The 56,359-nt window shown below is 71.4% G+C and carries 54 protein-coding genes and 2 pseudogenes (2 of these 56 only partly in view); 34 read left to right on the top strand and 22 right to left on the bottom strand.

All coding sequences use genetic code 11. The annotated features are described in order from the left end of the window. The 6 genes and pseudogenes from AB0K14_RS18045 to AB0K14_RS18020 form a co-directional block, all read left to right on the top strand. A protein-coding gene (locus tag AB0K14_RS18045) for a sulfurtransferase (RefSeq protein ID WP_360462050.1) crosses the window boundary here: on the top strand, nucleotides 1-471 show its 3' portion. 375 nt of this gene lie to the left of the window's left edge; the window shows 471 of its 846 coding nt (coding positions 376-846); the start codon falls outside the window, past its left edge; its stop codon occupies nucleotides 469-471. Nucleotides 472-473: 2 nt separating this feature from the next. Continuing rightward, nucleotides 474-776 (top strand): DUF1416 domain-containing protein, encoded by a 303-nt coding sequence (locus AB0K14_RS18040; protein WP_360462047.1) that lies wholly within the window; start codon nucleotides 474-476, stop codon nucleotides 774-776. 271 nt (nucleotides 777-1,047) lie between these two features. Continuing rightward, nucleotides 1,048-1,683 (top strand): FABP family protein, encoded by a 636-nt coding sequence (locus tag AB0K14_RS18035; RefSeq protein ID WP_360462044.1) that lies wholly within the window; start codon nucleotides 1,048-1,050, stop codon nucleotides 1,681-1,683. Between the two features lie 171 nt (nucleotides 1,684-1,854). Continuing rightward, nucleotides 1,855-2,460 (top strand): allophanate hydrolase subunit 1, encoded by a 606-nt coding sequence (locus AB0K14_RS18030; RefSeq protein WP_360462041.1) that lies wholly within the window; start codon nucleotides 1,855-1,857, stop codon nucleotides 2,458-2,460. An 86-nt stretch (nucleotides 2,461-2,546) separates the two neighbouring features. Further along, the gene (locus tag AB0K14_RS18025; protein WP_360462038.1) at nucleotides 2,547-3,389 is read left to right on the top strand and encodes a biotin-dependent carboxyltransferase family protein; all 843 of its coding nucleotides are present in this window, start codon (nucleotides 2,547-2,549) and stop codon (nucleotides 3,387-3,389) included. A 136-nt stretch (nucleotides 3,390-3,525) separates the two neighbouring features. Then, nucleotides 3,526-6,086, top strand: a pseudogene (locus AB0K14_RS18020) (glycosyl hydrolase family 18 protein). A gap of 141 nt (nucleotides 6,087-6,227) precedes the next feature. On the opposite strand, the gene AB0K14_RS18015 reads toward AB0K14_RS18020, so the two are convergent. Then, nucleotides 6,228-6,665: a hypothetical protein gene (locus AB0K14_RS18015; protein WP_360458488.1), complete on the bottom strand. Its 438-nt coding sequence runs from the start codon at nucleotides 6,663-6,665 to the stop codon at nucleotides 6,228-6,230. Between the two features lie 60 nt (nucleotides 6,666-6,725). Here AB0K14_RS18015 and AB0K14_RS18010 point away from each other — a divergent pair, with 60 nt between their 5' ends. Further along, entirely contained in the window at nucleotides 6,726-7,334 is a 609-nt protein-coding gene (locus tag AB0K14_RS18010) for a Maf family protein (RefSeq protein ID WP_360458485.1), read from the top strand. Between the two features lie 178 nt (nucleotides 7,335-7,512). Then, entirely contained in the window at nucleotides 7,513-8,841 is a 1,329-nt protein-coding gene (locus AB0K14_RS18005) for a dicarboxylate/amino acid:cation symporter (RefSeq protein ID WP_360458482.1), read from the top strand. A gap of 205 nt (nucleotides 8,842-9,046) precedes the next feature. On the opposite strand, the gene AB0K14_RS18000 is transcribed toward AB0K14_RS18005, so the two are convergent. Beyond that, entirely contained in the window at nucleotides 9,047-9,673 is a 627-nt protein-coding gene (locus AB0K14_RS18000) for a hypothetical protein (protein ID WP_360458479.1), read from the bottom strand. A 163-nt stretch (nucleotides 9,674-9,836) separates the two neighbouring features. Between AB0K14_RS18000 and AB0K14_RS17995 the strand changes: the two genes are divergently transcribed. The 9 genes from AB0K14_RS17995 to AB0K14_RS17955 all read left to right on the top strand — a co-directional run bounded on the left by AB0K14_RS17995 (nucleotide 9,837) and on the right by AB0K14_RS17955 (nucleotide 17,697). After that, nucleotides 9,837-11,609 (top strand): acetyl/propionyl/methylcrotonyl-CoA carboxylase subunit alpha, encoded by a 1,773-nt coding sequence (locus tag AB0K14_RS17995; protein ID WP_360458476.1) that lies wholly within the window; start codon nucleotides 9,837-9,839, stop codon nucleotides 11,607-11,609. A 9-nt stretch (nucleotides 11,610-11,618) separates the two neighbouring features. Continuing rightward, nucleotides 11,619-12,008: a DUF1707 domain-containing protein gene (locus tag AB0K14_RS17990; RefSeq protein WP_360458473.1), complete on the top strand. Its 390-nt coding sequence runs from the start codon at nucleotides 11,619-11,621 to the stop codon at nucleotides 12,006-12,008. Then, entirely contained in the window at nucleotides 12,005-12,877 is an 873-nt protein-coding gene (locus tag AB0K14_RS17985) for an HAD-IA family hydrolase (RefSeq protein ID WP_360458470.1), read from the top strand. The genes AB0K14_RS17990 and AB0K14_RS17985 overlap by 4 nt, the downstream gene beginning before the upstream one ends. A 64-nt stretch (nucleotides 12,878-12,941) precedes the next feature. Further along, a complete protein-coding gene (locus tag AB0K14_RS17980) occupies nucleotides 12,942-13,382 on the top strand; it encodes a GNAT family N-acetyltransferase (protein ID WP_360458468.1) in 441 nt (146 codons plus the stop codon). A gap of 6 nt (nucleotides 13,383-13,388) precedes the next feature. Further along, entirely contained in the window at nucleotides 13,389-13,976 is a 588-nt protein-coding gene (locus AB0K14_RS17975; protein WP_360458465.1) for a DUF3558 domain-containing protein, read from the top strand. A gap of 211 nt (nucleotides 13,977-14,187) precedes the next feature. Continuing rightward, nucleotides 14,188-14,472: a transcriptional regulator gene (locus tag AB0K14_RS17970; protein ID WP_360458462.1), complete on the top strand. Its 285-nt coding sequence runs from the start codon at nucleotides 14,188-14,190 to the stop codon at nucleotides 14,470-14,472. Between the two features lie 27 nt (nucleotides 14,473-14,499). Continuing rightward, complete coding sequence (locus AB0K14_RS17965; RefSeq protein ID WP_360458459.1) at nucleotides 14,500-15,855, top strand: PPE domain-containing protein; 1,356 nt, start codon at nucleotides 14,500-14,502, stop codon at nucleotides 15,853-15,855. Then, the gene (locus tag AB0K14_RS17960; protein ID WP_360458456.1) at nucleotides 15,855-16,649 is read left to right on the top strand and encodes an ESX secretion-associated protein EspG; all 795 of its coding nucleotides are present in this window, start codon (nucleotides 15,855-15,857) and stop codon (nucleotides 16,647-16,649) included. The genes AB0K14_RS17965 and AB0K14_RS17960 overlap by 1 nt, the downstream gene beginning before the upstream one ends. A 130-nt stretch (nucleotides 16,650-16,779) precedes the next feature. Then, on the top strand, nucleotides 16,780-17,697 hold the full coding sequence (locus AB0K14_RS17955; protein ID WP_360458453.1) for a DUF559 domain-containing protein: 918 nt from the start codon (nucleotides 16,780-16,782) through the stop codon (nucleotides 17,695-17,697). A 77-nt stretch (nucleotides 17,698-17,774) separates the two neighbouring features. On the opposite strand, the gene AB0K14_RS17950 is transcribed toward AB0K14_RS17955, so the two are convergent. After that, a complete protein-coding gene (locus AB0K14_RS17950; protein WP_360458450.1) occupies nucleotides 17,775-18,224 on the bottom strand; it encodes a gamma-glutamylcyclotransferase family protein in 450 nt (149 codons plus the stop codon). A 136-nt stretch (nucleotides 18,225-18,360) separates the two neighbouring features. On the opposite strand from AB0K14_RS17950, the gene AB0K14_RS17945 reads away from it, so the two are divergent. From AB0K14_RS17945 to AB0K14_RS17935, 3 genes are all read left to right on the top strand, one after another. Beyond that, nucleotides 18,361-19,764, top strand: coding sequence for an NAD(P)H-quinone dehydrogenase (locus AB0K14_RS17945; RefSeq protein ID WP_360458447.1), 1,404 nt, complete (start codon nucleotides 18,361-18,363; stop codon nucleotides 19,762-19,764). 89 nt (nucleotides 19,765-19,853) lie between these two features. Continuing rightward, nucleotides 19,854-20,492: a class F sortase gene (locus tag AB0K14_RS17940; protein ID WP_360458444.1), complete on the top strand. Its 639-nt coding sequence runs from the start codon at nucleotides 19,854-19,856 to the stop codon at nucleotides 20,490-20,492. Nucleotides 20,493-20,505: 13 nt separating this feature from the next. After that, complete coding sequence (locus AB0K14_RS17935; RefSeq protein WP_360458441.1) at nucleotides 20,506-21,207, top strand: hypothetical protein; 702 nt, start codon at nucleotides 20,506-20,508, stop codon at nucleotides 21,205-21,207. Between the two features lie 75 nt (nucleotides 21,208-21,282). On the opposite strand, the gene glpK is transcribed toward AB0K14_RS17935, so the two are convergent. After that, a complete protein-coding gene (gene glpK, locus AB0K14_RS17930) occupies nucleotides 21,283-22,803 on the bottom strand; it encodes a glycerol kinase GlpK (RefSeq protein ID WP_360458438.1) in 1,521 nt (506 codons plus the stop codon). Between the two features lie 14 nt (nucleotides 22,804-22,817). Then, entirely contained in the window at nucleotides 22,818-23,558 is a 741-nt protein-coding gene (locus AB0K14_RS17925) for an MIP/aquaporin family protein (RefSeq protein WP_360458435.1), read from the bottom strand. A gap of 188 nt (nucleotides 23,559-23,746) precedes the next feature. On the opposite strand from AB0K14_RS17925, the gene AB0K14_RS17920 reads away from it, so the two are divergent. After that, entirely contained in the window at nucleotides 23,747-25,468 is a 1,722-nt protein-coding gene (locus tag AB0K14_RS17920; protein WP_360458432.1) for a glycerol-3-phosphate dehydrogenase/oxidase, read from the top strand. Between the two features lie 63 nt (nucleotides 25,469-25,531). On the opposite strand, the gene AB0K14_RS17915 is transcribed toward AB0K14_RS17920, so the two are convergent. Then, the gene (locus tag AB0K14_RS17915; RefSeq protein WP_360458430.1) at nucleotides 25,532-26,407 is read right to left on the bottom strand and encodes a sigma-70 family RNA polymerase sigma factor; all 876 of its coding nucleotides are present in this window, start codon (nucleotides 26,405-26,407) and stop codon (nucleotides 25,532-25,534) included. 82 nt (nucleotides 26,408-26,489) lie between these two features. Here AB0K14_RS17915 and AB0K14_RS17910 point away from each other — a divergent pair, with 82 nt between their 5' ends. Then, nucleotides 26,490-26,939, top strand: coding sequence for a carboxymuconolactone decarboxylase family protein (locus AB0K14_RS17910; RefSeq protein WP_360458427.1), 450 nt, complete (start codon nucleotides 26,490-26,492; stop codon nucleotides 26,937-26,939). 150 nt (nucleotides 26,940-27,089) lie between these two features. Here AB0K14_RS17910 and AB0K14_RS17905 read toward each other — a convergent pair. The 7 genes and pseudogenes from AB0K14_RS17905 to AB0K14_RS17875 form a co-directional block, all read right to left on the bottom strand. Then, nucleotides 27,090-27,602, bottom strand: a pseudogene (locus tag AB0K14_RS17905) (5'-nucleotidase); the annotation flags it as partial. 224 nt (nucleotides 27,603-27,826) lie between these two features. Next, the gene (locus AB0K14_RS17900) at nucleotides 27,827-29,089 is read right to left on the bottom strand and encodes a M20 family metallopeptidase (protein ID WP_360458424.1); all 1,263 of its coding nucleotides are present in this window, start codon (nucleotides 29,087-29,089) and stop codon (nucleotides 27,827-27,829) included. Then, nucleotides 29,086-30,252, bottom strand: coding sequence for a M20 family metallopeptidase (locus AB0K14_RS17895; RefSeq protein ID WP_360458421.1), 1,167 nt, complete (start codon nucleotides 30,250-30,252; stop codon nucleotides 29,086-29,088). The genes AB0K14_RS17900 and AB0K14_RS17895 overlap by 4 nt, the downstream gene beginning before the upstream one ends. A gap of 177 nt (nucleotides 30,253-30,429) precedes the next feature. Next, nucleotides 30,430-30,753, bottom strand: coding sequence for a hypothetical protein (locus AB0K14_RS17890; protein ID WP_360458418.1), 324 nt, complete (start codon nucleotides 30,751-30,753; stop codon nucleotides 30,430-30,432). An 88-nt stretch (nucleotides 30,754-30,841) separates the two neighbouring features. Next, the gene (gene meaB, locus AB0K14_RS17885) at nucleotides 30,842-31,846 is read right to left on the bottom strand and encodes a methylmalonyl Co-A mutase-associated GTPase MeaB (RefSeq protein ID WP_360458415.1); all 1,005 of its coding nucleotides are present in this window, start codon (nucleotides 31,844-31,846) and stop codon (nucleotides 30,842-30,844) included. Next, nucleotides 31,839-34,049, bottom strand: coding sequence for a methylmalonyl-CoA mutase (gene scpA / locus AB0K14_RS17880; protein ID WP_360458412.1), 2,211 nt, complete (start codon nucleotides 34,047-34,049; stop codon nucleotides 31,839-31,841). The genes meaB and scpA overlap by 8 nt, the downstream gene beginning before the upstream one ends. Further along, nucleotides 34,046-36,019, bottom strand: a complete 1,974-nt coding sequence (locus tag AB0K14_RS17875; RefSeq protein WP_360458598.1) for a methylmalonyl-CoA mutase family protein — start codon at nucleotides 36,017-36,019, stop codon at nucleotides 34,046-34,048. Before AB0K14_RS17875 ends, scpA begins: the two co-directional genes overlap by 4 nt. A 113-nt stretch (nucleotides 36,020-36,132) precedes the next feature. Between AB0K14_RS17875 and AB0K14_RS17870 the strand changes: the two genes are divergently transcribed. From AB0K14_RS17870 to AB0K14_RS17860, 3 genes are all read left to right on the top strand, one after another. Continuing rightward, entirely contained in the window at nucleotides 36,133-37,803 is a 1,671-nt protein-coding gene (locus AB0K14_RS17870) for a protein kinase (RefSeq protein ID WP_360458409.1), read from the top strand. A gap of 75 nt (nucleotides 37,804-37,878) precedes the next feature. Beyond that, a complete protein-coding gene (locus AB0K14_RS17865; RefSeq protein ID WP_360458406.1) occupies nucleotides 37,879-38,691 on the top strand; it encodes a purine-nucleoside phosphorylase in 813 nt (270 codons plus the stop codon). Then, nucleotides 38,688-40,307 (top strand): phospho-sugar mutase, encoded by a 1,620-nt coding sequence (locus AB0K14_RS17860; protein ID WP_360458403.1) that lies wholly within the window; start codon nucleotides 38,688-38,690, stop codon nucleotides 40,305-40,307. Before AB0K14_RS17865 ends, AB0K14_RS17860 begins: the two co-directional genes overlap by 4 nt. Here AB0K14_RS17860 and AB0K14_RS17855 read toward each other — a convergent pair. Then, complete coding sequence (locus AB0K14_RS17855) at nucleotides 40,294-40,626, bottom strand: hypothetical protein (RefSeq protein WP_360458400.1); 333 nt, start codon at nucleotides 40,624-40,626, stop codon at nucleotides 40,294-40,296. The two genes, AB0K14_RS17860 and AB0K14_RS17855, sit on opposite strands and share 14 nt — an antisense overlap. A 134-nt stretch (nucleotides 40,627-40,760) precedes the next feature. On the opposite strand from AB0K14_RS17855, the gene AB0K14_RS17850 reads away from it, so the two are divergent. Further along, the gene (locus tag AB0K14_RS17850) at nucleotides 40,761-41,213 is read left to right on the top strand and encodes an NAD(P)H-dependent oxidoreductase (RefSeq protein ID WP_360458398.1); all 453 of its coding nucleotides are present in this window, start codon (nucleotides 40,761-40,763) and stop codon (nucleotides 41,211-41,213) included. Here the strand turns inward: AB0K14_RS17850 and AB0K14_RS17845 are convergent. The 5 genes from AB0K14_RS17845 to AB0K14_RS17825 all read right to left on the bottom strand — a co-directional run bounded on the left by AB0K14_RS17845 (nucleotide 41,210) and on the right by AB0K14_RS17825 (nucleotide 44,805). Further along, the gene (locus tag AB0K14_RS17845; RefSeq protein WP_360458595.1) at nucleotides 41,210-42,139 is read right to left on the bottom strand and encodes an aldo/keto reductase; all 930 of its coding nucleotides are present in this window, start codon (nucleotides 42,137-42,139) and stop codon (nucleotides 41,210-41,212) included. The genes AB0K14_RS17850 and AB0K14_RS17845 overlap by 4 nt on opposite strands. Before the next feature lie 121 nt (nucleotides 42,140-42,260). Beyond that, entirely contained in the window at nucleotides 42,261-43,205 is a 945-nt protein-coding gene (locus AB0K14_RS17840; RefSeq protein ID WP_360458592.1) for an aldo/keto reductase, read from the bottom strand. Nucleotides 43,206-43,249: 44 nt separating this feature from the next. Continuing rightward, nucleotides 43,250-43,633 carry a MerR family transcriptional regulator gene (locus tag AB0K14_RS17835; protein WP_360458395.1) on the bottom strand — a complete coding sequence of 128 codons (384 nt, stop codon included), beginning with the start codon at nucleotides 43,631-43,633 and terminating at the stop codon, nucleotides 43,250-43,252. A 96-nt stretch (nucleotides 43,634-43,729) separates the two neighbouring features. Continuing rightward, on the bottom strand, nucleotides 43,730-44,113 hold the full coding sequence (locus tag AB0K14_RS17830; RefSeq protein WP_360458392.1) for a Fic family protein: 384 nt from the start codon (nucleotides 44,111-44,113) through the stop codon (nucleotides 43,730-43,732). Nucleotides 44,114-44,604: 491 nt separating this feature from the next. Beyond that, a complete protein-coding gene (locus AB0K14_RS17825; RefSeq protein WP_360458389.1) occupies nucleotides 44,605-44,805 on the bottom strand; it encodes a CopG family transcriptional regulator in 201 nt (66 codons plus the stop codon). A gap of 81 nt (nucleotides 44,806-44,886) precedes the next feature. Between AB0K14_RS17825 and AB0K14_RS17820 the strand changes: the two genes are divergently transcribed. Then, nucleotides 44,887-45,537: a TetR-like C-terminal domain-containing protein gene (locus AB0K14_RS17820; protein WP_360458386.1), complete on the top strand. Its 651-nt coding sequence runs from the start codon at nucleotides 44,887-44,889 to the stop codon at nucleotides 45,535-45,537. 10 nt (nucleotides 45,538-45,547) lie between these two features. On the opposite strand, the gene AB0K14_RS17815 is transcribed toward AB0K14_RS17820, so the two are convergent. Next, the gene (locus AB0K14_RS17815; protein WP_360458383.1) at nucleotides 45,548-46,822 is read right to left on the bottom strand and encodes a glycoside hydrolase family 18 protein; all 1,275 of its coding nucleotides are present in this window, start codon (nucleotides 46,820-46,822) and stop codon (nucleotides 45,548-45,550) included. Between the two features lie 207 nt (nucleotides 46,823-47,029). Between AB0K14_RS17815 and AB0K14_RS17810 the strand changes: the two genes are divergently transcribed. Next, nucleotides 47,030-47,875 carry an NAD(P)H-binding protein gene (locus AB0K14_RS17810; protein ID WP_360458380.1) on the top strand — a complete coding sequence of 282 codons (846 nt, stop codon included), beginning with the start codon at nucleotides 47,030-47,032 and terminating at the stop codon, nucleotides 47,873-47,875. A gap of 192 nt (nucleotides 47,876-48,067) precedes the next feature. On the opposite strand, the gene upp is transcribed toward AB0K14_RS17810, so the two are convergent. Next, nucleotides 48,068-48,694, bottom strand: coding sequence for a uracil phosphoribosyltransferase (gene upp, locus AB0K14_RS17805; protein ID WP_360458377.1), 627 nt, complete (start codon nucleotides 48,692-48,694; stop codon nucleotides 48,068-48,070). A gap of 29 nt (nucleotides 48,695-48,723) precedes the next feature. On the opposite strand from upp, the gene AB0K14_RS17800 reads away from it, so the two are divergent. Further along, nucleotides 48,724-53,313: an NACHT domain-containing protein gene (locus AB0K14_RS17800; RefSeq protein WP_360458374.1), complete on the top strand. Its 4,590-nt coding sequence runs from the start codon at nucleotides 48,724-48,726 to the stop codon at nucleotides 53,311-53,313. A gap of 1 nt (nucleotide 53,314) precedes the next feature. Further along, nucleotides 53,315-54,295 (top strand): Gfo/Idh/MocA family oxidoreductase, encoded by a 981-nt coding sequence (locus AB0K14_RS17795; RefSeq protein ID WP_360458371.1) that lies wholly within the window; start codon nucleotides 53,315-53,317, stop codon nucleotides 54,293-54,295. On the opposite strand, the gene AB0K14_RS17790 is transcribed toward AB0K14_RS17795, so the two are convergent. After that, on the bottom strand, nucleotides 54,283-54,504 hold the full coding sequence (locus AB0K14_RS17790; RefSeq protein ID WP_360458368.1) for a hypothetical protein: 222 nt from the start codon (nucleotides 54,502-54,504) through the stop codon (nucleotides 54,283-54,285). The genes AB0K14_RS17795 and AB0K14_RS17790 overlap by 13 nt on opposite strands. Nucleotides 54,505-54,599: 95 nt before the next feature. Between AB0K14_RS17790 and AB0K14_RS17785 the strand changes: the two genes are divergently transcribed. The 4 genes in view from AB0K14_RS17785 to AB0K14_RS17770 are tightly spaced (at most 34 nt apart) and all read left to right on the top strand, a layout consistent with a single transcriptional unit that may run on beyond the window. Further along, nucleotides 54,600-55,436, top strand: a complete 837-nt coding sequence (locus AB0K14_RS17785) for a helix-turn-helix transcriptional regulator (RefSeq protein ID WP_360458365.1) — start codon at nucleotides 54,600-54,602, stop codon at nucleotides 55,434-55,436. A 17-nt stretch (nucleotides 55,437-55,453) separates the two neighbouring features. Beyond that, nucleotides 55,454-55,621: a DUF397 domain-containing protein gene (locus AB0K14_RS17780; protein ID WP_360458362.1), complete on the top strand. Its 168-nt coding sequence runs from the start codon at nucleotides 55,454-55,456 to the stop codon at nucleotides 55,619-55,621. Then, nucleotides 55,618-56,064 carry a hypothetical protein gene (locus AB0K14_RS17775; RefSeq protein WP_360458359.1) on the top strand — a complete coding sequence of 149 codons (447 nt, stop codon included), beginning with the start codon at nucleotides 55,618-55,620 and terminating at the stop codon, nucleotides 56,062-56,064. Before AB0K14_RS17780 ends, AB0K14_RS17775 begins: the two co-directional genes overlap by 4 nt. A gap of 34 nt (nucleotides 56,065-56,098) precedes the next feature. Then, nucleotides 56,099-56,359, top strand: partial view of a DUF1707 domain-containing protein gene (locus AB0K14_RS17770; RefSeq protein WP_360458356.1) — the beginning only. It continues 387 nt past the right edge of the window; only the first 261 of its 648 coding nucleotides appear in the window; its start codon is at nucleotides 56,099-56,101; its stop codon lies beyond the right edge, outside the window.

The raw sequence follows: 56,359 nt of genomic DNA, 5'->3' as shown, positions 1-56,359 counted from the left end.
GAGCAGGTCGAGCGCGCGGCGACGACCTACACCGCCCAGGAGCAGAACCTGGCGATCCGGGCGTTCCGCGACGAGGTCGTGGACGCGATCGGCAACAAGAACCTGGTCGACGTGCGCTCGCCCGACGAGTTCTCCGGCAAGCTGCTCGCGCCCGCCCACCTGCCGCAGGAGCAGGCGCAGCGCGGCGGCCACATCCCGAGCGCGATCAACGTGCCGTGGAGCAAGGCGGCCAACGAGGACGGCACGTTCAAGTCGGACGAGGAGCTGGCCGAGATCTACGGCGAGGCCGGGTTCGACGGCTCGCGCAAGACGATCGCCTACTGCCGCATCGGCGAGCGCTCGTCGCACACGTGGTTCGCGCTGCACGAGCTGCTCGGCCACGAGGACGTGAAGAACTACGACGGTTCCTGGACCGAGTACGGCTCGCTGGTCGGCGTGCCGGTCGAGCTCGGCAGCGGCAAGGAGGCCTGATCATGAGTCTGGACGGTTGCGGCGCGCCCGAGCAGGGCGTGGACATCCAGGTCGGCGCGAACGAGGTCGTGCTGACCGGCAAGGTCCGGTCCGAGGGCGCTCCGGTCGGCGGCGCGTTCGTGCGCCTGCTGGACGCCTCGGGCGAGTTCACCGCCGAGGTCGTGTCCTCGGCCGACGGCGACTTCCGGTTCTTCGCCGCGCCGGGCACGTGGACCATCCGCGCGCTGCACCGGTCGGGCAACGGGCAGGCGTCGGTCAACGCGGAGGGGCCGGGCGTCCACCCGGTCGAGGTCGCGGTGGCCTGACCCAGGCCCTGTGGACCAGGCCCCGGAAACACGAGGCCTGGAAACACGAGGCCCGGAACACGGGCCCGGAAACACGGGGAGTGCACGGGCCCGCCCCGGCGCTACCCCTCGCCGACCCCGGTGGCGTTCGCCACCGGGGTCGGCGACTTCCGGGGCCGGGTGCCTAAACTGGGTGGGTGGAACACTTCTTCACAGGACTCCTGGTCCTCGTGTCCCTGCTGGTCGTGTGGTTCGCCGGGTACGTGGTGTACCGCCTGTTCTCCGACCAGCGGTGAGCGACAACGGGCCCGTTCCGGGCAGTGGTGACGCGGCCGTGCAGGCCGCCGCTTCGCGCGCGTCGGTGACCGGCGCGCGCAACCTGCCGCAGTTCGACGACCTGCCGATCCCGGCGGACACGGCGAACCTGCGCTCCGGTCCCTCGCTGCACGACGCCTGCCTGGCGCTGCTGCCGCTGGTCGGCGTGTGGCGCGGCGAGGGCGAGGTCGTGTACCCGACGATCGACGGCCCGTTCCGCTACGGGCAGCAGATCACGTTCGCGCACGACGGCAGGCCGTTCCTGTACTACGAGGCCCGCGCGTGGCTGCTGGACGAGCACGGCGGCGTGATCCGCCAGGCGGCCAGGGAGACCGGCTTCTGGCGCCCGCAGCCGGACGACACGATCGAGGTGCTGATCGCGCACAACACCGGGATCTCGGAGTTGTACATCGGCAAGCCGCGCAACCAGACGTCGTGGGAGCTCGCCACCGACGCGGTGGTCCGCACGGCGACCGCCAAGGACGTCACCGGCGCGCAGCGGCTGTACGGCATCGTCAACAACGGCGACCTGGCGTACGTGGAGGAGCGGGCCATGGTCGGCCAACCCCTCCAGCCGCACACCTCGGCGCACCTCAAGCGCATCGTCGGGTAGCCACCCGCGAGGTCGCGTCGCTCGTTCGCGACTCATTTCGCGACGATCACGCTCTTCGATCGTCGCGAAATCAGGCGGGAACGAGCGACTTCCCGGTGACCGAGCCCGCCGTCTGCGGAGCAGCGGCAGTCGAACACAGTTTGTTCAACAATCCTCCCTTATCCTCGACCCATGCAGCTGCGGCGTTGCGGCACGGACGGGGTGCTCGTCGAGGTCGACTCACTCGGCGAGGTGGAGGCCGTGCGCGCCGCCGTCGCCGCGGCCGGCCTGCCCGACCTGGTCGAACTCGTCCCGGCCGCCCGCACGGTGCTGATCGTGACCAGGCCGGGCGGTGCGGCGGCCGCGCGCAAGCTCCTGACCACCGTCGACCTGGCGCACCGCCCGGGGGTCGTCGGCGACGAGGTCGTCATCGAAGTCCACTACGACGGCCCCGACCTGGACCTGGTCGCCGAGACCGCGGGCCTGACCACCGCCGAGGTGGTCGACCTGCACACCGGCGCCGACTACCGGGTCGCGTTCTGCGGTTTCGCCCCCGGCTTCGCCTACCTGACCGGCCTGCCCGAACCGCTGCGCCAACCCCGCCTCGACTCGCCCCGCACCAGCGTCCCGGCGGGCTCGGTGGGCGTCGCGGGCGAGTTCACCGCCGCCTACCCCCGCGCCACCCCCGGCGGCTGGCGGCTGATCGGCCGCACCGACGCGCCGCTGTTCGACCCGCGCCGCACCGCACCGGCCCTGCTCGCCCCCGGCGACCGCGTTCGCTTCGAGGCCGTCCGATGACCCCCCGCGAACGCGAGAGTCCTACGTCCAGAGCGCGGGAGTCCTACGTCCAGGACCCCCGGGTTCAACGCCCGCGCACCCTCACCGTGCTGCGCACCGGCCCGCAGACCCTGGTCCAGGACCTCGGCCGGCCGGGCAACGCGCACCTCGGCGTCCCGCCCTCCGGCGCCCTGGACGCCCCCTCGCTCACGCTGGCCAACCGCCTGGTCGGCAACCCCGAGCACGCCGCCGGCCTGGAAGTGCTCCTCGGCGGCCTGTCCCTGCGCGCCAACGCCTCCTGCACCGTCGCCGTCACCGGCCCGTCGACCCCGGCGCTGGTCAACGGCGTCCTGCGCGACTCGCCGCTGCACCTCGCCCCCGGCGACACGCTCACGCTCGGCGCACCGACCGGCGGCCTCCGGTCCTACCTCGCGGTGTCGGGCGGCATCACGGTCCCCACCGACCTCGGCAGCCGGTCCACCGACCTGCTCTCCGGCCTCGGCCCCGCCCCGCTGCGACCCGACGACGAGCTGCCCCTCGGCGACCCGACCGGCGTGCCGGTGGGCGTGGACGTGCTGGTCGGCGTCCGGGTGCCGGACGAGCTGGTCGTGCCCGTCCTGCTCGGTCCGCGCGACGACTGGTTCGACGACCCGGCGCGCCGGCTGCGGGACGGCCGCTGGACGGTGTCCGACCGGAGCAACCGCGTCGGCATCCGCCTGACCGGCACCGCGCTCGACCGGACCGCGTGCCGGGTCGGGCAGGAGTTGCCGAGCGAGGGCCTGGTCACCGGCTCGGTGCAGGTCCCGGCCGACGGGAAGCCCGTCGTGTTCCTCGCCGACCACCCGACGACCGGCGGTTACCCGGTGATCGGCGTGGTCGCCGCACGCGCCCTCCCGCTGCTCGGCCAGGCCCCGCCCGGCACGCGGCTGCGCTTCGACCCGCAGGGCTGAACGGACGCAATTGGTCTAGACCCATTGTCAACGACCGCCGCACGACCTACGTTCGGAGGAGTTCCGGGAAAGACCGGCACGACACCAGGCCGCCGTGGTTCTCGACTGTTCCCTGTCAATCGAGAGGCACACCCTGATGCGCCGACCAGCCATCGCGCTCGTGGCCTTCGCCCTGGCCACCGCAGCGCTGTCCGCACCGGCCGCCGCCGCCACCGGCCTGACCGCCACCTTCAGCAGAACGGGCACCGCGGCCAAGTTCGTGGTCGCGAACCCCACCACCGCCGCCGTCTCCGGCTGGTCGATCAAGTTCGACCTGCCCGCGGGCGTCACCGTCAGCGGCGCGCAGCACGCCACCACCACCCAGACCGGCACCCGGGTGACCCTGACGCCCGCGTTCTACATCGGCACCATCCAGGCGGGCCGCAACACCGACCCGTACAGCCCGACGTTCACCCTCAGCCAGGCCGTCGACCCGACCACCTGCACGGTCAACGGCGCGAACTGCGACGGCAGCGGCCCACCGCCACCACCTCCCGCGCCGACCACGGCCGACTTCAGCCTGACCGGCTCGACCGGCAGGTTCGTCGTCAACAACAACACCGACGCCGTGCTCGCCGACTGGTCGATCACCTTCACCCTGCCCGCCGGCGTCACGGCGAGCGGCGCGCAGCACGCCACGATCGGCCAGACCGGCAACACCGTCACGCTCAACCCGGTGCATACAACCGGAGCGTGGGCGCGCGGCGTTCCACGGAGCCGTACAGCCCGACGTTCACGCTGAGCTCCGCCGTCGAACCGGTCACCTGCCGGGTGAACAACGCCAACTGCGACGGCACACCGGACACGCCACCCACCCCGCCGGCCAACCTGCACTCACCGGTGAAGACCACCAGGACCGTCTCGCTGGCGTGGACCGCCTCCACCCCCGGCTCGCTGCCGATCGCCGGGTACGAGGTCTACCAGGGCACGGCCCTCGCCGCCGCGGTCACGTCGACCAGCGCCACCGTCACCGGCCTCACCCCGAACACCGCCTACAGCTTCACGGTGAAGGCCAAGGACACCAAGGGCACGTCGTCCACGGCGTCCAACGTGGTGCAGGCGACCACGAACAACCCGGCCGACGACACCCAGCCGCCGACCGCGCCGACGAGCCTGCGCAGCACCGCCAAGGACGCCGGCAGCGTCACGCTGAGCTGGAACGCGTCCACCGACAACCGCGGCGTGGCCAACTACGACGTCTACCAGGGCACCGCGGTGAAGGCCACCGTCACCGGCACGACCGCGAAGGTGGACGGCCTGTCGCCGTCGACCGCGTACACCTTCACCGTCCGCGCCCGCGACCTGTACGACAACGTGTCGACCGCGAGCGACGCGATCACCGTGTCCACTTCGGACATCGTGGGCGGGTACGCGCGGGTCGGCTACTTCGTGCAGTGGGGCATCTACGGTCGCCAGTACTTCGTGAAGAACCTGGACACCAGCGGCACGGCGGCCAGGCTGACGCACCTGAACTACGCGTTCGGCAACATCGACCCGGTCAACCTGACCTGCCTGCACGGCGTCACCAAGGGCACGTCGCCCGACCCCCAGGACCCGAACCAGGGCGACGGCGCGGGTGACGCGGAGGCCGACTACAGCAGGCCGTTCAGCGCGGCGCAGTCCGTCGACGGCGTCGGCGACACCGGTTGGGAGCCGTTGCGCGGCAACTACAACCAGCTGCGCAAGCTCAAGGCCAAGCACCCGCACCTGAAGGTCCTGATCTCGCTGGGCGGGTGGACCTACTCGAAGTACTTCTCCGACGTCGCGGCCACGGACGCGGCGCGCAAGAAGTTCGTCAGGTCCTGCCTGGACACCTACATCAAGGGCAACCTGCCGGTGTACAACGCGGCGGGCGGCCCCGGCACGGCGGCGGGCATCTTCGACGGCATCGACCTCGACTGGGAGTGGCCGGGCGCGGAGGGTCACGCGGGCAACCACATCGGGCCGGACGACAAGCAGAACAACACCCTGCTGATCGACGAGTTCCGCCGGCAGCTGGACGAGCTGGGCGGGCAGACCGGCAAGCGCTACGACCTGACCGCGTTCACCCCGGCCGACCCGGCGAAGATCGAGGCCGGGTGGGACCTGCCGCGGGTGGCGAAGTCCCTGGACATCTTCAACGTGCAGGGCTACGACTTCCACGGCGCGGGCAGCGACAACTCGTGGGAGCCCAACCGGACCGGCCACCAGGGCAACCTGTACGCCGACGTGGACGACCCGTACCCGTTCCACTTCAGCGTGGAGAACGCGGTGAACGCCTACACGTCGGTCGGCGTGCACCCGCGCAAGATCACCATCGGGTTGGCGTTCTACGGGCGCGGCTGGCAGGGCGTCCAGGCCGGCGCGAAGAACGGTGAGTGGCAGTCGGCGACGGGCGCCGCGCCGGGCCAGTTCGCCGAGGAGGCCGGCACGCGGGGGTACTCGAACCTGCTGGCGAGCGTGCCGGGCTGCGCGGTCCACCACGACGAGGCGGCGATCGCGACGTCCTGCTTCACCGGCAACGGCGGGCAGTGGTGGACGTTCGACGACGTGTGGGCGATCCAGAAGAAGACCGCGTGGCTCAAGCAGCGCGGCCTGCTCGGCGCGATGATCTGGGAGATGTCCGGCGACACCGCGTCGGGCACCCTGATCAACGCCGTGGACGCCGGCCTGAAGTAGCCCGCGAGGTCGCGTCGGTCGTTCGCGTCCTCATTCCCCGGCGATCACGCTCTTCGATCGTCGGGGAATCAGGGCGCGAACGACCGACTTCCAGGCGACCTCGCCCCGCGACGCCGGAGGCGGCGCAATCCAACACAGTTCTCAACACTCGACGCGCCTTGAGTTGACCTCGATGCCGTCGCCCAGCACGGTGACCTCGCGGCAGCGCGTGCCGTCCGGCGCCTGGACGCGCACGCGCATCCACATGTCGCCGACGCCGACCCGTGCGTCCAGCACCTCGACACCCTCGGCGGCCAGCGCCGACGGGACCGCGTCGAGCCGCCGCAGCGCCCGCGCGATCGACGTCACGCGGTCCATCACCCGGTGCTCGACGTCGTCGCTGTCGTTCGCGAACGGCCAGAACGGCACGCCGTAGCCGACCGGGTCCGTGGACACGACCCGAGCCGTCAGGACCAGGAGCAGGACGGCCGGCACCACCAGGAGCCACCGGTACCGTCCCCTTCCCCGGTCGATCCGGCGGACCACCAGAGCCAAGCGCTGCACCACTCCGAGGTTGCCGAACGCCGTCACAGCGCGCATCGGTAGTTCTACGCACCGCTCGTGCCACCGCGTTCCCGCCCTCGCCTTAGGCTGCACGCCGTGCGCTTCGTCCTCGCCTCCCAGTCCCCCGCCCGCCTGGCCGTGCTCCGCGCCGCCGGGGTCGAACCCGTGGTCCGCGTCTCCGGCGTCGACGAGGACGCGCTGGCCGCCTCCCTCGCCGACCCGACGCCGGAGGAGCTGGTCACCGCGCTGGCGACGGCGAAGGCCGAGGCCATCGCCCGCGACGAGGACGACGACGCCGTGGTCGTCGGGTGCGACTCGATGCTGCGCACCGCCGACGGCGAGGTGCACGGCAAGCCCGGCACGGTCGAGGTCGCGCGCGAGCGCTGGAAGAAGATGGCGGGCACCACCGGCACGCTGCTGACCGGGCACTCGGTGCTGCGGGTGCGCGACGGGCAGGTCGTGGCGCGCGCCGCCGGGCACGAGGCGACGCTGGTCCGGTTCGGCCGCCCGACCGACGACGAGCTGGAGGCGTACCTGGCCACGGGCGAGCCGCTGCACGTCGCGGGCGCGTTCACGCTCGACGGCCTGGGCGCCTGGTTCGTGGACGGCATCGACGGCGACCCGTCCAGCGTGATCGGCATCAGCCTGCCACTCACGCGCCGGCTGCTGCGTCAAGTCGACGTCGTGGTGTCCGACATCTGGTAGCCGTTGTCACATTTTCCCTGATCCGGGAAGCTCCCCGAAGCACTTTCGCGTTGGGGGAGCTGTGGGTGAACTGCTGACGCGCCGCCGTCACATCGACTTCGGGCGCAGGACGAACACGGGCTGTCGCGGCTGACGCCGCCCCCGTCGTCCACCCCTGCGCAGCCAACCCGGAGCAGTCGTGTCGTTCGTCCGCAGTTATACGAAGCCGAAGGTGTTCGGCATCACCGTCCTCGCCGCGCTCGTCCTGGGAGCCTTGGCGGGCTACGTCGCCAAGAGCACCGACCAGGCGTGGCTCACCACCACCCTCGGCCACATCGGTGACGCCTTCACCAGCCTCTTGCAGTTCACCGTCATCCCCCTGGTGTTCACCGCGATCGTCGTGGGCATCACCAGCCTGCGCCGCCTCGGCAACTCGCGCGCCGCGCGGCTGGGCGGCAAGACGCTGCTGTGGTTCGCCGCCACGTCGCTGATCGCCGTGCTCATCGGCCTCGCCATCGCGTTGGTGTTCAAGCCGGGCTCGGGCGTGCAGGTCGAGCCGTCGCAGGCGGCGGTGGAGAAGCTCGCCGCACGTGACCAGGGCTCTTGGAGCACGCTGCTGGAGACCCTGATCCCGTCCAACCTGTTCAGCGCGTTCACCGAGGGTGAAGTGCTCCAGGTCGTGTTCATCTCGGTGCTGGTCGGCTTCGCCGCGTACGCGCTCGGCGACAAGGCCGCGCCGTTCGTCACGCTGACCCGGTCGGTGTTCGACCTGATCCAGAAGGTCGTCGGCTGGATCGTGCTGCTCGCCCCGATCGGCGTGTTCGGGCTGATCGGCACCGCGTTCGCGACGTACGGCAACTCGTTCGTCCAGCCGCTGTTCTCGCTGATCGCGTCGGTGTACGGCGGGTCGCTGCTGGTGCTGTTCGTGGTGTACCCGCTGCTGCTGCGGTTCGTCGGCCGGGTGTCGCCGGTGACGTTCTTCGCCAAGGCGTGGACCGCGATCCAGTTCGCCTTCGTGTCCCGCTCGTCGGGCGCGACGCTGCCGCTGAGCAGGCAGACCGCGGCCAACCTCGGCGTCGACAACGACTACGCGTCGTTCGCCGTGCCGCTGGGGACGACCACGAAGATGGACGGTTGCGCCGCGGTGTACCCGGCCATCGCCACGGTGTTCATCGCGAACCTGTTCGGCGTGCAGCTGGGTGTGTGGCAGTACGTGGCGATCGTCGCCGTGGCCGTGTTCGGCGCGCTGGCCACCGCCGGGACCACCGGCTGGTTCACCATGCTGACGCTGACCCTGGGCGCGGTGAACATGCCGCCGGAGGTCATCGCCACCGGTGTCGCCGTGGTCTACGCGATCGACCCGATCCTGGACATGGTCCGCACGGCCACCAACGTGACCGGCCAGATCACCGTCCCGGTCCTGGTCGCCCGCTCCGAGGGCCTGCTGGACGACGAGGTGCTGAACGCCCCCAGCGACCCGCCGCTGCTCACCACCCCCCGCCCCACCCCCACCCCCGTCCCCGCCTGACCCTCTCCACCTGTTCGACCCTCCCCACCCGTTCCATCCTGTTCCGACCGCTCACCTCACCCGACCTGGACGTAGGACACGCGCGTTCCGGACGTAGGACACGCGCGCGAGTCCTACGTCCAGGTCGCGCGTGTCCTACGTCCGGAACAGCCGTGTCCTACGTCCAGGACCCCCGAGTTCAACGCTCAGAACGCGGAACGGCGGGTCACGGACCGCATCGGTGCAGGTCCGCCGGGTCCGGGGCGACGGTCGGCCAGCCGGGCAGGAACTCCGGCGCGCGCACCACCGGCGTGCAGCCCACCTCGCCACCCCCGTCGGCCAGCGAGAACACCTGCGCGAACCACCGCCCGCAGTCCGCCGGCCCCGGGCACCCCCGCTGCACGGCCACCACGTCCGCGACCGTGTCCTTGTTCACGTCGTGCAGCGCCAAGTACGCCCCGTCGGACACGTACGGCACCTGCGCCCGTGACCAGGCCCCCGACCTGCGCACCAGCACCTCGCCCCGCACCTCGCCGCCGACCTCGCCACGCACCAGGCACACCGCGACCTCGGCGTCCACGCACTGCAGCGAACCCGCGTCGATCCGGGCTCCCGAAGACGCGATGGTCAACTCGAAGATGTTCGGCCCGGACGCCTCGCTGATCCGGATCCGGCCCGCGCCCTCGCCGACCACCAATTCCACTGAATCGACACCGACCTCCTGCTTCACCACCGAACGGCACGCGGTCGTGCCGCACCGCAATTCGTCCTGAGGCGCCGCGGTGTCGGGGGCGGCCGCCGGTGCGGGGCGCAGTGACCAGGCGATTGCCAGGCCCGCGATGGTCGTGAGCACAGCAGCGCAAGCTGTCAGAAGCGCGGCGGTGGGCGGGCGTGTCACGATTCCCGATTGTTCCACCCAAGCGTGAGCTGTCTCTCGGTCACCGGGAACTGACGGGTCACTAAACTCCCGGACCATTGCCGCTCCAAGTCCCAGCGTTGCCAGGAGGTAGGACGTCGTGTCGCTGCGCAAGGTCCTCGTCGCCAACCGCGGTGAGATCGCCGTCCGGGTCATCCGTGCCTGTCGAGACGCCGGTCTGGCCAGCGTCGCCGTGTACGCCGACCCGGACCGGGACGCCCCGTTCGTCCGGTTGGCGGACGAGGCGTTCGCCCTGGGCGGCAGCACGCCCGGGGACAGCTACCTCTCCATCGACAAGCTCCTCGACGTGGCCAAGCGGGCGGGCGCCGACTCGGTGCACCCCGGCTACGGCTTCCTGTCCGAGAACGCGGACTTCGCGCAGGCGGTGATGGACGCGGGCCTGATCTGGATCGGGCCGACCCCGCAGGCCATCCGCGACCTGGGCGACAAGGTGACCGCGCGGCACATCGCGATGCGCGCGGGCGCGCCGCTGGTGCCCGGCACCAAGGACCCGGTCAACGGCCCGGAGGAGATCATCGCCTTCGCCCGGGAGCACGGCCTGCCGGTCGCGATCAAGGCGGCGTTCGGCGGTGGTGGCCGCGGTCTGAAGGTGGCGCGCACGCTGGAGGAGATCCCCGAGCTGTTCGACAGCGCGGTGCGCGAGGCCGTCACGGCGTTCGGCCGCGGCGAGTGCTTCGTGGAGCGGTACCTGGACAAGCCGCGGCACGTCGAGGCGCAGGTGCTGGCCGACCAGCACGGCAACGTCATCGTCGTCGGCACGCGCGACTGCTCGTTGCAGCGCCGCCACCAGAAGCTGGTCGAGGAGGCGCCCGCGCCGTTCCTGACCGACGAGCAGCGGGCCGAGATCCACCGGTCGGCGCGCGCCATCTGCAAGGAGGCCGGCTACCACGGCGCCGGCACGGTCGAGTACCTGGTCGCGGTGGACGGCACGATCTCGTTCCTGGAGGTCAACACCCGCCTGCAGGTGGAGCACCCGGTCAGCGAGGAGACCGCGGGCCTCGACCTAGTGCGCGAGCAGTTCCGGATCGCCGCCGGCGAGGAGCTGCGGTTCACCGAGGACCCGACCCCGCGCGGCCACTCGATCGAGTTCCGCATCAACGGCGAGGACGCGGGCCGCAACTTCCTGCCCGCCCCCGGCACGGTCACCACGTTCACCGCCCCGTTCGGCCCCGGTGTCCGGGTGGACGCGGGCGTGGAGAGCGGCACGGTCATCGGCGGCCAGTTCGACTCGCTGCTGGCCAAGCTGATCGTCACCGGCGAGGACCGCACCCAGGCCATGGAGCGGGCACGGCGCGCGCTGGACGAGATGGTGGTGGAGGGCATGGCGACCGTGCTGCCGTTCCACCGCGCGATCGTGCGCGACCCGGCGTTCGTGGGCTCCGAGGACGGCTTCACCGTGCACACGCGGTGGATCGAGACGGAGTTCGACAACACCATCGCACCGTTCACCGACGGCGCGGAGGCCGAGGAGGACGAGCCGCGGCAGACGCTGGTGGTCGAGGTCGGCGGACGGCGGCTGGAGGTCTCGCTGCCCGGTGAGCTCGCGCTGACCGGCGGTGGCGGTGGCGGCGCCAAGGCGGGGGTGAAGGCCAAGCCGCGCAAGCGCGGCGGCAGCAAGGGCGGTGCGGCGGCGTCGGGTGACGCGGTGGCCGCGCCCATGCAGGGCACGATCGTCAAGGTGGCCGTCGAGGACGGGCAGCCGGTCGAGGCGGGCGAGCTGATCGTCGTGCTGGAGGCCATGAAGATGGAGAACCCGGTCATCGCGCACAAGTCCGGCGTGGTCACCGGCCTGACCGCCGAGCAGGGCTCGACGGTCACCCAGGGCACGGTCATCTGCGAGATCAAGGAATAGGCTCACTGTGTGAGCGAGCGGGACATCCGGATCGGCGACGCGGAGCGCGAGCACGCGCTCGAACTGCTCGGCACGCACCTCAGTGAGGGGCGGTTGAGCGTGGACGAGTACGGCGAGCGCTCCGCCCGCGTCGCCACCGCGAAGACCCGCGGCGACCTGTACGGGCTGTTCGGCGACCTGCCCGCGCCGCGGCCGCGGTTCACGCAGGTCGACCCGTCCGCGCCGGTGGCGCAGGCGTCCGCCCGGCGCGGGCTCCCGGTCGACTTCCGGGTCAGCAGCGCGGCCGTCACGGCGGTCGCGCTGATCAGCGTGGTGCTGTTCTTCGTGGCGAAGACGCCGTTGGTGTTCCTGCTGATCCCCGCGGCGATGCTGCTGATCGGCCGGATGGGCAGGCGGTGAGCGCGCCGACGCTGCTGCTGCTCGACCTGGACGGCGTGCTGCGGCGGTTCCCACCGGACGAGCCGATCGAGGACCGGTACGGCCTGCCGCGCGGCACGTTGGCGCGGGTGTCGTTCCCGCTGTCCGGACCCGCGACCGCGGGCCGTGCCACCGATGAGGAGTGGCGCTCGGCGGTGCGGGAGCGGTTGGTCGCCGAAGGGCTGCCGGAGGGGCACGCGGCCGACGTGGTGGCGGCGTGGACCCGGGTCGGCGAGGTGATCCCCGAGGCGTTGGACCTGGTGCGGCGGGTGCGCAAGCGGTGCCGGGTGGCGTTGCTGTCCAACGCGACCGACCGGCTGCCGCGCGACCTGGCGGCGTTGGGGCTGGACCGCGAGGTGGACGCGGTCGTGTCGTCCGCCCGGATCGGGGTGGCCAAGCCGTCGCCCGAGGCGTTCCGGCGCGCGCTGCGCGTGCTCCAACACTCCCCTTCGGGGACGTTGTTCTGCGATGACAACGCGGAGAACGCGCAGGCGGCGCGGACGATCGGCATCGACGCCGTGCACACGCCGGACTTCGCCGCGCTGCACGGGGCGTTGTCGTCACGTGGCCTGCTGGACGACGGCGTCGGCACCGGTTCGTCCGGACCTTCGGGTTCGTTGTTGCTGGTCCTGCACGACCGCGACGACGCCGAGGAAGCCGCGCGGGAACTGGCGGCGGCCGGTTGGTCGCCGTGCGCGGTGCACAAGGACCTGCTCGCCGGCGAGGACGACGCCGAGGACGCCGACTGGGTGGTGGAGTTGACCACCGGTCCCGACGACCAGCCCGCGTCCGCCCACCGCGGGCTGCTCGAAGAGCTGGCCGGGCGCTACGACGGGTTCGTGACGGACTAGTCTCCCTGCCCACCGAGGTCGCCCAGGCGGCCCGCCCGTTCGAGCGGAACGAGGACCACCCGGCATGGAGGCCGTCGAGATCAACGCGGGTGAGCTCTACCTGCGCGCGCTCCGCGCCGACGACCGCATCGACGACCGGGTGGCGCTGGTGGCGGGCGGCCTGTTCCCCGACCTCGACGCGGCGGGCGCGCACATCGCCGAACGCGCGGACCGGTGGCACACCGAAGAGTCCTGCTCCTGGGCCGTGTGCGACCAGCTCACCGGCACGGCCGTCGGCGTGGTCGCCCTGACCCGCACCGGCGAACTCACCTGCTGGACCACGCCCGACCTGCGCGGCAAGGGCATCGCGACGCACGCGACCTCGGCCGTGCTGCGGTTCGGCTTCGGCTTCCTCGACCTCCCGCTCGTCACCGCAAGACCCCCGGACGGACCGGCGCGTCGCGTCGCCGAGAAGTGCGGCTTCACAGCCGAGGGTCCACTTGGCGTGTGGACCCGGCTACGGTAGGTGTCCATGAGGGGTGCTCGGGTGCTCACCGCCACGCTCTGCGCGTTGGCGCTGGCCTCCTGCACGCCCGTCCCGGAGAAGAAGGCCGACGGCCGGGTGGACGAACCGCTGCCCGCCACCACGACCACCGCGCCGTCGTTGCCGCCCCGGCCGCGGGAGATCCGGCTGGACGACGTCGACCCGTGCGCGGTCCTCTCACCCGAACAGCGCATCGCGCTGAGCCTGGACAACCCGCCGAGCGGTTATGTGGAAGCGGGCTTCGGCAACGCGAAGGCGTGCACCATGCGCAGCAACATCAGCGGGAACGTGGTCCGGCTGGCGCTCGTCACAGTGGAGGGCGTCGGCGTGTGGCTCAGCGAGAACGCACAGGTCGACGCCGAGCAGATCACGGTGGCCGGGTTCCCCGGCCTGACCGTGCGGACGCCGGGAATGGACAACGTGTGCAACGTCGAGGTGGACGTCGCGGAGGGGCAGTTCCTCGACGTGATGTTCCGCGACGGCGGTAACGAAACAGCGGCCAAGCAAGACACGCTGTGCCAAGGGGCGCAACGGGCGGCAGAAGCGGCGGTAGCCGGTTTGTTGCAACGACGCTGACCCACGCGGGGGATGTGCGGTGCACCTACTCCCCGTTGTCAGACCGTGTGGCTAGAGTGACCGTGCGCGATGGATATCGGGAGTGCGCGGTGGGAACGAGGAAGGCGGGAGGTTGTCCATGCCGTCGGAAGACCACGGCCACGGCGCTGACACGGGCTCACCACCGCCCCTGTCGCACACGTTGAACGTCGAGCCGAGTGCCATCCCCAGCTTGCGCAGCGCGTTCGCAGGCGCGTTGACGAAGCTGGACCAGCAGATCGAGCTGGCCATCACCGAGGTCAGGGTCCGACCGTGGGCCGGTGATCCGGTGAGCCAGGACGCCGCGGAGAGGTTCAACGAGCGGTCGCTCGAATCGGGAGACTCGGCGCTGATCGCGTTGGAGAACTACCAGCGGCAGCTCAAGTCGGCCATGGACGCGCTCAACCTGGTCGAGCAGCAGTACAAGTCCATCGAAGACGACAACACCGGGTTGATGGGACAGCAGGGCAGCCGCTGAGCGCCCGGCGCAGGCAAGGGGAAGTTCATGCCCGATGGACACCGCTGGAGCGGGTACAGCCATGAAGAGCTGTACGAGCAGATCAACTCCGGGCCGGGGCCGAAGGCCTCGCACGCCTCGATGGAGCGGTGGCAGGGCGTCTCCGCCGCGTTGACCGAGATCAACTCCGAGCTGCACGCCGGCGTGCTGCGCTCCGGGGCTTCCTGGGAGGGCGGGGCGGCGGACCGGGCGCGGGCGGGCATCAACCCGCTGGCCGCGTGGGCCGACGACGCCCGTGCCGGCGCGGAGGTGATGCGCATCTCGGCCGAGCTCCAGGCGGACTACATCGCCAAGGCGCGCTCCGACATGCCGCCGCCGGTGAAGGTGACCGCGGAGCAGCCGAACATGCTCGTCAGCGCGTTGACCAACCTGGTCGGCGGGCAGACGGACTACGAGCAGCAGGAGAAGGCGCAGAACGCGGCCGAGCAGCGCGCGCGTGAGGTGATGACGACCTACGCCTCCAGCACCGTCTCGAACACCAGCACGTTGGGGCAGTTCCACCAGCCGCCGCAGTTGGTGATCAGCGCGCCCGAGGTCGTGCGCAACGACTCGGCGGGCGTGTCCGGGCCCGGTTGGGGGTACGGCGGTCCGCGCGGTGGCGGGCGTGGCGGCGGTCGTGGTGGGTGGCGCGGCGGCCGCGGTGGTCGCGGCGGCGGCTACTCGCCTCAGCGCCCGGCGGGTCAGCCGTGGTTCGGCGGCGGTTCGCCGACCGGCCCGTCCTCGGCGCCCGCGGCCGGGTCGACCAGACCTTCGTCGGCCACGTTACCGGCGTCCGCGTCGGGTCCGGCGACGTACGGGCCGGGTGGCGTGATCGGCGGCGCGGGTGGTCAGCAGGACAAGGACCGGCGCAAGTCGTCCTCGTCCGGGTCTCCCGAAGTGACGAACGGCCAGCACGCCGGGAACGGTGCGGGTGCCGGCGGTGCGGGAGGCGGCGGTACGGGTGGCGGCGGCGCAGGTGGCGGCGGCGCGAACCAGCAGCTGCTCCCGGGCGCGGGCGGATCCCTGCCGCTGCCCAGCGGCACGACGTCGGTGAGCTCGACGGAGATCGGTGCGTTCGCCACGGCCAACGCGCAGCACGCGGCGACGTCGACGCCGGGGTCGCCGGGCTCGATGCTCGGTGCGGGCGGTCAGGTCGGCGGGAACGACACCGTGCACAAGCGGACCGTCGCGGCGCCGGCGCAGCCCACGTTCGACCCGTTCGGCGGACTGGGCGGTCCTCGTGGCGCGGAAGAGGAAGAAGATGCCACCCACGACGCCGCTGACTACCTTCGGCAGACGGACGACATCTACGGCGTTGGCGGGACCATCTCGCCTCCGGTGATCGGGGAGAGCACTACCCACTGATGACGACGTTCGGCTTGGACTTGGGCAGCAACGACCTGCGTGAACCCGTGACCATCTCGGCGCTGGAGTTCGACGTGCTGTGGGAGCACCTGCGGCTGGAGACCATGCCGCTGGTGCTCAAGGTGCCGTCGCCGGGCAAGACGCACGCCGAGCGTGCCGAGTTGGAGCAGCGGGCGTGGGCGGACCTGGACCGACGGGGTCTGGGCCGCCCGGTGTCGCTGGACCCGTTGCTGGAAGACCTGCTGCACCTGCTCAACCGGCCGCAGCAGGAGGTGGACGGCCGTCTGTGGCTGGGGCACAGCGTGCGCGTCCTGGCCGCGGCTAAGGGCACGTCGGGCGTGCTCGCGGTGCTCTCGCACGACCAGTTGACGCTCCGTCCGGCGTCAGCGGAGGGCCTTCCCCGCGAGGCCCTCTCCGTGCTGCCGCCGCTGCCCGCCGGGCCGGGGCACTCGGTGACCCTGCCCAGCGCCGACCTGGACGCCGCCGCGGGCGTCGCCAACACGCCCGACGACCTGCAGAACGCGTTGGTGTCCCGGGGTGTCCGGGCGGAGGACGCCCGGACGTTGGCCGACATGTTCCGCGACGCGGGCAACCGCGGCCAGTTCGGCGCCGCGGCCCGTGACAAGTGGGGCAAGCGCGTCCGCCAGGAGCACGTCGTGTCGTTCTTCGACAACCCGCACGGCCGCTACATCCAACTGCGCCGCGCCACCCCGGGCCAACAACCGTGGAGCACCGTCTCCCCCGTCGACTCCCGCCGCCTGATCCAACACCTAGAAGCCCTCACCACCCCCTAATCGGCGAGTCGAACCTTCACGTCCCGCGAGTCGAACACTCAGGACCCCTGAGTTCAACGCTCAGGTCGGGATGCATCACACGGTTGGGTGAACCGTGTACGGGATCGACGGTCCCGCCCCTCGGTTATGCATGATCGAACTGCCTCCGGGCCTCCACGGGGCCTACTCGCGTACCCGCCTGCACAACCACCTCGGCGGCAAGTCGCTGCGCAACGCCATCGCCGAGGGCCGTCTGGTCAGCTACTGCCGCACGGTCGTCATCCAGCGGGAACGCATGACGAGCCTGCACACCCGGGCCGCGGCAGCGCTGCTCATGGCGGGACCGGGTGCCGCGCTGACCAGCCACACCTCAGTGTGGCTGCACGGCTGCACGGCGGCCGACACCAACCGCGTCCACCTGATGCTGGGATACGAACGCAAACTCCGGCCACGCCCCGACGTCGCGGTCCACTACCACAGCTACGACCCCGCCGACGTGAACGAGATCGACGGTCTGCGCACGATGGTGCTCGACTACGCCCTCGCCGACCTGCTCTGCCGGGGACGCCACCGTTCCACGGCCCTGGCCTGCGCCGATCAAGCACTCGGAGCCCTACCGCCGCAGCAGCGAGCCGCGTTCAAAGCCGACCTCACCGCACGCATCGCGGCTCGGCGGGACTACCGCGGCCGACGCCAGGGCGTGTTCCTCCTGGACCTCGCCACCGGCCTGCCCGAGTCCCCACCGGAGAGCACGCTCCTGCTCATGATCGCCGAAGCGGGCTTCCCGCTGCCTGAGCCGCAGTACTCCGTCCACGACCTGGACGACCGCGAGGTCTGGCGGCTGGACTTCGCCTGGCCGGACGCCCGCGTGGCCGTGGAGTACGACGGCTACGCGGCGCACGTCGACAAGGCCGAGGCCGACCGCGCTCGTGACGAGGACCTGCGGCGCCGCGGCTGGAAGGTGCTCCGGGCCGATGTCTCGGACCTGCGCAACCCCGTTCGCTTGTTCCGGGAGCTGAGCAGCGCGCTCAGTGGTCCTGGACGCAGGGCATGGGCGTTCCGAACGTAGAACTCGGGGTACCTGAGCGTTCGACACTCGGGACCTGGGCGTTCGACACGCCGGTCCCGAGTGTTCGACACGCGGGGTTAGGGGCCGATGCCCTGGCAGGGGCGGGTGCGGAGGTCGGCTACGTAGTCGTCGGGGGCGCCGGCGGCTTCGGCGGCGTCGGCCACCACGCCGATGTAGCGGGCCGAGGGCAGGCCGCCTTCGTAGGCGTCCAGGATGTAGAGCCAGGCGGTGACCGAGCCTTCCAGGGTTTGGACGCGGAGGCGGATCTTCTCGTAGAGGCCGAGGGCGCCTTCCCATCGGTCGAGGCGGGACTCGTCACGCGGGCTCACGTCGTAGAGCACGCAGAACACCTGCGAGTCGGGGTCTTCGACGATGGTGGCGAGCGCGCCCTCCCAGCCCAGGTCCTCGCCACCGAACGTCAGACGCCATCCGGCGAGCCACCCGGTCCCCGCCATCGGGGAGTAGGGGGCTCGCTCCATCATCTGGTTCGGGTCCATGTTGGACCCGTACGCGGCATAGAGCGGCACGAGCACAGCCTAGCGACCTCGCGATCACCGCGAGGCACCAGAAGACCGGACGACACACCCCGACACCCGACCGCGTACGGTTACCAGCGGCTTCCAGCGGCGCGAACGGCGCCGACGACCACGAGGAGGACGTGTCGTGACCCGCATCGTCATCATGGGCGGTGGCCCCGCAGGTTACGAGGCGGCACTGGTCGCGGCCCAGCACGGGGCCGACGTGACCATCGTGGAACGCGAGGGCCTCGGCGGCGCCTGCGTGCTCTACGACTGCGTGCCGTCGAAGACGTTCATCGCCTCCGCGGGCGGCCGCAGCGCCTTCCGCAACGCCGGTGAGCTGGGCATTCGCACGAACAACGCGGAAGCGGCGGTCGAGCTGCCGGTCGTCCACGGACGGGTGAAGGGCCTTGCGCTCGCGCAGTCCGCCGACGTCCGGGCCCGCCTGCAGCGCGAGGGCGTCCGGATCGTCAACGGCATCGGCAAGTTCTGCGACAACGCCCGCGGGCTCGCCCAGCACGAGGTCGTGGCGATCGCGAACGACGGCACGAAGGAAGTCCTGCCCGCCGATGTGGTGCTCATCGCAACCGGTGCGACCCCGCGCGTGTTGCCCGGTGCCGAGCCCGACGGCAAGCGGATCCTGACCTGGCGGCAGATCTACGACCTCCCCGAGCTGCCCGAGCACCTCGCCGTCATCGGATCGGGTGTCACCGGGGTGGAGTTCGCCTCGGCGTACACCGAACTGGGCGTGAAGGTGACCATGGTCTCCAGCCGCGACCGGGTGCTCCCGCACGAGGACGCCGACGCGGCCGTGGTGCTGGAGGACGTGTTCGCCGAACGCGGCACGGCGGTGGTCAAGCACGCCCGCGCGGACCGGGTCGAGAACGTCGGCGACGGCGTCCTGATTCACCTGGAAGACGGTCGCACGATCGAGGCGAGCCACGCCCTGATGACGGTCGGCTCCGTCCCGAACACCGCCGACCTGGGCCTGGACAAGATCGGCATCGAGCTCGGTCGCGGCGGGTACATCCCGGTCGACCGGGTCTCGCGCACCAACGTCGCCGGCGTCTACGCGGCGGGCGACTGCACGGGCCTGCTGCTGCTGGCCAGCGTCGCCGCCATGCAGGGCCGCATCGCCATGTGGCACGCGCTCGGCCAGGGCGTCAGCCCGATCCGGCTCAAGACGGTCGCGGCGAACGTGTTCACCAACCCCGAGATCGCCAGCGTCGGCATCAGCCAGCAGGCGATCGACTCCGGCGAGGTGCCCGCGCGCACGATCATGCTGCCGCTGGCCACCAACCCGCGGGCCAAGATGGAAGGCCTGCGGCGCGGTTTCGTCAAGCTCTTCTGCCGCCCGGCGACCGGGGTGGTGATCGGCGGTGTCGTGGTCGCGCCGAACGCCAGCGAGCTGATCCTGTCGATCACGCTCGCCGTGCAGAACCAGCTCACGGTGGACGACCTGGCGACCACGTTCTCCGTCTACCCGTCGCTGACCGGTTCGATCACCGAGGCCGGCCGGCAGCTCATGCGTCACGACGACCTCGACTAGGTACCGCCATCAGAGGCTGTCATTAGCCGGATCGGGTGATAGTGAGCGGTTGATCACTACTCCGACCTGAGCAGGCGGACGCTGGCCACATGCCGCTGTCCCGCCTGCACGCCGCCGTGTCGGCACAAGCGCTCGCGCTGGCACTGACCGGTTGCGCGATGACGGCGACCACGACGGCGACCACCACAGCGATCACGACATCGACGTCGGCGGCAACGTCGGCGGAAAGCGCGAAAGCGACCGAAAGCACGACAGCGGACGCGACGAGCGCGGTGGCGGCGCGGGTCGAACCGGTCGAGGTGAACGTGCCGAAGATCGCCGCGCGCTCGTCCCTGATCCCACTGGGCCTCAACGCGGACGACACCGTCGAGGTGCCGCCGGTCTCCGAGCCCATGCAGGCCGGTTGGTACGTCCACGCGCGGGCGCCGGGCGAGCCGGGCCCCGCGATCATCCTCGGCCACGTCGACGGCGACTCGCGGCCCGGGATCTTCCACCGGCTTCGCGAACTGGCCGTCGGCGACGAGGTCGAGGTGTCGAGGGCCGACGGTTCGACGCTGACGTTCCGGGTCGACCAGGTCGAGCAGGTCGCCAAGGAGCGGTTCCCGACCGACGCCGTCTACGGGGACACGCCCGAACCCGAACTGCGCCTGATCACCTGCGGCGGCACGTTCGACCGGACCGGCGGCAGCTACCTCGACAACATCATCGTCTACGCCCAGTTGATCTGAGAGGACCACCGCTGTGCAACGAAGACCGCTCACCCGGCCCGCTGTGCTGGCCGCCGCGTTATTGCTCGCAACAGCCACCACCACCGCCACCACGACCGCCACCGCCGGGGCGGGCACCCCCGACCACGGGGCGCCGACGCTCCTGCTGTCGCCGACCGAGGTCGAGCCCGGCGGCGAGATCACCGTCACGGCCGGCGGCATGTGCGAGGCGCACGACCAGGCCACGTCGCCCGGTTTCGCCGCGCCGATCGGCTTCCAGGACTCGGCCGGCACGCGGGTCGCCCGCGGCCGGGTGATCACCACCCCCGGCACCTACACCGCGCGGCTCGACTGCCTGTGGCACCGGCAACCGGGCTACGCGACGTTCACCATCCGCCTGCCGCAGCTGCGGGCGTTCACGGTGAGCCCGGCCCGGGTGCGGCCCGGTGGCGAGCTGACCGCCCGCATCCCCGCCGAGCACGACTGCACGGGGACCACGATCGGCTCGACCGGGTTCGTGGCGCCGCTGGAACTCCGGCCGCAGGGCGCCGAACTCGTCGGCACCGCCCGGGCGGTCGCCGCGCCGGGCACCTACCAGGCGACCATGCAGTGCCGCGACGGACTGTTCGCGGTCGGTTTCAGCGTGCTCGGCGACCCGCCGGCGAACCAGCCGCCGCGTCAGCCGGTCAAGAAGCCGAAGGGCGCGCCGGACACCGGCGGAGGCGGCACCTCCTGACCCGCTGGGGGGCGCCACCACCTGGCGACGCCCCCCGACCTGCCGGTCGACCCGACCTGCTGGTCGACCCGCCTGCTAGTCGACCCAGTCGAAGGTCCTGGTCACGGCCTTCTTCCACGCCGCGTAGGTCCGAGCACGGGCCTCGTCGTCCATCGCCGGGTCCCACTGCTTGTCCTGCGCCCAGTTCTGCCGGATGTCGTCCTCCGACGCCCAGAACCCGACCGCCAGGCCCGCCGCGTAGGCCGCACCCAGCGCGGTCGTCTCGTTCACCACCGGCCGGATCACCGGCACGCCCAGGATGTCGGCCTGGAACTGCATCAGCAGCTCGTTGACGACCATGCCGCCGTCGACCTTCAACGACTTCAGCGGCACGCCCGAGTCGGCGTTCATCGCGTCGATCACCTCACGGGTCTGGAACGCCGTCGCCTCCAGCACCGCGCGGGCCAGGTGGCCCTTGTTCACGAACCGGGTCAGCCCGACGATCGCGCCACGCGCGTCCGAACGCCAGTACGGCGCGAACAGGCCGGAGAACGCGGGCACGAAGTACGCGCCGCCGTTGTCCTCCACCGTGCGGGCGTGCTCTTCGATCTCGGCGGCCGTCGAGATCATGCCGAGGTTGTCGCGCAGCCACTGCACGAGCGACCCGGTGACCGCGATCGAACCCTCCAGCGCGTACACCGGTGCCTGCGAGCCGATCTTGTAGCAGACCGTGGTGAGCAGCCCGTTCTCGCTCATCACCTTGTCCGTGCCGGTGTTGAGCAGCACGAAGTTGCCGGTGCCGTAGGTGTTCTTGGCCTCGCCCGGCGACAGGCACGCCTGGCCGAACGTCGCCGCCTGCTGGTCGCCGAGGATGCCCGCGATCGGCACGCCGGCCAGCGCGCCGCGTTCGCGCACCTTGCCGTACTCCTCGGACGACGACCGGATCTCCGGCAGCATCGACAGGGGGATGCCCATGTCGGCCGCGATGCCCTCGTCCCAGCTCAGCGTGTCGAGGTCCATCAGCAGCGTGCGGGACGCGTTGGTGGGGTCGGTGACGTGCACGCCGCCGTCCACCCCACCCGTCATGTTCCACAGCAACCACGTGTCCATGTTCCCGAACAGCAGGTCACCGGCCTCCGCGCGCTCCCGCGCACCTTCGACGTTGTCCAGGATCCAGCGGATCTTGGGGCCGGAGAAGTACGTCGCCAGCGGCAGGCCGGTCTTGTCCCGGTACCGCTCCTGACCACTCTGCCCGTCCTTCTGGCTGAGCCCCGCCAACTCCTGGCAGATCTTGTCGGTGCGGGTGTCCTGCCAGACGATCGCGTTGTAGACCGGCTGCCCGGTGGTCCTGTCCCAGACGAGCGCGGTCTCGCGCTGGTTGGTGATGCCGACCGCGGCGATGTCGGCGGTGGTGAGGTCGGCCTTGGCCAACGCGCCCGCGGCCACCTGCCTGGCGTTGGTCCAGATCTCGTTCGCGTCGTGCTCGACCCACCCGGCCTTGGGGAAGATCTGCTCGTGCTCCTTCTGGTCGACGGAGACCACGCGGCCCGAGTGGTCGAAGATCATGCACCGGGTCGACGTCGTGCCCTGGTCGATCGCGGCCACGTACTTCGTCATGCGCTGGAGTCCTTTCAGACCGGGAGAACCAGGTACAGGAGTGCGGCGAGCGCGCCACCGACCAGCGGACCGACCACCGGCACCCAGGCGTAACCCCACTCGGCGCTGCCCTTGTCGCGGATGGGCAGGATCGCGTAGGCGATGCGCGGACCGAGGTCGCGGGCGGGGTTGATGGCGTAGCCGGTGGGACCGCCGAGCGAGGCGCCGATGCCGATCACGACGAACGCGACACCGGCGTAGCCGAGGGCGGAGTTGCCCAGCTGCGGGACGCCGTCCGCGCCCTCCTTCGCGGCCGGGCTCAGCAGGACCCACGCGACCAGCACGAACGTGCCGATCACCTCGGTGAGGACGTTCCAGCCGGCCTTGGGGATGGTCGGGCCCGTGCAGAAGATGCCGCGCGTGCCCGCCGGGTCGTCGTGCGCGTCGAACTGCGCCTTGTACGCCAGCCAGGCGAGCACGGCGCCGAGGAACGCGCCGACCAGCTGACCGGCGAAGTAGACCGGGACCTGGTCCCAGGGCGTCTTGTCCGCGATCGCCAGACCGAGGGTCACCGCGGGGTTGAGGTGCGCGCCGCTCGGCGCGGCGATGCTGGCTCCCGCGAAGACCGCGAAGCCCCAGCCGAGGTTGATCAGGAGCCATCCACCGGCGTTGCCCAACGTGTCCTTCAGGACGACGTTGGCGACGACACCCGCACCCAGCAGGATCAGGATTGCGGTGCCCAGCAATTCCCACACGAAGATCGAGCCACTGCTCACTCGCCGACCTCCTCGCCTTGACAGGAGGCAGCACGGTCCGGGTCCGGCGGCGCTGCCCACCCCACAATGCACGTTGACGCTAGTTCCGACCTGATCAGTTGTCCACGGGTGGCGTACCAGCGGGTAACGTGGTCGAGTCAGTCCTGGTCTGACCAGTCGGTTCGAGCATCAGGGAGGCGTCAGTGGTCATGCGCAAGCACCCCACCACGGCAGGCCGGCTTGGACCGCTCGAACGCTCCCAGGCCTGGGAGCGCCTCGCCGCGGAGACGTTCGACCTGGTGATCATCGGCGGCGGCGTGGTCGGCGTCGGCTCCGCGCTGGACGCCGCGACCCGCGGTCTGCGGGTGGCCCTGGTCGAGGCGCGCGACCTGGCCTCGGGCACGTCGAGCCGGTCGTCCAAGCTGTTCCACGGCGGCCTGCGGTACCTGGAGCAGCTGGAGTTCGGGCTCGTGCGCGAGGCGCTGCGGGAACGCGAGCTGATGCTGACCCGCCTGGCGCCGCACCTGGTCAAGCCGGTGCCGTTCCTGTACCCGCTGACGCACCGCGGCTGGGAGCGCCCGTACACCGCGGCCGGCCTGCTCATGTACGACACGATGGGTGGCGCGCGGTCCGTGCCGGGCCAGAAGCACCTGACGAAGGCCGGCGCGCTGCGGCTGGTGCCCGCGTTGAAGCCGACGGCGCTGGTCGGCGGGATCCGGTACTACGACGCGCAGGCCGACGACGCGCGGCACACCATGATGGTCGGGCGGACCGCGGCGCACTACGGTGCGGTCGTGCGGTCGTCCACGCAGGTCGTGGGCTTCCTGCGGGAGGCGGACCGGGTGTCCGGCGTGCGGGTGCGCGACGTGGAGGACGGGCGGGAGACGTCCGTCCGGGCGCACGCGGTGATCAACGCGACCGGGGTGTGGACCGACGAGTTGCAGCGGTTGTCGGGCAGTCGCGGTCGGTTCCGGGTGCGGGCCTCCAAGGGCGTGCACATCGTCGTGCCGCGCGATCGGATCGTGTCCGAGTCGGGGTTGATCCTGCGCACGGAGAAGTCGGTGCTGTTCGTGATCCCGTGGCGGAATCACTGGATCGTGGGAACGACCGACACCGACTGGAACCTCGACCTGGCGCACCCGGCGGCGACGCGGAAGGACATCGACTACATCCTGGAGCACGTCAACGAGGTGCTCGCGACACCGTTGACGCACGAGGACATCGAGGGCGTGTACGCCGGCCTGCGGCCGTTGCTGGCGGGTGAGAGCGAGTCGACGTCGAAGCTGTCCCGGGAGCACGCGGTGGCACGGGTGGCGCCCGGTCTGGTCGCGATCGCCGGTGGCAAGTACACGACCTACCGGGTCATGGGCGCGGACGCGGTGGACGCGGCGTCGGTGGACCTGCCGGGCCGGATCCAGCCGTCGATCACCGACAAGGTCCCGCTGATCGGCGCCGACGGCTACCACGCCCTGGTCAACCAGGCGGACCAGCTGGCGACCCGGTACGGCCTGCACCCCTATCGGGTGAGGCACTTGCTGGACCGCTACGGGTCCCTGGTGCACGAGGTGCTGGAGTCGGCGGACCCGGAGCTGCTCAAGCCCGTGCCCGCCGCCCCGGACTACTTGCAGGTGGAGGTCGTCTACGCCGCGTCGCACGAGGGTGCGCTGCACCTGGAGGACGTGCTGACCCGGCGCACCAGGATCTCGATCGAGTACCCGCACCGAGGTGTCGAGTGCGCCCTGCCGGTGGCCCGCCTGATGGCGACCGTCCACGGCTGGGACGACGCCATGGTCGCGCACGAGGTCGCGGTCTACACCGCGCGCGTGGACGCGGAGCGGGCGTCGCAGGCGGAGCCGGACGACCAGGCGGCGGACGCCGTGCGCTCGTCCGCGCCCGAGGCCAGGCCGGAGATCACCGAACCGGTGAGCTGAGCCGCTGAACTGGGCCGCTGAGGTGATCCGCTGAACTGGGCCGCTGAGGTGGGCCGCTGGGGGTCACGCCGGGTTCGGCAGGTCCACGAGGGCCAGCTTCGCCGGGTCGATCACGGTCCTGATGCCCGTGATCCGGCCGTCCACCACGGTGAACGCCATGACCGACAGGGGGGTGCCGTCCTCGCGCCAGGAGACCATGCCGGGCAGGCCGTTGACGAGGACCGGTCGTCCGTGTGCCGAGGCGGCGGCCAACCGGGCGCGGGTCGCGACCTCGGTGGCGCCGAGGACGACGACCACGCCGTCGGCGGTGTCGACGGTCAGCTCCACGTCGGGGTCGAGCACGCGCAGCAGTCCTTCGAAGTCGCCGTGGCGGGCGGCGTCGAGGAAGGCCCGCACCACTTGCCGCTGCTCCCGACCGGCCGCGGCGGTGCGGTCGCCCGTCCGCACCTTCCTGCGGGCGCGGCTGGCGAGCATCTTGGCCGCGTCGGTGGACTTGCCGAGGATCCGGCCGATCTCGTCGAACGGCACGGCGAACAGGTCGTGCAGCACGAACGCGAGCCGTTCGCCCGGTCCGAGGGAGTCGAGGACGACGAGCAGCGCGAGCCCCACCGAGTCGGCCAGCGCCACGTCGTCCTCGGGCGCGAGGGCGTCGTCCGCCGTCACGAGCAGGTCGGGCAGCCCGTCGTCGTAGGACGCCTCGGGTCGGGCCTGGCGCGAGCGCAGGACGTCGAGGCTCAGCCTGCCGACCACCGTGGTCAGCCAGCCGGCGAGGTTGTGGATGGTGTCCGGGTCCTGGCGGGAGAGCCGGAGCCAGGCTTCCTGCACCACGTCCTCGGCGTCGGCGTGCGATCCGAGGATCCGGTGGGCGATCGCGCGCAGTCGGTCGCGCTGCGCCTCGAACTGCTCGGTCACCGGGGTCGTCGGGCTGGTGTCGGACATGTCGTTACCTTTCTCCGCGCTGCTCCGTCATGGGTGATGACGGGCCCGGGAGGGCACAGGTAACCGGTGAGGAGCAAGACCGATGGAAGCACGCTTGAAGAGCTCGGCCAACCCCGACGTGACCTCGGCGATCCAGCGGCTGTACAAGGTGATGCACTCCAGTGGCGTCGACCCGGTGGTGCTCGAACTGGTCCACCTGCGGGCCAGCCAGATCAACGGCTGCAGCCCGTGCGTGTCCAGCGGGGTGACGGCGGCGAAGAAGCGGGGGGAGAGCGACGAGCGGTTGCACAACGTGGTGACGTGGCGCGAGACGCCGTTCTTCACCGAGCCGGAGCGGGCGGCGCTCGCGCTGGCCGAGGCGGCGACCAGGATCCAGGACGGCGCGCCCGGCGTGACCGACGAGGTCTGGGCGGAGGCCGCCGGGCACTTCGACGAGCAGCAACTGGGCGCGATCGTCCTGGGCGTCGCGCTGACCAACTTCTTCAACCGGATCAACCGTGCGGTGCGGGAGCAGGCCGGCAAGTCCTGGTGATCGGGGCGTCGGGCCCGGCGTCGCGGCGTCCGTCGGGCCGGTCCTGAGCCCGGTCCGACGGACGTCCGGGCGGCCTGCGTACTTGTCCACAGGCCGGCCTCTGCGGCCCGAAATCGTCATGGAACCGGTGAGCTGACCGCGTGCCCGCGGTCAGTCGGCGTGATCAACCAATTCGTTGATCACACCAAATGGCACGTGTACGCACGGGACTTCCTCGGACGCCGACTTGAGGTGCAGTTCCTGGTCGTCGAAGAAGATGTGGGGTTTCAGCACGCGGAGGACCTTGCTCTTGTCGATACCGCCGAGGAAGAACGCATCGTTCACCCGAAGCCCCCAGTCCTTGAGACTCGTGACCGCCCGCTCATGAGACGGCGCATTTCGCGCAGTGACAACGGAAACCCTTACCCGAGGACGATAATCGGCTTTCGACAGACGCTCTTCCTCTTCCCGTCGCTGAATACGGTCGATACCCCTGAGAAAATCAGCCAAGGGGCCACGGGCGAGCAAAATGGCCGAGTTCGATTTCTCATGCTCGTGGAACTTCTCGAGATCACCCTCCTGCATCACCCGCTCCGACGAGTCGTCTGCAAGCACGCCGTCGAAATCAAACGCGATCCGCAGGTCGGTTCCGCCATCATCGACGTAGGCCGAAGGGAGCACCCGACCGGCAGGAAGACGAGGTCATTCAAAGAGAGCAAGCGCTTGATGAACGGGAAAGCCACTCCGGGATCAAGAGAAGCGTCCAGCCTTTGTTCTCAATACTCGCGGTAGGCTTTTACGCCTTGCTCCCGGAGTGCCGCATCAGATTCGACCAAGTCGAACAGGGCAGAACCACTAGACCCAACGGCGAGAGCGGTGCCCGGACGGATCCGGGCACCGCCGAACGGTCAGGCCAGGGACGCCAGCGCGGCGTGCACCATCACCCGCACGCCCACCAGCAACGCCCGCTCGTCCAGGTCGAACCCGGGCTGGTGGAGGTCCTTCTGCTTCCCCACCCCGTCCCACACGCCCAGCCGGGCGAACGACCCGGGCACGTGCTCCAGGTACCAGCCGAAGTCCTCGCCACCGGACGACTGCTCGGTGCCCGCCAGCGCGTCCTCACCCAACGCCGCCTCGACCCCGGCGCGCAGCAGCATCGTGCTCTCGCGGTCGTTCACCACGGGCGGCACGCCGCGGCGGTGGTGCAGGTCGAAGCCGACACCGGTCGGGGCCAGCAGGGCGCCCACCAGCTCCTTGATCAACGGCTCCAGCTCGGCCCAGATGTCGCGATCCCCGGTGCGCAGCGTGCCGCGCAGCACGCCGTCCTGCGGCACGGCGTTCGGCGCCTCGCCCGCGTGCACCGCGCCCCACACCAGCACGGTCCCCGAACGGGGGTCCACCCGACGGGACAGCAGCCCCGGCAGGCCCGTGATGACGGTGCCCAGCGCGTGCACCAGGTCCGCCGTCAGGTGCGGCCGGGACGTGTGGCCGCCCGGCGACGTCAGCCGCAGCTCCAGCATGTCGCTGGCCGACGTGATCGCACCGATCCGCGTCCCGATCCGGCCGACCTCCAGCCGCGGGTCGCAGTGCAGGCCGAAGATGCGCTCCACCCCGTCCAGCCCGCCCGCCGCCAGCACGTCGAGCGCGCCACCGGGCATGACCTCCTCGGCGGGCTGGAACACCAACCTCACCCGTCCGGGCAGCTCGGTGGCCGAGGCCAGCGCCAACGCCGCACCCAGCAGCACCGTGGTGTGCGCGTCGTGACCGCACGCGTGCGTGACGCCGTCCACAGTGGACGAGTACGGCGCGCCGGTGTTCTCCGGCAGCGGCAGGGCGTCGATGTCCGCGCGCAGCGCCACGCACCGCGGCCCGGAGCCGACGTCGCAGACCAGGCCCGTCCCACCAGGCAGGACGCGCGGCTTCAACCCCGCCGAGCGCAGCACGTCGGCGATCAGCTCGGTGGTGGCGTACTCGTGCCGCGACAGCTCCGGGTGCGCGTGGAGGTGCCGGCGCCAGGCGACGACCTCGGAGGCGTTCGCCGCCAGCCAGTCGTCCAGCCACGAGGGTCCGCGACCCTCACCGGGATCATCCACAGGGGCAATGCTGACCCCACGGTCGGTCAACAGCACCTCGGCACCCTCCTCCGGCAGACGCGAGTCCAGGACCGTCATGCCACACCCGCCAACAGTCGAGAGCGCTGCTCACCGTCGGTGGCAGCGGAAATTGTGGTCCAGGCGAGGGCCAGTGCCCCGTCGAGCACTGCTCGGTCGGCAGAGGCCGACGCACAGGCGGTCGCGAACTCGATTTGGTGGTTCACCGCGTCTCCGCAGTCGATGGCGATGGTCGGGTGAATGGCCGGCAGCGCACGGGTGATGTTGCCCATGTCGGTGCTGCCGATCTTCTCCTTGAGCTCCTCCTCGGGGCTCAACGGATGCCTGCCCAGCTCGATCGCGGCACGCCGGTAGGCGTCCGCGAGCCACGGGTCCGGGCTCAGCTCGGCGTACACCGGCGAGACCTTCACGACCTCGTGGGTGCAGCCGGTGGCGATGGCGCCGGCCTCGAAGCAGCGGTTCATCCGCTCCTCCAGCCGGCGCAGCGAGTCGAGGTCGTCGGCGCGCAGGTCGAACATCGCCGACGTGCGCGCGGGCACCACGTTCGGCACGGTGCCGCCGCGGGTGACGATGCCGCTGACCATCTGGCCGGGCTCCAGGTGCTGCCGGGCGAGCCCGATGGCGACCTGGGCGACGGTGATCGCGTCGGCGGCGTTCACACCCAGGTGGGGCGCGGCGGCCGCGTGCGAGGGCTTGCCGGTGTAGTGGACCTCGACGTCGGTGATGGCCAGCGATCGCGCGGCGACGGCTTCGTACGGAGCCGGGTGCACCATCATCGAGAACGCCACATCGTCGAATACCCCGCGTTCGAGCATCAGCACCTTGCCGCCGCCGACCTCTTCGGCCGGGGTGCCGATCACCCGGACGGTGAGGCCCAGCTCGTCGGCCAGGTCACGCAGCGCGAGGGCCGCTCCGGCGGACGCGGCGGCGATGACGTTGTGCCCGCACGCGTGGCCGACCTCGGGCAGCGCGTCGTACTCCGCGCACAGCCCGAGCACCAGCTCACCGGAGCCGAACGACGCGGTGAACGCCGTCTCCAGGTCCGCGACGCCGCGCTCGACCTCGAAGCCCTCGGCGGCGAGCAGGTCGGCGACCTTGGCCGCGCTGCGGTGCTCGGCGAACGCCTGCTCGGGCTCCGCGTGGATGCTGCGGGAGAGGCCTACCAGCGCATTCGAGTACCGCTCGACGGCCGAGCGCGTGCTCATCTTGAAGTCGGTACTCATTTGCGTCCATCCTGCATCACGGCCTGGCGGGCACGACGCACCCCTGGATGATCAACCGGCAACCGGTCGCGCGGATGCGCCAAGCGGTGCACGAGTTTCGGTCAGACCGATCAAGTCTGCGCAGCGTGCTGCCGGAAGGCGACCAAATATCGCCTCGAAGCTCCCACTAGATGGGATTCACCCGGACTTGCGCCCGGCTCGCCACTTCGACCACCGCTTCTTGTTGCGCCAGTACACGAGGGCGAACAGCAGCAGCGCGATACCGCCGAGCCACAACTTCCTACGGGTTTCCGCGCCCGACGTGGACGCGGGCTCCTGCGGGGCGTTGATGTCGGGGCCCGGCTGGACGGTAACGCCGGGCTGGACGGTGCCGCCGGGCGCCAGGCTCTCCGTCGGCTGCACGACCAGGTGCGGCGACGTCGTCACGGCGGAGCCTGTGCCGGACACGGTGAGGACACCGGTCAGCACGAACAGGCACACCGCGAGCACAGATCGCCACATGGTCGCCAAGCCTAGCCACCGCCTTTCCGGGTTACCACTGTCAGTGGTCATCCGACCCGGTAACCGTGCACGTGCGGTGAGCGAGCCGTCACGGACGTTCGCGGAACGCGGCCAGGATCCGCTCGGCGGCCAGCGTGGCGGTCAGCTCGCCCTCGCGCACCTGCCGTTCCACCTCGGGCACGAGCGAGCGCACCGCCGGCGCGGAGCGCAGGCTCGTCAGCAGCTGGTCGTGCACCATGGCCCAGGTCCAGTCGACCTGCTGGCGCCGCCGCCGTTCGGCCAGCTCACCGGCCGCCTCCAGGGTCTCCCGGTGCTTGGTGACCTGCTGCCACACGGTGTCCAGTCCCGAGCCGTCGAGCCCGCTGCACGTCAGCACGGGCGGGTGCCACAGGGCGTCCGGCGGCCGCAGCAGCCGCAGCGCGCCGGCCAGCTCGCGGGCCGCCCTGCGCGCGTCGACCTCGTGCGGGCCGTCGGCCTTGTTGACCGCGATCACGTCGGCCAGCTCCAGCACGCCCTTCTTGATGCCCTGGAGCTGGTCACCGGTGCGGGCCAGGGTCAGGAACAGCGAGCAGTCCGTCATGTTGGCCACGGCCACCTCGGACTGGCCGACGCCGACGGTCTCGACCAGCACCACGTCGTAGCCGGCGGCCTCGACCAGCACGATCGACTCGCGGGTGGCCTTGGCCACGCCGCCGAGCGTGCCGGAGGTCGGTGACGGCCGGATGAACGCCGCCGGGTCGACCGCGAGCCGGGCCATCCGGGTCTTGTCGCCCAGGATGGAACCGCCGGTGCGGGTGGACGACGGGTCGACCGCCAGCACCGCCACCCGGTGCCCCCGCGCGGTGAGCATCGAGCCGAGCGCGTCGATGAACGTCGACTTGCCCACGCCGGGCACGCCGGTGATGCCGACGCGGTGCGCGCCCGCCCCGGAAGGACCGGAGGAGTGCGGCAGCAGCTCGACCAGCAGCTCCTGCGCCGCCGCGCGGTGGTCCGGGCGCGTCGACTCGACCAGCGTGATGGCCCGCGCCACCGTGCTCCGGTCGCCGGCGAGCACGCCCTTGACGTACTGGCCGACGTCGACCGGCCTAGCCATCGTGTCCCGGCACGGCGTCGTGACCCAGCTCCCGGGCGAGCCGGCGCAGCAGGTCGCCCGCCGCGTCGGCGATGACCGTGCCGGGCGGGAAGATCGCCGCCGCGCCGGCCGCGCGCAACGCGTCGAAGTCCTGCGGCGGGATCACGCCGCCGACCACGATCATGATGTCCTCGCGGCCCATCCCGGCCAGCGCCGAGCGCAGCGCGGGCACCAGCGTGAGGTGGCCGGCGGCCAGCGACGACACCCCGACGATGTGCACGTCGGCCTCGACGGCCTGGCGGGCGACCTCGTCCGGGGTCTGGAACAGCGGGCCGACGTCCACGTCGAAGCCGAGGTCGGCGAACGCGGTCGCGATCACCTTCTGGCCGCGGTCGTGCCCGTCCTGGCCCATCTTGGCGACCAGGATGCGCGGACGGCGCCCCTCGGCCTCGGCGAACGCCTCGACGACCTCGCGGGTGGCTTCGACGTTGGACACGGACCCGGCCTCCTCCCGGTAGACGCCGGTGATGGTGCGGATCTGCGCGGAGTGCCGACCCCACACCTTGCCCAGCGCCTCGGAGATCTCCCCCACGGTCGCCTTGGCGCGGGCGGCGTCGATGGCCAGCTCCAGCAGGTTCCCGTCCGAGCCCGCCGCGTTGGTCAGCGCGGTCAACGCGGAGTCCACACGGGACTGGTCGCGTTCCTCGCGCAGCCGGGCGAGCTTGGCCAGCTGCTGCGCCCGCACGCCCGCGTTGTCGACCTTGAGCACGTCGATCTTCTCGTCGAACTCGACCTGGTACTTGTTCACGCCGATCACCGGCTGCCGACCGGAGTCGATGCGGGCCTGGGTGCGCGCCGCGGCCTCCTCGATGCGCAGCTTCGGGATGCCCGCGTCGATGGCCCGCGCCATCCCGCCCGCGGCCTCGACCTCGGTGATGTGCGACCACGCGCGGTGCGCCAGGTCGTGCGTGAGGCGTTCGACGAACGCGCTGCCGCCCCACGGGTCGATCACCCGCGTGGTGCCCGACTCCTGCTGGAGCAGCAGCTGGGTGTTGCGGGCGATGCGCGCGGAGAAGTCGGTGGGCAGCGCCAGGGCCTCGTCCAGCGCGTTGGTGTGCAGCGACTGGGTGTGCCCCTGGGTGGCGGCCATCGCCTCGACGCACGTGCGGGCGACGTTGTTGAACACGTCCTGCGCGGTGAGCGACCAGCCGGACGTCTGGCAGTGCGTGCGCAGGGACAGCGACTTCGGCGACTTCGGGTCGAAGGTCCGCACCAGCTTCGCCCACAGCAGCCGGGCGGCGCGCATCTTGGCGACTTCCATGAAGAAGTTCATGCCGACCGCCCAGAAGAACGACAGCCGCGGCGCGAAGGCGTCGATGTCCAGCCCCGCGTCACGGCCCGCCCGCAGGTACTCCACGCCGTCCGCGAGCGTGTAGGCGAGCTCCAGGTCGGCCGTCGCACCGGCTTCCTGCATGTGGTAGCCGGAGATGGAGATGGAGTTGAACTTCGGCATCCGCCGCGAGCTGAACGCGAAGATGTCCGAGATGATCCGCATCGACGGCTGCGGCGGGTAGATGTAGGTGTTGCGGACCATGAACTCCTTGAGGATGTCGTTCTGGATGGTCCCCGCGAGCTGCTCGGGCGCCACCCCCTGCTCCTCGGCCGCCACCACGTACAGCGCCAGGATCGGCAGCACCGCGCCGTTCATGGTCATCGACACGCTCATCTTGTCCAGCGGGATGCCGTCGAACAGCTGCCGCATGTCGTAGATCGAGTCGATGGCCACGCCCGCCATGCCGACGTCACCGGCCACCCTGGGGTGGTCGGAGTCGTAGCCGCGGTGGGTGGCCAGGTCGAACGCGACCGAGAGGCCCTTCTGGCCGGCCGCGAGGTTGCGGCGGTAGAAGGCGTTGGACTCCTCGGCGGTGGAGAACCCGGCGTACTGCCGGATCGTCCACGGCTGGTTGACGTACATCGTCGGGTACGGGCCGCGCAGGAACGGCGCGATGCCGGGGTAGGTGCCCAGGAAGTCGAGGCCCTCGGTGTCGGCGGCGGTGTAGACGGGCTTGACGCCGATGCCCTCGGGCGTCTCCCACGTCAGCGCGTCCGCGCCCTTGCCGGTCGCCTCCTGGAGCGCCGCGTGCCACCGCGCAGCGGAGTCGGTGGTGGCGGGCTCGGGGGTGGCGGGCGCGCCCAGCTCGACGTCGGCGAAGTTCGGGATCATCGCTGGACTCCAAGCGCCTCGAACGTGTGCTCCAGCACCTCTAGCGCCGGGCAGCCGGTGAACACGTACTCGTCGATCTCCGCGCCGGGGTCGGACGATGCGGACCTCTTGCCCGCCAACAGGATCCTCAGCGCACCGGCCTCGCGCAGCGCCCGGGCCACGGGTGCTGCGAGCTCGGCGTAGCTCGTCTCGCTGCCGCACAGGCACGCGACCCGGGCGCCGCTCTCGCGGAACTTCGCGACCACGTCGTCCACGACCTTGGTGGGACCGGCGTTCGGCGTCTCGATGCCGCCCGCCTGGAACAGGTTCGCCGCGAAGGTGGCCCGGGCGGTGTGCGCGGCGACCGGGCCGAGCGTGGCCAGGAAGACCTTCGGGCGTTCCGGCGCCGCGTCGGCCGCGTCCCGCAGCGCCTCGAAGTCCTGGGCGTAGCGGATGCGCGGCAGGGGCCGGGATCGCGGCCCCGAGGTGGCCGGGCCCTGCTCGGAGTGGGATCGGGGCTCCGAAATTGTCGGACCCTGCTGGGAGAATGAAATCCGGGGATCCCCCGAGGGGGACTCCTGCGCAGCGTGGCCATCGCCGTGGCCGTTGCCGTGGCCGCCGCTGGTGCCGTGGCCGCCGCTGGTGCCGTTGCCATCGCCGGGTTCCGCGGGCGCCGGCGGGCGGATGACGGGTTGCTCGCCGAGGTTCGGGAACTCGCTGACGCCGGTGATCGCGTCGGTTCGGTCGGCCAGGTTCGCCCGGCGCCGCTCCCAGGTGGCCGCGACCCGGTCGGCGACCAGGTCGAACGCCTTCGGCAGCCCGCCGGCGGCCTCGATCTCCCGGAACCAGGCCCAGGCGGCGTGCGCGAGGTCGTCGGTGAGCCGTTCCACGTACCAGGAGCCGCCCGCCGGGTCGATCACGCCGGCCAGCCTCGACTCCTCCAGCAGCAGCGACTGCGTGTTGCGCGCGATGCGCCGGGCGAAGTCGTCCGACAGGCCGATGGCGTGGTCGAACGGCAGCACGGTGACCGCGTCCGCGCCGCCCAGACCGGCGCCGAAGCAGGCCACAGTGGTGCGCAGCATGTTCACCCACGGGTCGCGGCGGGTCATCATCGCGGGCGACGTGACCGCGTGCTGCAACTGCGGGGCCGGCGCGCCGGCGACCTCGGTGACCCGCGCCCACAGCCGCCGGGCGGCCCGGAACTTGGCGATGGTGAGGAACTGGTCGGCGGTCGCCGCGTACCGGAACTCCAGCAGCTCCACGGCCCGGGCGGCGTCCAGCCCGGCCTCGGTCAGGTGCCGCAGGTAGGCCACGCCGGCCGCGAGGGACGCGCCCAGCTCCTGCGCGTCCGAACCGCCTGCCTCGTGCACCGGCAGGCCGTCGACCACGACCAGGCGCAGGCCGGTGAACTCGCGGGTCTTGGCCAGGAGGTCGGTCAACGCGCGCAGGTCGGCGGGCTCACCGGTGCGCGCCTGGACGCCCAACGGGTCCGCGCCGACGTTGCCGCGCACCTCGCTCGGCAGCACCGGCCGCTGGTCCCAGACCCGCAGCATGGCGCGACCGGCTTCGAGGAAGTCCGCGCCCGCGTCCACGACGACCGGCGCGAGGTCCAGGTAGACGTCGGCCAGCACGTCGTCGTAGGTGGCCGGGTCGAGTCCCTTGAGCCAGAGCGACGTGACGCCGTTCTCCAGGTCGGCCATCACCGCGTTCCGGTCCGCGACGCGGTGCAGCTGGCGCACGTCCCAGCCCTCGACCGCGCCCTGCGGCCGGCCGCCGCGGGTGAACGGCGCCAGGCCCGGGAAGCCGGCGTCCGGCGCCTGGTCGGCCGCGGTGTAGAGCGGCTGGACGTCGATGCCGTCGTAGGTGGTGGTGATCAGCGACCCGAAGTCCGCACCCGACTTGCGCAGCACGCCCTGGACGAGGTCCAGCCACTGCTCGCGGTCAGGGGTGGGGAACTCGGCGGCCAGTGCCAACTCGCCTGACGGCTCCATCATGCTCCGCAGTGTTACTCACCGGTATTGCGACGGCTACGCGGCGGCTGTGTGAGGTTCACCGCCGTGAACGATGCAGAGGCCAGTCTTCCACGCTGGTGAATGATGGCGCAGTGGACACCGAGCGACTGATCGCCGGCCGCTACCGCCTCCGGCACGTGCTGGGGCGTGGGTCGATGGGCACCGTCTGGGCCGCGCACGACGAGGTGCTGCGGCGTGACGTCGCGGTGAAGGAGATCCTGCGCCCGGCGGGTACCCCGGACGGCGAGGCCGAGGTGCTCCGGGAGCGCACGCTGCGCGAAGCGCGTTCGGCGGCGGCGCTGGCGCACCCGAACCTGGTCACGGTGTACGACGTGGTGCAGGTCGACGGCGACCCGTACGTGGTGATGGAGCTGGTGCCGTCGTCGTCGCTGGCGGAGGTGGTGCGGCAGCGCGGGCCGTTGACCGACGTGCAGGGCGCGGTGGTGGCGGACGCCGTGGCCGCCGCGCTGGACGCCGCGCACCGGGCCGGGATCACGCACCGGGACGTGAAGCCGGGCAACGTGCTGGTCGCCGACGACGGGCGGGTGAAGCTCACCGACTTCGGCATCGCGCGCAACGTGGCCGAGGCCACGCTCACCAGCCGCGGGATCACGCTGGGCACGCCCGCGTTCATCGCGCCCGAGGTGGCGGTGGGCGGGGCGGTGTCGTTCGCGGCGGACCAGTGGTCGTTGGGGGCGACGTTGTTCGCGGCGATGACCGGGCACCAGCCGTACGAGGGCGCGAACGTGCTCCAGACGATCAACCAGGTGGTGCACGGCGACGTGCCGTCGGCCGCGGTCTGCGGCGCGCTGGCGCCGGTGGTCGCCGGGCTGATGGTGAAGCCGCCGGACGAGCGGATCACGCCGGCCGAGGTGCGCCGGTTGGTCCGGCCGCTGCTGCCCGAGCCGGGCACCGACGTGTTCCCCGCGTCGTCGGCGACCCGCCCGGTGGTGGAGGTGGTGCGGCCGCCGCTGGTCAAGCCGGCGATCGCGCCGGACACGCCGTTGGCGGACGACCCGGGTCCGCTGCCGTTCGCCGTGGCGGACGCGCCGACGCGTCAGCTGACCCGGCGGCCGGGGCCGGCGGTGCTGGTGGCGTTGTCGGCGGCGGTGCTGTTCGCGATCGGCAGCGTGTCCGGCTTCGCGTTGACCAGGACCGTCGCGGGCGCGTCGTTGTCGCCGCCGCCGATCCTGGACACGCCGTCGTTGCCCGCGATCACCGGGACGCCGTCGCTGCTGCCGACCACCGCGTCGGCCGCGTCGGCGAAGGGCGAGCAGGGGGCGGAGTTCACCATCGAGGTCGGGCCGGACTGGACGAGCTTCCTGGAGCAGCGGGCCAACAACGGGCTCGGTCCGAGCACGGTCGTCCACCTGGTCGCGCCGAACGGGTGGTACGAGGTGACGGTGCAGCGGTTCCCGGGCTACTACGAGCGGAACACGATCGAGGACTACGTGCGGCTCGTGCGGTCGCGGTGGGCGGAGGGCCAGTACTTCGGCGAGGCGTTCGAGTCGACCGACGTGCTGCCGCCGGGCGGGCCGGAGGCGGGTCGCCAGTACAGCTACCGGACCGTCGAGCGGGCCACCTCCCTGGCCCGGGGCACCGTGCCACCAGGCCCTGACCTGCGCCGCAGCCGGTACTCCCGCGTCCTGCCCCGGGGCAACGACCTGTGGGTGGTCGAGGTCGTCGTGCCGACGGAGCAGGAGGAGACGGGGCGGAGCCGTTTGTTCGACACCATCGCGCCGACGTTCAGGGTGACCGATTAGCGAGTCGTCCGCACCGCACAGGGGTGACCGCGGCACTGCGGGCAACGGCCGAGTACGGCTATTAGGCTCGCGGCCGTGACCGCCATCAGTGAGAACACCACCCTCGAGGCCCTGGCGACCGACGCGGCGAAGGCGTTGGCCGAGCGGACCGGGGTGGGCAAGCACGACATCGCCGTGGTCCTCGGTTCGGGTTGGCGCCCGGCCGCGGACCTGATCGGTGAGCCGACCGCCGAGCTGCCCATGGGCGAGCTGCCCGGGTTCGAGGCACCCACCGCCGTCGGCCACGGCGGCACGGTGCGGTCGGTGGCCGTCGGCGACAAGAACGTGCTGGTGATGCTCGGTCGCACGCACGGGTACGAGGGCAAGGGCGTGGCCAAGGTCGTGCACGGTGTGCGCACGGCGGCGGCGGCCGGTGTCCGCACGGTCGTGCTGACCAACGCGGCCGGCGGCCTGCGCCAGGGCATGTCGGTCGGCCAACCGGTGCTGATCAGCGACCACCTGAACCTCACCGCGTCGTCACCGCTGGTCGGCGCCCGGTTCGTGGACCTCACCGACCTGTACTCGCCGCGGCTGCGCGACCTCGCCCGGGAGATCGACCCGTCGCTGGAGGAAGGCGTCTACGCGGGCCTGCCGGGGCCGCACTTCGAGACGCCCGCCGAGATCCGGATGCTCGGCGCGATCGGCGCGGACCTGGTCGGCATGTCCACCGTGCTGGAGGCCATCGCGGCACGCGCGGAGGGCGTGGAGGTGTTCGGCCTGTCGCTGGTGACGAACCTGGCCGCAGGCATCACGGGCGAGCCGCTCAACCACGAAGAGGTGCTGGAGGCGGGCCAGGCCGCGGCGAGCCGGATGGGCGCCTTGCTGCGCGAGCTGGTGACGCGGGCATGACCCTCACCCCGGCCCTGCGCGACGCCGCGTTCCGCTGGATCGCCGACGACCCCGACCCGGCGGCGCGCCTGGAGCTGCAGACCGTCCTCGCCCGGGCGATGGGCGGTGACGCCGCCGCGGTCGAGGAGCTGGCGGACCGGATGGCCGGTCCGCTGACCTTCGGCACGGCGGGGCTGCGCGGTCCCGTGCGGGCCGGGCCGAACGGGATGAACCGGGCCGTGGTCATCCGCACCACGGCCGGGCTGGCCGCGTGGCTCAAGGCGCACGGGCACGTCGGCACGGTTTTCGTCGGCCGGGACGCGCGGCACGGGTCGGAGGACTTCGCGGCGGCGGCGGCCGGTGTGCTGGCGGGCGCGGGCTTCACGGTGCGGGTGCTGCCGGGGCCGTTGCCGACGCCGGTGCTGGCGTTCCTGGTCAAGCGGCACGACGCGGTGGCGGGCGTGCAGATCACCGCCTCGCACAACCCGCCCGCCGACAACGGCTACAAGCTGTACCTGGCGGGTGGCGGGCAGATCGTGCCGCCCGCGGACCGCGAGATCGAGGCGGCGATCCGGGGCGTGCCCGCGGCGGTGTCGGTGCCGCTGTCGGAGGACTACCTGCCGGTGTCGGACGCCGAGGTGGACGAGTACCTGGAACGGGTGGCGTCGCTGCCCCGCGGTGTCCATCGCGACCTGCGCGTGGTGTTGACGCCGATGCACGGCGTCGGCGGCGCGACGGTGGTGGAGGCGTTGCGGCGGGCCGGGTTCACCGATGTGCGGGTGGTGCGGGAGCAGGCCGTGCCGGACCCGGCGTTCCCGACCGTGGCGTTCCCGAACCCGGAGGAGCCGGGGGCCGCGGATAGGTTGCTGGCGCTGGCGGAGGCCGACTCGGCCGACCTCGCCATCGCCCTCGACCCGGACGCGGACCGGTGCGCGCTGGGGGTCCGGGAGCGGGACGGGTCGTGGCGGATGCTGCGCGGTGACGAGACGGGCGTGCTCCTCGGGTCGCTCGTGCTGTCCACCACGGACAGTGCGGATCCCCTGGTGGCCACCACGATCGTGTCGTCGTCGTTGCTCAAGTCGATCGCGGCGGCGCACGGCGCGCGTTACGCGGAGACGTTGACCGGGTTCAAGTGGTTGGTGCGCGCGGGCGAAGGGCTGGTGTTCGCGTACGAGGAGGCGTTGGGCAACTGCGTCGACCCGGCGCACGTCAACGACAAGGACGGCATTTCGGCGGCCGTGGTGGCGTGCGACCTGGCGGCCGGGTTGAAGGCGTCCGGCCGCACCCTGCTGGACGCGCTGGACCAGCTCGCCGTCGACCACGGCGTGCACCTGACCGACCAGGTGTCGCTGCGGTTCACCGACCTGAGCCGGATCGGGGCGTTGATGGCCCGGTTGCGCGCCGAGCCACCCGCGGGTTTCGCGTTCGAGGACCTCCTGCCCGAGGCCGACGTGGTGCGGCTCACGGAGGACGGCGTGCGGGTGGTCGTGCGGCCGTCCGGTACCGAGCCGAAGCTCAAGGCGTACCTCGAAGTGGTGGAACCCGTGTCGGACGACCTGCCGGCCGGCCGTGAGCGCGCCCGGACCCGGTTGGCCGAGCTGCGCGCTCAGGTGTCGGACCTGCTCACGACGCCATAGCGATCAGCAGGCACAGCACGGCGACGACGAGTGAACCGCCGGCCACCAGGTACGGGCGCCTGGTCGGCGGGCTCACCGGGCGCGGCCGGTGCTGCGTGGCGGCGGCCACCGAGATGCGGCCGGAGATGTAGCTGGTCGTGCACAGGGCGACGCCGGTCGCCAGGATCATCGCGTTGACGTCCCACGGGCTGTGGTCGACACCCGGCCACAGGGCGATGAAGACCAGCGGCAGGCCGATCAGCCCGACCCCGATGCCGACACCCGCACCCCAGGTGATCCGCCGGTTGCGCTTCATCGTGGCGATGCTGCGAGTTTCCATGACTCCCTCCCGGTAACTACACATCTCAAGACGTTCGACGGCCCCGCCGGTTCCCGCGGGTCGAGACCGTCACCGGGTGGCTCCAGGCTACCGAGCGGTTGCACCGGCGTGCCGATCGCGGCAACCTGGCCCCCGTGCCCCGCCTGTTGATCGTGCACCACACGCCGTCACCCGCCATGCAGGAGCTGTTCGAGGCGGTGCTGGCGGGCGCGGGCGACCCGGAGATCGAGGGCGTCGAGGTGGTCCGCCGGCCGGCGCTGGGCGCGACCGCGACCGACGTGCTGGAGGCCGACGGCTACCTGCTGGGCACGCCCGCCAACATCGGCTACATCAGCGGCGCGTTGAAGCACTTCTTCGACACCGTCTACTACCCCTGCCTGGACGCCACGCGCGGCCGGCCGTTCGGCGCCTACGTGCACGGCAACCTGGGCACGGAGGGCGCGGTGAAGGCGTTGCGCGACATCACCACGGGCCTGAAGTGGCGGCCCGTGGTGGAGACGCTGACCCTCACCGGCGCGCCGGACCGCGACGCGCGGGAGCGGTGCCGGGAGCTGGGCGCCGCGGTCGCGGCCACGTTGGTGCTCTAGCGGCCCAGCGAGGGCATCACCTCGGGCGCGTAGCGGGTGCCGGCGACCGCGTCGGCGGGCACGGCGGCGGCGATGCGGTCCAGCTGCGCGTCGGTCAACGCCAGGTCCGCGGCGGCCGCGTTCTCCTCCAGGTACTTCACCCGCTTGGTGCCCGGGATCGGCACCGCGCCCTGGTGGTGCACCCACGCCAGCGCGATCTGCCCGGGCGTCACGTCGTGCTCCCGTGCCACCTCGCGGAGCGACTCCACCAGGGCCAGGTTGCGCGCGAAGTTCTCCTCCGCGAACCGGGGCTGGCCGACCAGGCGGAAGTCGCCGGCCGCGAAGTCGTCCTTCGAGGTGTAGCGGCCGGTGAGGAAGCCTCGGCCCAGCGGCGAGTAGGCGACGATGCCGATGCCCAGCTCACGGCACGTGGGCGCGACCTCGGCCTCGATGTCGCGCGACCACAGCGACCACTCGGTCTGCACGGCCGCGACCGGGTGCACGGCGTGCGCCCGCCGGATCGTCGCCGCGCCAGCCTCGGACAGCCCGATGTGCCGGACCTTGCCCTCGGCGACGAGCTCGGCCATCGCGCCGACCGTGTCCTCGATCGGCACGTCCGGGTCGACCCGGTGCTGGTAGTACAGGTCGATGTGGTCGGTGCCCAGGCGGCGCAACGACGCCTCGGCGGCCTGCTTGACGTACTCCGGGTCACCGCGCAGGCCCCACTCGGAACGCGGTGTGCCGGTGTCGCGGACCACGGCGAACTTCGTGGCCAGCACGACCTCGTCGCGGCGCGGCCCGATCGCCCGGCCCACCAGCTCCTCGTTGGTGAACGGCCCGTACATGTCGGCCGTGTCGAGGAACGTGACGCCCAGGTCGAGGGCGCGGTGGATGGTGGCGGTGGACTCGGACTCGTCGCCGGGGCCGTAGAACTCGCTCATGCCCATGCAGCCCAGACCCTGCGCGCTCACTTCGAGCGCGCCCAAGTGGCGGTTCTCCACGGTGCCTTCCTCCCCGTCGATCAACGGTCGAAAATCGGTGCGGTACTCGGTGCGGTCGTCTGACCGGTCATCGGTTCGTCAGCTTGAGGAACTCCGCCGGGTACCGGTCCCCCGCGACGGCGGGTGCGGCGGCCTCGATCGCGCGCAGCTCGTCGGCGCTGAGCTCCAGGTCGGCGGCGGCGACGTTCTCCTCCAGGTACTTCACCCGCTTGGTGCCCGGGATCGGCACGACGTGCTCGCCCTGGTGGTGCACCCAGGCCAGCGCCAACTGGCCCGCGGTGACCCCGCGCTCGGCGGCGAGTGCGCGCAACGCGTCCACGATCGCGGTGTTGCGGGCGAAGTTCTCCTCGGCGAACCGGGGCAGGCTGCGGCGCATGTCGTCCTCGGCCAGGTCGGCAACGGAGGTGACGCGGCCGGTGAGGAAGCCGCGGCCCAGCGGCGAGAACGGCACGATGCCGATGCCCAGCTCGCGGCACGTAGGCGCGACCTCGGCCTCGATGTCGCGCGTCCACAGCGACCACTCGCTCTGCAGGGCGCTGATCGGGTGCACGGCGTGCGCGCGGCGGATCGTCCCGGCGCCCGCCTCGGACAGGCCCAGGTAGCGGACCTTGCCCTCGGCCACGAGCTCGGCCATCGCGCCGACGGTCTCCTCGATCGGCACGTCCGGGTCGACCCGGTGCTGGTAGTACAGGTCGATGTGGTCGGTGCCCAGGCGGCGCAACGACGCCTCGGCGGCCTGCCGGACGTAGGCGGCGTCACCGCGCGGTTTGCGGTCCGGGTCGGCGAGCCCGAACTTGGTGGCGACCACGACCGCGTCGCGGCGGTCCTTGATCGCGCGGCCCACCAGCTCCTCGTTCGCGCCCACGCCGTCCACGTCGGTCGTGCCGGACCGCGTGACGCCGCCGTAGACGTCCGCGGTGTCCAGGAGCGTGACGCCGAGTTCCAGCGCCCGGTGGATGGTGGCCACGGACTCGGTCTCGTCGCCGACTCCGTAGGACTGGCTCATGCCCATGCAGCCCAGGCCCTGCTTGCCGACCTGGAGTTCGCCCAACGACGTCACGCGGTGATCCCTTCGACGAAGGTGTGTTCCAGCTGCTCGTAGTGCGTGATCTTGTACTCCAGCACCTCCAGGCACGACTGGAGCTCGGCGATGCGCTCGCGGACGGAGGCGCGGTGCTCGAACAGGATCTGCTTGCGCCTGCCCGCCGTGGCGTCGCCGCGGTGCCTGAGCTGCGCGTACTCACGCATCATGCGAATGGGCATGCCGGTGGTGCGCAGGCGGGTCAGGAAGACCAACCAGCCCAGGTCGTCGTCGCTGTAGCTGCGCCGACCACCGGAGTCCCTGGCCGGCGGGTCGACCAGGCCGATCCGCTCGTAGTAGCGCAGGGTGTCGATCGACAACCCGCTGCGCTCGGCCGCTTGGGCGATCGAGTAAGTCACGGTGTCGACCGTAGGAGCTGGAGTGCACTCCAGGTCAACCCGATTCGCGGTACTCGGTCAGGTCGACCGGCCGTCGCGCCGCGGACCGGGCGGCGGTCAGTCGGCTTTGGGCAGGCCCCAGGCCTCCAGGTGGGCGGCCATGCCCGAGACGTCGATCTGCTCCCGGCCCAGCGCCCGGACCAGGTCGAGCGCCTCGTCCTCCTCCGCGTCGATCCACCAGCCGTTGATGTCGCACAACGTCACGGCGGCGACCCAGCCGAGCCGCCAGTTGCCCTCGGCCAAGGGGCGCGTGCGAACGATGGAGTCGAGCAACGCGGAAGCTTTCAGCCAGAGCGTGTCGTAGGCCTCGACCCCCAGCACGGTCGCCCGGGGGCGGTGGGCTGCGGAATCGAGGAGACCTAAGTCGCGCACGACCAGATCCCCGCCGGTGACGGCGGTCGCCAGCACGAGCAAGTCGCCGGCGTCGAGGTAGTTGACCACTGCTTGACGCGCTCCCTGTCCTGAGGGGCGGGGACTCCGGCGCGGCCACGCCGCATCCGGGACGTCTCCTGCGCCACCACCCACCCCCTCAGGTCCGTATCGCCTCCCCGCCGAGCCGGCGGCGAGGATGTTGTCGGCGGCGTGGTGCACCGAAGCGCAACCTGGACGCAGCCCGATCTTCAACGGCGCACCATACCGGTGTGCCTCGGAGCGCCGTGACCGTTCACAGATGTGCGCGGGTGCACGGCCGGGCGTGCGGCGGTTGAGCTGCATGGATTGATCGTATCGAACAAGTGTTCGAACAGCGAGGGCGTGACTGTGCACTCACCCGAAGGTGCAAGCGCGTCGGTGGCGGGCGCCGGCGACTGCGGTAGTCCGCAACGGCGGTGGAGTCGATCGACCCCGGGCCGGTCGGCCGGATTCAGTCGGCCGGATTCAGTCGGCGGGGTTCAGTCGGCGGGGTTCGAGTGCGGTTCGGGTGTGCGGCTGGTTCAGGTGGAACCCATGCGGTCGAGCAGGCCCCGGTACTTGGGGAGCACGCGCCCGAGGACCTCGGACAGCTGCTCCTCCTTCTGCAACCTGGCCCAGCGCTCGGCCAACGCCAAGCGCACGACCTCCTGCTTCGAACGACCCTCGGCTGCGGCCAGTTCGTCCAGCCGCCGGTTCTCCTCGTCACTCAGACGCAGAGTCATAGCCATGGGAAATGACGGTACCAACTTAATACCACGATGGCCAGACCGTGTTTTATAACACCGTTGCGATACGATGTCCCGGTGCCACGACCGAAGACACACGACGAAGCGCTCCGCGGCCGGTTGCTCGAGCGCGCGGGCGAACTGCTGTCCACCGAGGGACCCGTCGCCTTGAGCTTGCGCAGGCTCGCGGCGGATGTCAACACCTCGACCACGGCCGTGTACTCGCTGTTCGGCGGCAAGGCCGCGCTGCTGAACGCCGTGTACGAGGAGGCGTTCCGCCGATTCGGTGAACGGATCGCGAGCGTGCCGCAGACCGACGACCCGGTGGAGGACCTGGTCCAGATCGGCCTGGCGTACCGCGAGAGCGCGTTGGCCGACCCGCAGTTCTACCTGGTGATGTTCAGCAAGGTCGTGCCCAACTTCGAGCCGTCCGACGAGACGAAGGAGGCCGCGGTCGAGACGTTCCTGCCGGTCGTGCGCGACGTCGGCCGTGCCGTGGAGGTCGGGATGTTCAAGCAGGACCCGCCGCCCGAGCAGATCGCGTTGGCGATGTGGGGCATGGTGCACGGCCTGGTGAGCCTCGAACTGAACGGCAACCTGCCGCCGGACGTCGAGATCGCCCCCGTCTACGAGCGCGCCCTGCGCGCGCACGCGGACGGCTGGCGACGTGCGGACGTGGAGGTGGGGCCCGGGGAGGCGGCCGCCGCGAAACCTCCCCGGACCCCGTGAACTGTCCTGATCAGGACAGTCCGCTGGTGAGCGCCTTGATCAGCTCGCCGTCGGCGGTGTCGCCGTCGAGCGACCAGATCATCGCGCCGCCAAGGCGCCGTTCGGCCACGTAGCGACCCTTGCGCTTCATCTCGACCGGGTCGTCCCAGGTCCAGAACGTGGTGCCGTCGAACAGCCACGCGTGCCCGGCCTTGGCGTCCCGGTGCACGGTGAACTTCGACAGTTGCGCCTTGAGGATCCGGTAGTCCTCGTACCCGGCCTCGTAGGTGGCGGGTGCGGGCCCGGTGGCGGGCTGGAACAGGCCGTTGTCCTCGTTGCGCACGCCGGTCCAGCCGCGGCTGTAGAACGGCACGCCCATCACGACCTTGTGCTTCGGCGCGCCGTCGCGCAGGTAGTGGTCGATCGCGACCTGCGAGCTGAACGGCGGCGCGGTCGGGTCGGCCGCGGGCGTGCGGATCGAGGACTGCTGGTTGGTCAGCGGCTCCCACGCGCCGTGGTAGTCGTAGCCCTGGATCGTGGCGAAGGTCAGCAGGTCGAAGACCTTGCGCACCTCGAAACCGCGGTCGACCTGGGCGGGGTTCGCGGGCAGGAACGCGGTGAGGTCGTAGCGCTTGCCGGTCCGCCAGGTCAGCTTGCCCAGCTGCTTGCGGTACTCCACGAGCAGCGCGGTGAAGTTCTGCTTGTCCTCGGGGCGCACCACGTTGCCGGGCGCGGCCTCGGACGACGGCCACTCCCAATCGAGGTCGATGCCGTCGAACACGCCGGCCGCCGCACCGGGAGCGGAGTCGGGCAGGTTGCCCTTGATCCACATGTCGATGCACGAGGCCACGTGCGCGGCGCGCGACTCGGGGGTCAGGGCCGCGTTGGAGAAGTACTTGGAGCCGGTCCAGCCGCCGAGCGAGATGTTGACGCGCAGCTTGGGGTGGCGGGCCTTGAGCTGCTTGAGCTGGTTGAGGTTGCCCGACAGCGGCTGGCCCGCGACGTCCGCGGTGCCGTTGACGCTCTGCTCGGCGCCGAAGGGCCGCTGGTAGTCGGCCCACGGGTCGGCGCTGACGCACTTGCCGGTCTCGTCGAGGAAGCCGAAGGCGTAGTTGAGGTGGGTGAGCCGCGGTGCGGTGCCGTTGGCGACGAGGTCGCGCACCAGGAAGTTGCGGTCGTAGCCGCTCCACTGGGTGTAGTACCCGACGGTGCGCGTGGTCGTGCCGTGCGCGACCGCCTGCGGTGCCAGCGACACGGTCATCGCGGTGGCCAGGAGGGCGGGGAGCACCCATCTCCTGCTCGACATGCTTCTCCTCGCGGTGCCTCTGGGTGGAATCGCCGGTGTGTGGTCCAGACCACGGTAGTGATTAGGTCTAGACCACATCTACGGCCGTTCGGCCGAATCAGGTAACAAGAAATACTTTCTCGTTCCTTGCAAACTTTTGCATGTGCAGTGCGGGTGGTGATCGCGCTAGCTTCGGGACTATTCAACTTTGAGTAGTTAGGGGAGCTCGTGACGATCCTGGTGACCGGGGCCACCGGAACCATCGGCGGCGCGGTCGTTCGGCAGTTGACGGAGGCCGGTGTGCCGGTGCGGGCGTTGACGCGGAACCCGGCGCGGGCCCGGGGCGGAATGCCCGCCGGGGTGGAGGTGGTGGGAGGTGATCTGACGCGGCCGGGTGAGCTGCCGCTGGCGGGGGTGACGGCGGTGTTCCTGTTGGCGGCCATCGAGTCCGACGACGCGGTGGCGCACGCGCAGGCGTTCCTGGACCGTGCGCCGGACCTGCGGCGGGTGGTGTTCCTGTCCAGCAGCGCGGTGACCGTGAAGCGGCCGGGCAGCTACGAGCTGCACCACGACGTGGAGCGGGTGATCGAGGCGTCCGGGGTGGCGTGGACGCACGTGCGGCCGGGTGAGTTCATGGCCAACAAGCTGATCTGGGCGCGCACGATCAAGGCGGAGGACGTGGTGCGGGCGCCGTTCCCGGAGTCGGTGGGCGCGCCGGTGCACGAGGACGACGTGGCCGAGGTGGCCGTGCACGCGCTGCTGCACGACGGACACGCCGGCAAGGCGTACACGTTGAGCGGCCCGGAGGCGCTGACGCACGTCGAACAGGTGGAGGCGATCGGCCGGGGCCTGGGCCGTCCCATCCGGTTCGAGCGCGTGACCTACGGCCAGGCCCGCGCGACCCTGATCCGTGACGAGGGCCTGCCGTACGACGTGGCCGAGTACCTACTCGGTTACATGGCCCAGCACGCCGAGGAACCGGCCTCCGTCACCCCCGACTTCACCACCGTCACCGGCCGCCCGGGCCGCACCCTCTCGACCTGGGCCACCGACCACCTCTCCACCCTCTCCTAACCCCGCGAGTCGAACCTCCAGGTCCCGCGTGTCCTACGTTCGCGTCCCGCGTGTCCTACGTTCGGAACACCCGAGTTCAACGCTCAGAACACGGCCGGTTGTCCTGAGCGTTGAACTCGGGGTACGCGAACGTAGGACACGCGCGTTCTGAACGTGGGACACGCGGGACGTGAGGGTTCGACTCGCGCGGGGTCAGTGGACGGCGCCGTACTGGCGGTCGCCGGCGTCGCCCAGGCCGGGGACGATGAAGCCCGAGTCGTTCAGGCGTTCGTCGACGCTGGCGGTGATCAGCCGGACGGGCAGGGCCGAGTCCTCCAGGTGCTTGATGCCCTCGGGGGCGGCGAGCGCGCAGATCGCGGTCACGTCGGTGGCGCCGCGGTCGGTCAGCAGCCGGATCGTGTACGCCATCGAGCCACCGGTGGCGAGCATCGGGTCCAGCACGAACACCGGACGGCCGGCCAGCGAGTCGGGCAGCGACTCCATGTACGGGGTGGGCTGGAGGGTCTCCTCGTCACGGGCCAGGCCCACGAAGCCCATCTGGGCGTCGGGGATCAGCTTGTGCGCCTGGTCCGCCATGCCGAGGCCGGCGCGCAGGACGGGTACCAGCAGCGGCGGGTTCGCCAGGCGGTAGCCGGTGGTCCGCGCCACGGGCGTGTGCACGCGCTCCTCGGCCACGGGCAGGTCGCGCGTGGCCTCGTAGACGAGCATCACGGTCAACTCGTGCAGCGCGGCGCGGAACGCCGCGTTGTCGGTGCGGGCGTCACGCATGGTGGTCAGCCGCGCCCTGGCCAGTGGGTGATCGACAACGAGGACGTCCATGGTCGAACAGTATGTGGTACCTCTAACCGATGCCCGACGGCTCGTTACCCGGCGACGACGAGGGTGAGCCGGACCGGCTGACCGCGTTGCACCTGTTCGGCACGCGGTTCGGCTCCGGGCGGGACGTGTGGTCGCCCCGGGACTTCGCCGAGCTCCGGCCCGACCTGGTGGTGTTCACCGGTGACCTGACCGAGCACGGCAGGCCGGACGAGTTCGAGCGCGGCTTCCGGTTCCTGGCCGAGCTGGCGGAGGCGGTGGACCTGCCGCGGGAACGGGTCGTCGTCGTGCCCGGGTCGCGGGACGTGAACCGGTTGGCGTGCGAGGCGTACTTCCGGCAGGAGGAGGCCTGGGGCCGGACGCCGACGCCGCCGTACTGGCCGAAGTGGGGACCGTTCGCGGCGGCATTCGACGACTTCTACGGCGCCCGGTTCAGCTTCACGCCGGACGAGCCGTGGACCCTGTTCGACCACCCGGAGCTGGAACTCGCGGTCGCCGGCCTGAACTCCACCATCGAGGTCACGCACCAGACCACGCCCGAGGACGACCGCGCGGTCATCGGCGGACGCCAGGCCGAGCGGTTCGAGAAGCTGTTCCGCGACGGCCGGCGGCGTGCCTGGTCACGGCTGAGCGCGGTCCAGGGCCCGCCGGCGTCCGACGTCTCGCCGCACGTCGACCTGGCGCTCACCAGCCCCCGGGACGGGCGCGCTGCCTGGTCGGTCGTCCCGGTGCCGGCGACCGGCGGCTCGAAGCGGGTCACCACGACCGACCAGCCGGCCAAGGGCCCGGACCCCTTCTTCGACCGCGTGCTGGAAGCCACGCGCGTGGCCCACCCGACCGCGACCGTCACCCCGCGGGCCGAGGAGCACTACATCCGCGTGTCGAAGCCCCGCCCGGGCGGTGGCTTCGAGCAGTGGCCGGTCGGCGTGCGGGCCAGGTTGGGTGACGAGGTGGTGGAGTCGTTCGTCGCGCGGGTGCACGCCTCCTTCGCCGCGGCCGACCCCGCCGTGCCGTCCGAGCTGGTCTACAGCGGCCCGCCCGCCGGGCACGACCTGGTCCTCGCGGCGCGACGGCGCGGTGTGCGGCTGCGCAGCTTCGTGGAGTACCAGGGGCTGCTGGACCTGCGGCCGTTGGCAGAGCGGCAGACCCGGCGGCTGGCCGCCGACCAGGTCTACCCCGCCGGCCTGTACGTGCCGCAGCGGTACGGCATGGTCGGTTGGGAGGACGGTGGCGGAGACCTGCTGGAACGGGTGCTCGGCTGGCTCGGTGAGGACGTCGCCCGGTTCGTGGTCGTGCTCGGCGACTTCGGCCGCGGCAAGTCGTTCCTGCTGCGGCAGCTGACACGGGCGTTGCCCGTCGAGCACCCCGGCCTGCTGCCGGTCCTGGTGGAGCTGCGCAGCCTGGAGAAGGCGCCGACGCTGGACGAGCTGCTCGCACAGCACCTCGTGCGCGAGGGCGTGGACGCGGTCGAGGTGGCCAAGCTGCGGTACATGATCAGCAGCGGTCGGCTGGCGCTGCTGTTCGACGGGTTCGACGAGCTGGAACTGCGCGTCGGGTACGACAAGGCGGCCGACTACCTGGCCACGCTGCTGCACGCCGTGACCGATCGGGCGAAGGTCGTGCTGACCAGCCGCAGCCAGCACTTCCAGTCGACCGACCAGGTGCTGAACGCGCTGGGTCAGCGGGTCTCGGCGTTGGCCGCGAGCCGGGTGGCGGTGCTGGAGGACTTCAGCGACGACCAGATCCGCGACTTCCTCACCAGGCACTACGGCGGTGACGAGGGACGTGCGGCGGCCCGGTTCGAGCTGCTGGGCGCGATCAGCGACCTGCTGGGCCTGTCCCGGAACCCGAGGATGCTGTCGTTCATCGCCGGCCTGGACGACGAGCGGTTGCGCGAGGTCCAGCAGCAGCACGGCCGGATCAGCGCGGCCGAGCTGTACCGGGAGCTGGTGGACTTCTGGCTGGTGCAGGAGACCGACCGGCAACGGCACCGGCACGGGATGCCGTCGTTCGACGGCGCGGAGCGGCTGTCGGCGTGCACGGCGTTGGCGTTGCGGCTGTGGCGGACGACGGCGGCCACCATCGACACGGCCGATCTGGAGAACACCGTGGTGCGGACGTTGACCCGGTTGACCGAGCGCGGCTACTCGATCGACCAGGCCGCGCACGCCGTCGGGTCCGGGTCGCTGCTGGTGCGGACGGAGGCGGGCGGGTTCGCGTTCGTGCACCAGTCGGTGATGGAGTGGCTGGTCGCGAAGGTGGCGGCGGACGAGCTGGCCGACACCGACATCGTGACCCGCAAGATGTCACGGCTGATGGTCGACTTCCTGTGCGACCTGGCCGGCCACGAGGCCGCGTTGAGCTGGGCACGCGGGGTGATGGCGGACGCCGACGCGCCCGAGGCGGCCAAGCAGAACGCGACCGAGGTGGCGAAGAGGCTGGAGGCGCGCGTCCGGCTGTCGTTGGCGAACGCGGACCTCCGCGCGTTCGACTTCGGTGACCTGGACCTGCGGGGGGCCGACTTCCGCGGTGCCGACCTGACCGGGCAGCGGCTGGTCGGGAAGGACCTCACCGGGGCCGACCTGACCGGCGCGAACCTCACCGACGTGCTGATGGTCGGCGGCGACCTCACGGGCGCGGTGCTGCGCGGGAGCCGGTGGGAGCGGGCGGCACTGCTGGGTGTGGCCGGTCCGGCGCCGGAGGGGGCGGCGGTGGTCGGGCGTGACCCGGCGACGCCCGTGCTCGCGCCGCTGGGGTCCGTCGTGGCGGCGGTCGCGTTCTCGCCGGACGGCGACCTGGCCGCGGTAGCGCACAGGCACGTGCTGGAGCTGCGGCACCTGGGCACCAATCGGCCCGTACGGGTCTGGCGGCGACGTGCGCACCCGATCACCGACGTCACTTACGCGCCGAACGGCGGCCTGATCGCCACCGTGGAAGAGGACGGCGCCACGTACGTCTGGGACGCGCACACCGGTGAGCTGATGACCGGACTGCCGCGGCGTGGGACCGGGCGGGCCTGGTTCGTCGGACAGGGTGATCGCCTGGTCGACAAGGACGTCGACGGTCTGGTTCGGCTGTGGGACGCCGCGACCGGCGACCTCGTGGACGAGTTGTTGCAGCGGTGCCACGACCTCGTCGTGTCGGCCGACGGGCGCGTGATGATCACGAGGTCGGACCGCAAGGTGGAGGTCCGGCGCACGGACGACATGGAGGTGATCGCCACGATCACCTCGGAGAGCCATGCACGCATGGCCGTCTCACCAATCGGCTCGGTGCTCGCCCTGCGCGTCAACAAAGACGTGACGGTCTTCGACGCGCACTCCGGCAGGCCCCTGACCCACGTGCCCAACCGCTTGAGTCGCGGCGAGATGATGACTTTCCTGACCGACGACCGGATGGCGTTCGCCGATGGCAACCGCATCACCATCTCCAACAGCGACGGCAAGCAGGTGACGAGGTTCTCCAACGCGGCCGGCATCCGTCGTGTCACGCCGTCCGCCGACGGCAACCGCTTGGCGTTGACCATGGCGGACGGCTCGGCCGTCGTCTACACGGTGGCCAACAAGCAGTCGCAGCGGTTGGACGACGCCCGGCACTTCGTCGGCTCTGCGTCGTACTCGGCGGACGGCCGGTCGTTGCTCACCACCTCAGAGGCCGGCGTGGTTTTCGTGTGGGACTTGGAGAGGGGCCACGTCCAGAGCCGGCCGGCGGCTTACATGGGACCGGGACGGCTCGCGGGGTTCGCCTCGGCGAGCGCGGCGGTGGTGGTCGCGACTCCGCTGGGGCTCGAAATCACCGGAACCGAGGGCGGGTGGATCCACACCGACCAGACGTTCCACTCGCTGGCCGTTTCCGCGCGTGGCGAACGGCTGGTCACCGCCTCTACCGACAGCGTCGTAACGTACTGGGACACGACGACAGGGGTTCGTCTCGACGAGTACCGGTACTACGGGATGCCGGTCAACGCCGTTGCGCTGTCCCCGAAGGGCGACATCTTCGCCGTCGCCCACGTGAACGGCACCGCCTACGTCCTGGACGCGTCCTTCCACGTCAAGGCGCAACTAGAAGGTCACACCGGGGAGGTGTGGAGCGCGGCGTTCTCGCCCGAGGGCTACCGCGTCGCCACGACGTCCGCCGACGGCACCGCGCGCGTCTGGGACCTGAACGGCCGGGAGTTGGCCAGGGTGGTGGGGCACGAGGGCAGCGTCTGGGACGTGGCGTTCTCCCCCGACGGCCGCCGCCTCGCCACGGCGTCCGAGGACGGGACGGCCCGGATCTGGACCACGCGCGGTGAGCACGTGGTGACGCTGACCGGTCACACCGGGCAGGTCCGCAGCGTGGCGTTCTCGCCCGACGGCCGCCGGGTCGCCACCACGTCGGAGGACGGCACGGCCCGGATCTGGGACGCCGGGACCGGCGCGGGGCGGGCGGTGCTGGTGCACGGGCGGAACGGGACGGCGGTGGTGCTGCCCGACGGGTCGTACAAGGCTTCCGGTGACGTGGGTGACCGGCTGTGGTGGGCAGTGGGGCAGTGCCGGTTCGAGGTCAGGGAGTTGGACCCGTACTACCCGGGGATCAAGCGGCTCGGGGTTGACGAGGTGCTGCCGGGGGTAACGTCCTGACATGGCCGACCACGTGCGGATCGGGGTTCTTGGGGCGGCGCGGATCGTGCCGGCGGCATTGGTCAGGCCGGGGCGGGACGTGTCGTCGGTGGAGGTTTCGGCGGTCGCGGCACGGGACGTCGGACGGGCGCAGAAGTTCGCCGACCGGTACGGGATCCCGCGCGTGCACACGACGTACGACGAGCTGTTGGACGACCCCAACGTGGACGCCGTCTACAACCCGCTGCCCAACGGGTTGCACGGGAAGTGGACGTTGGCGGCGTTGGCGGCCGGGAAGCACGTGTTGTGCGAGAAGCCGTTCGCGGCCAACGCGGACGAGGCGGCGGAGGTCGCGGCGGCGGCGAAGAGCAGCGGCTTGGTGGTGATGGAGGCGTTCCACTACCGGTACCACCCGTTGGCGTTGCGGTTGCCCGAAGTGGTCGCGGAGTTGGGTGAACTCAGGCATGTCGAGGCGCGGCTGGCCTTTCCGATGCCGCGGTTCAACGACATCCGGTACTCGCTGGAACTGGCCGGTGGCGCGCTGATGGACGCCGGGTGCTACGCGGTGAACATGGTGCGGTACCTCGGCGGCGAGCCGGAGGTGAAGTCGGCGCGGGCGTTGCTGAAGGGTGACGGCGTCGACCGGGCGATGCGGGCGGAGCTGAAGTTCCCGGCCGGGCACACCGGGACCGTGGTCGCGTCGATGTGGTCGCGGTCGTTGCTGAGACTCTCGGCGAAGGTGTTGGGCGCCAACGGCTCGATGAGCGTGTTCAACCCCTTCGCGCCGCAGTTCGGGCACCGGCTCACGGTGAAGCTGGACGGTCACCGCCGGGTCGAGCGGTTCGACCGGCGACCGTCGTACGCCTACCAGTTGGAGGCCTTCGCCGACGCCGTGCTGCACGGCAAGCCGTTCCCGACGACGGCGGACGACGCGGTGGCCACCATGCGGGTCGTGGACGACATCTACCGGGCGGCCGGGCTGCCCGTGCGTCAGCCGACCTGACGCAGTTGCCAGAGCGCCTCGGTCAGGTCGACCAGGGTGCGGAAGTGCTCGACCAGGCCCTCGAAGTCGCGCAGCGGGTCGGGCCCGTCGGGCGGTGACAGGTCGGTGCCACCGGTGCCCTCGGCGTCTGCGGCGTCCTCGGGTTCGAGGATCGACACGGTCATCGTCCAGTTGGCGGCGGCGCCGCTGATCTCCCAGGTCTTCTGCACACCGCAAAGGTGGCGTCTTGCGCCGCGGTCCCGCAATGCTCCCCTTCGGGTGACACGGCTTTCGTGCCCGCGTGGCAAGGCGGAACAGTCGCGCCATGACACGCAAGGGGGCATCCGTCCGGCAACGGCGGGTATCGACGGAACTGCGCACGTTGCGCTTGGCCAGGGGGCTGAGCTGCGCGGACGTGGCCAACGCGATCGGCTGCTCGGAGAGCAAGATCAGCCGGATGGAGACCGGGAACCGAGGGCTCCGGGCCGACGAGGTCGCGGCGATCCTCGGCTACCTGCGCGCGCCGGCCGCGTTGCGGCAAGAGCTGGTCGACCTGGTCCGCGCCGGCGAACACCGGAACTGGCACGCCATCCACGGCAAGTTGCCCAGCAACTGGAAGGACCTCATCGGCTTCGAGTCGGAGGCAACGGCCCTCTACAACTACGAGCCGCTCCTCATCCCGGGTCTCGCCCAGACCCCCGACTACGCCCGCGCCATCATCCGAGGCGCCAACGACCGGTTGTCCGACGCCGACCTCGACGCCCTGGTCGCCACCCGGATGGGCAGGCAGGTGATCCTGAGCCGGGCGCAGGTGCACCTGCTCATGGACGAAGGCATCCTCCGCCGCCGCTTGGCTTCGCCCGGCATGATGCGCACCCAACTCCAGCACCTGGTCACGTTGGGTGGCCGCGCCAACATCACGGTGCAGATCGTGCCGCTGGACACCGGCGCGCACCCCGGTTTGAGCGGGCCGTTCCTGGTCATGGACTTCGCCGATCAACCGAGCCTGGTCTACGTGGAAGGCCGTGGCACGAGCACATTCCTCGAAGAAGAAGTGCACCTCAGCAACGCTAGGCTTGCCTGGCAGAGGCTGCGTGCCTTGGCGCTGTCAGCCGAAGAGTCGCTGGGACTCATCGCCAAGCTCGCGGGACGGATGACGTGATGCGAGGAGCGCGACCGATGGACCTCACCGACGCACACTGGCGCAAGAGCAGCCGCAGCAGCGACCAGGCCAACTGCGTGGAGGTCGCCCGCGTCGCCGACCGCACCGCCGTCCGCGATTCCAAGAACCCCGGCGGCCCGGTCCTGCTCTTCGGCAGGGTCGACTGGTCGGTCTTCGCCAGGTGAAGTGGGTCGTCGCGCTCGTCGCCACCGCGGCGTTGGTCGGGTGCGAGGGGCAGGCGCCGCCCGCGGCGAAGTCGGGGACCGGCGAGTTGCGGACCGACCTCGACCCGCTCGTCACGCGCTTCCCCGTGCTCGGGGCACCGGCCGGCGCGCGGTGGATGTCCGGCACGTTCGGGCGGTCCGACGTGCCCGGTCCGTCGACCTACTGGATCGACGCGGTCGTGGCCCTGCCGCGGGCGGAGGTCGAGCGGGTGGAGTCCGCCTACGCGCCGGCGGACGAGGGCAGGACGCCGGACGTCGCGGAGGGCATGCGCGCGGAGTTGCCGGGTGGGCCGTTCCTGACCGGGGACGCGCTGGACGCGGCGTTCGACCACGAGCGGTGGCACGCGTCGGCCTTCCTGGACCCGGAGTCCGGCGAACTCGTCCTCGTCGCGACCGGAACCTGACCATCCGCGGGCCCGCGCTCCTAGACTCACTGACGTGAGCGACGAGCTGGTGCCGGACCCCCGTCAGATGCGTGCCTCGGACGCCGACCGCGAGAAGGTCGCCCAGGTGCTCCAGCAGGCGCACGGCGAGGGCCGGCTGGACCTGCACGAGCTGGACGAACGCCTGGCCGCGGTGTACGCGTCCAAGACCTACGGCGACCTGGTGCCGCTCACCGCCGACCTCGGCGTGCCCGCACCCGCCCTGCTGCCCGTGCCGATGCAGCACAACGTGCCCGCCTCGCGCATCGGCGGCACG

The sequence above is a fragment of the Actinosynnema sp. NPDC050801 genome (assembly GCF_040673975.1).
Taxonomy (GTDB): Bacteria; Actinomycetota; Actinomycetes; order Mycobacteriales; family Pseudonocardiaceae; genus Actinosynnema.
This window is presented reverse-complemented; position numbering and strand designations above follow the sequence as displayed.

Excerpts from the sequence above, each read along its gene's own strand:
- AB0K14_RS17890 (WP_360458418.1), bottom strand. The coding sequence starts at position 30,753 with ATGTGGCGATCTGTGCTCGCGGTGTGCCTGTTCGTGCTGACCGGTGTC.
- AB0K14_RS17895 (WP_360458421.1), bottom strand. The coding sequence starts at position 30,252 with ATGAGTACCGACTTCAAGATGAGCACGCGCTCGGCCGTCGAGCGGTAC.
- AB0K14_RS17855 (WP_360458400.1), bottom strand. The coding sequence starts at position 40,626 with ATGGAAACTCGCAGCATCGCCACGATGAAGCGCAACCGGCGGATCACC.
- AB0K14_RS17825 (WP_360458389.1), bottom strand. The coding sequence starts at position 44,805 with ATGACTCTGCGTCTGAGTGACGAGGAGAACCGGCGGCTGGACGAACTG.
- AB0K14_RS17875 (WP_360458598.1), bottom strand. The coding sequence starts at position 36,019 with ATGGAGCCGTCAGGCGAGTTGGCACTGGCCGCCGAGTTCCCCACCCCT.
- AB0K14_RS17975 (WP_360458465.1), top strand. The coding sequence starts at position 13,389 with ATGAGGGGTGCTCGGGTGCTCACCGCCACGCTCTGCGCGTTGGCGCTG.
- upp (WP_360458377.1), bottom strand. The coding sequence starts at position 48,694 with ATGGACGTCCTCGTTGTCGATCACCCACTGGCCAGGGCGCGGCTGACC.
- AB0K14_RS17900 (WP_360458424.1), bottom strand. The coding sequence starts at position 29,089 with ATGACGGTCCTGGACTCGCGTCTGCCGGAGGAGGGTGCCGAGGTGCTG.
- glpK (WP_360458438.1), bottom strand. The coding sequence starts at position 22,803 with ATGACGAAGTACGTGGCCGCGATCGACCAGGGCACGACGTCGACCCGG.
- AB0K14_RS17980 (WP_360458468.1), top strand. The coding sequence starts at position 12,942 with ATGGAGGCCGTCGAGATCAACGCGGGTGAGCTCTACCTGCGCGCGCTC.
- AB0K14_RS17785 (WP_360458365.1), top strand. The coding sequence starts at position 54,600 with ATGACACGCAAGGGGGCATCCGTCCGGCAACGGCGGGTATCGACGGAA.
- AB0K14_RS17800 (WP_360458374.1), top strand. The coding sequence starts at position 48,724 with ATGCCCGACGGCTCGTTACCCGGCGACGACGAGGGTGAGCCGGACCGG.
- AB0K14_RS17840 (WP_360458592.1), bottom strand. The coding sequence starts at position 43,205 with ATGGGCATGAGCCAGTCCTACGGAGTCGGCGACGAGACCGAGTCCGTG.
- AB0K14_RS18040 (WP_360462047.1), top strand. The coding sequence starts at position 474 with ATGAGTCTGGACGGTTGCGGCGCGCCCGAGCAGGGCGTGGACATCCAG.
- scpA (WP_360458412.1), bottom strand. The coding sequence starts at position 34,049 with ATGATCCCGAACTTCGCCGACGTCGAGCTGGGCGCGCCCGCCACCCCC.
- AB0K14_RS17965 (WP_360458459.1), top strand. The coding sequence starts at position 14,500 with ATGCCCGATGGACACCGCTGGAGCGGGTACAGCCATGAAGAGCTGTAC.
- AB0K14_RS17815 (WP_360458383.1), bottom strand. The coding sequence starts at position 46,822 with ATGTCGAGCAGGAGATGGGTGCTCCCCGCCCTCCTGGCCACCGCGATG.
- AB0K14_RS17940 (WP_360458444.1), top strand. The coding sequence starts at position 19,854 with ATGCCGCTGTCCCGCCTGCACGCCGCCGTGTCGGCACAAGCGCTCGCG.
- AB0K14_RS17920 (WP_360458432.1), top strand. The coding sequence starts at position 23,747 with ATGCGCAAGCACCCCACCACGGCAGGCCGGCTTGGACCGCTCGAACGC.
- AB0K14_RS17955 (WP_360458453.1), top strand. The coding sequence starts at position 16,780 with ATGATCGAACTGCCTCCGGGCCTCCACGGGGCCTACTCGCGTACCCGC.
- AB0K14_RS17915 (WP_360458430.1), bottom strand. The coding sequence starts at position 26,407 with ATGTCCGACACCAGCCCGACGACCCCGGTGACCGAGCAGTTCGAGGCG.
- AB0K14_RS17860 (WP_360458403.1), top strand. The coding sequence starts at position 38,688 with ATGACCCTCACCCCGGCCCTGCGCGACGCCGCGTTCCGCTGGATCGCC.
- AB0K14_RS17960 (WP_360458456.1), top strand. The coding sequence starts at position 15,855 with ATGACGACGTTCGGCTTGGACTTGGGCAGCAACGACCTGCGTGAACCC.
- meaB (WP_360458415.1), bottom strand. The coding sequence starts at position 31,846 with ATGGCTAGGCCGGTCGACGTCGGCCAGTACGTCAAGGGCGTGCTCGCC.
- AB0K14_RS17910 (WP_360458427.1), top strand. The coding sequence starts at position 26,490 with ATGGAAGCACGCTTGAAGAGCTCGGCCAACCCCGACGTGACCTCGGCG.
- AB0K14_RS17780 (WP_360458362.1), top strand. The coding sequence starts at position 55,454 with ATGGACCTCACCGACGCACACTGGCGCAAGAGCAGCCGCAGCAGCGAC.
- AB0K14_RS17845 (WP_360458595.1), bottom strand. The coding sequence starts at position 42,139 with ATGGGCATGAGCGAGTTCTACGGCCCCGGCGACGAGTCCGAGTCCACC.
- AB0K14_RS18030 (WP_360462041.1), top strand. The coding sequence starts at position 1,855 with ATGCAGCTGCGGCGTTGCGGCACGGACGGGGTGCTCGTCGAGGTCGAC.
- AB0K14_RS17795 (WP_360458371.1), top strand. The coding sequence starts at position 53,315 with ATGGCCGACCACGTGCGGATCGGGGTTCTTGGGGCGGCGCGGATCGTG.
- AB0K14_RS18015 (WP_360458488.1), bottom strand. The coding sequence starts at position 6,665 with ATGCGCGCTGTGACGGCGTTCGGCAACCTCGGAGTGGTGCAGCGCTTG.